Source organism: uncultured Ferrovibrio sp., assembly GCF_937960835.1.
In the GTDB taxonomy this organism is placed as follows: domain Bacteria; phylum Pseudomonadota; class Alphaproteobacteria; order Ferrovibrionales; family Ferrovibrionaceae; genus Ferrovibrio.
In genome coordinates this window covers 108,962-156,601 of sequence record NZ_CALGPC010000018.1, presented here as the reverse complement: position 1 = coordinate 156,601, position 47,640 = coordinate 108,962, and the positions used below count along the sequence as shown (strand labels likewise).

Here is a 47,640-nt window from a genome sequence, read left to right as displayed (position 1 = left end):
GTCTTGCCATGGTCAACGTGACCAATCGTCCCAATGTTGCAGTGCGGCTTCGTACGTTCAAACTTTGCCTTGGCCATTTGCCTTCTCCGCTATATCGGATGTCTATCTTCTAAATGCCGTTCGTGTCTTAGCCAGCCAGCTTCGCCAGCACTTCGTCGGACACGTTCTGCGGCACCTGAGCGTAATGGTCGAACACCATCGTGTACTGGGCGCGGCCCTGCGTCATCGAACGCAGGTTGTTCACGTAACCGAACATGTTGGCGAGCGGCACCATCGCGTTGATGACCTGCGCGTTGCCGCGCGGCTCGGTGCCGGTCAGCTGACCGCGACGGGACGACAGGTCGCCCATGACGTCGCCGACGAACTCTTCCGGAGCCACGACCTCGACCTTCATGATCGGCTCAAGCAGCTTGGCACCAGCCTTCGGCGCAACCTCGCGGAACGCCGCACGGGCGGCGATTTCGAAGGCGAGCGCCGAGGAGTCGACGTCGTGGTAGGCACCGTCATACAGGGTCGCCTTGAAGTCGATGACCGGGAAGCCCGCCAGCACGCCGCTCTCGGCGACCGACCGGATGCCCTTTTCGACCGCAGGGATGTATTCCTTCGGCACGTTGCCGCCAACGACTTCGTTGACGAACTGCACGCCCGAACCCGGCTCAAGCGGCTCGAACTTGATCTTAACGCGGGCAAACTGACCCGAACCGCCAGACTGCTTCTTATGGGTGTAGTCGATATCGGCGACTTTGGTCAGGGTCTCGCGATAGGCAACCTGCGGGGCACCCACGTTGGCCTCGACCTTGAACTCGCGGCGCATGCGGTCGACGATGATCTCAAGATGGAGCTCGCCCATGCCCTTGATCACGGTCTGGCCGCTTTCCTGATCCACCGAAACGCGGAAGGACGGATCCTCGGCAGCGAGACGATTGAGCGCCAGCGCCATCTTCTCCTGGTCGTTCTTGGTCTTCGGCTCGACCGCGACCTCGATAACCGGCTCCGGGAACTCCATGCGCTCGAGCACGATCGGATGGTTCGGATCGCACAGCGTGTCGCCTGTGGTGGTGTTCTTCAGGCCAGCCAGCGCGACGATGTCGCCGGCGCGGGCTTCCTTGATCTCTTCGCGGCTGTTCGCATGCATCTGCAGCATGCGACCGATACGCTCACGGCCTTCCTTCACCGTGTTCAGCACGCCGCTGCCGGCCTCCAGAACGCCGGAATAGATGCGCACGAAGGTGAGTGAACCGACGAACGGGTCGTTCATGATCTTGAACGCGAGACCAGCGAACGGCTCGTCGTCCGAGGTCTTACGCACGATCTCCTGATCGGTGCCCGGCTTGACGCCCTTGACTGCAGCGAGATCCACCGGCGACGGCAGATAGTCGATGACGGCATCGAGCAGCGGCTGCACGCCCTTATTCTTGAAGGACGAACCGCACAGCACCGGAACGAACTTGCCGCCGATGGTGCCCTTGCGGATGCAGGCAGTCAGCGTCTTCTCGTCCGGCTCGTTGCCCTCAAGATAAGCTTCGAGCGCCGCGTCATCCACTTCGAGAGCGGTCTCGATCATCTTCTGACGCCATTCGTCGGCCTGCTCCTTCAGATCGGCCGGAACTTCGTCATAGTAGAACTCAGCCCCCAGGCTCTCATCCTTCCAGATGATGGCGCGGTTGCGAACCAGGTCGACGATACCCTTGAACTCCGATTCCGCACCGATCGGCAAAGCCAGGACCAGCGGGGTGGCGCCGAGGCGGTCGACGATCATGTCGACGCAACGGAAGAAATTGGCGCCCATGCGGTCCATCTTGTTGGCGAAGCAGATGCGCGGCACGCCATACTTGTCGGCCTGACGCCACACTGTCTCCGACTGCGGCTCAACGCCGGCAACGCCGTCGAACAGGCAGACAGCACCATCAAGCACGCGCAGGCTGCGCTCGACTTCAACGGTGAAGTCGACGTGGCCGGGAGTGTCGATGATGTTGATGCGATGGTCGCGCCAAAAGCAGGTGGTGGCAGCCGAGGTGATCGTGATGCCGCGCTCCTGCTCCTGCTCCATCCAGTCCATAGTGGCCGCGCCGTCATGGACCTCGCCGATCTTATGCGAGCGGCCGGTGTAATAGAGGATACGCTCCGTCGTGGTGGTCTTACCGGCATCGATATGCGCCATGATGCCGATGTTGCGGTAGCGCTCGTAAGGGGTCGTGCGAGGCATGACGATCTCCAGGTACTCTTGATCCGCCGATTACCAGCGGTAATGCGAGAAGGCCTTATTGGCCTCCGCCATACGATGAGTGTCTTCGCGCTTCTTGACCGAACCGCCACGGCCGTTCGCCGCATCCAGCAGCTCGCCCGACAGACGGTCAATCATGGTGTTCTCGCCACGGCTGCGGGCAGCCGCGATCAGCCAGCGGATCGCCAGCGCCTGGCCGCGGTCATGACGGACTTCGACGGGCACCTGGTAGGTGGCGCCACCGACGCGACGCGAACGCACTTCGATCTGCGGGCGTACGTTGTTCAGCGCGTCGTGGAACAGCTTGACCGGATCGTTGCCAGTCTTCGCCTTGATGCGGTCCAGCGCACCATAAATGATGGCTTCGGCGGCAGACTTCTTGCCGTCGTACATCAGCATGTTCATGAACTTGGTCAGCGTGACATCGCCGAACTTCGGGTCCGGCAGGATTTCGCGCTTCTCGGCAGCGTGGCGACGCGACATCGAGTCTCTCCTAGATTACTTCGGACGCTTGGCGCCGTACTTCGAACGACGCTGCTTGCGATCCTTGACGCCCTGCGTATCCAGCACACCGCGGATGATGTGGTAACGCACGCCCGGCAAATCCTTCACGCGGCCGCCGCGGATCATCACCACGGAGTGTTCCTGGAGGTTATGACCCTCGCCAGGAATGTAGCTGGTGACCTCAAAGCCGTTGGTCAGGCGCACACGGGCGACCTTACGAAGAGCCGAGTTCGGCTTCTTCGGCGTCGTCGTATAGACGCGGGTGCAAACACCGCGGCGCTGAGGGCATTCCTGCAGCGCGGGCACCTTGTCGCGCTCCGGCTTCGGCGAACGCGGCTTGCGGATCAGCTGGTTGATCGTCGGCATACGAGTGAAAACTCCGCCAAGTTGGTCCAACACACAAAAACAACCGAGGCGAACCACCATCAGCTTCACAGCCTGGCAGCCCGCCCTAACTTCGCTCCAGACCCATCCTTGCGGCCCATCGGCCGCGGAGAGGGGTCAGTATGTCCCTTGCGTAAGCCTGGTCTCGACGTGAGCGCTACGGAGACCCTGGCCGTTCATCGACGTGTGCGTCTAGGTTGAACCCCTACCACCACCGTCGAATCGCGGGGCGGAAACTACTCTGGGGCCGGTGGTGGGTCAAGCAGGTTTTGAAGCTTTTCGACGATCTTTTGGCCGACCGGCGAAATGAGCGGATTCGCCAAGGAGCCGGGGACAGATTCAAGCCTCAGGCCATTCGAAAAACACAGAACATTGAGCGAACATTCCGCCTTCGCGAGCAGGCTATGGGAGAATATGAATGTCCACAACCGGAGAATCGCCCAAGCCGCCTTGCCATGCCGCTCTTGTCAGACTGGCCTTCGCCGCCCCGCCCTCGCCCCGACCGGTGTCCCGACCGCCCCAGACCTGCCGCCAAGGTTACGAAGGAGTGACCACGGGCTAGTTTCAAACAAGGAATGTTAGGAGTGCTGGACGACGAAAAGCGGCGGCTGAAAACCTCTCATAGGTCGCGAAACAATCTGTCGCATATCTATCAGAGGGGTTGGTTTTGTCTCTTTGTATCGACACATTCGCCTACGCACACGGCACGGCGTCGCTACAAAATTTATTCATCTAAGGTCGGATATTTTGCGAGTAGCCGAAGGCTTTTCTCCGGCGCGCGACGCCCCCTATAATTGTTGGCACTACAAATCAGATAGCAGTCATCAACCCTGGGGGTACGCAATTATGACCGCCGGCAAACAGCCTGTTACGCTCCACGATCCGAATACCGGCAAGACCATCACCCTCCCCGTTCTGGACGGCACTGTAGGCCCGTCGGTGATCGATATCCGCAAGCTTTATGCTGAGTCCGGATATTTCACCTACGACCCGGGATTTACCTCCACGGCGAGCACTGAAAGCAAGATCACCTATATCGACGGCGACAAGGGCGTGCTGCTCTATCGTGGCTACGACATCGCCGAGCTGGCCGAGCAATCGACCTTCCTTGAAACCTGCTACCTGCTGCTGAACGGTGAATTGCCGACCGCCAAGCAGCGCGCCGAATTCGAGCGCTCGATCACCATGCACACCATGGTGCATGAGCAGATCCAGTTCCTGTTCCGCGGCTTCCGGCGCGACGCCCACCCGATGGCGGTGATGTGCGGCGTGGTCGGTGCACTGTCGGCCTTCTATCACGACCAGACGGATTACGATGATCCGCATCAGCGCATGATCGCCCAGCACCGGCTGATCGCGAAGATGCCGACCATTGCGGCGATGGCCTACAAGTATTCGGTCGGCCAGCCGTTCATGTATCCTCGCAACGATCTTGGCTATGCCGAGAACTTCCTGCAGATGACCTTCGGCGTGCCTGCCGAGCCGTACAAGGTGAATCCGGTTCTGGCCCGCGCCATGGACCGCATCTTCATTCTGCATGCTGACCATGAGCAGAATGCGTCGACCTCGACGGTCCGTCTGGCCGGTTCCTCGGGCGCCAATCCGTTCGCCTGTATCGCCGCCGGTATCGCCTGCCTCTGGGGCCCAGCGCATGGCGGCGCCAACGAAGCCGTGCTGAAGATGCTGGAAGAGATCGGTTCGGTCGACAAAGTCGGTGAAGCGATCAAGAAGGCCAAGGACAAGAGCTCCGGCTTCCGTCTGATGGGCTTCGGCCATCGCGTCTACAAGAACTACGATCCGCGCGCCAAGGTGATGCGCCAGACCTGCCACGAGGTGCTCGACGTTCTTGGCGTCAAGGACGAGCCGCTGCTCAAGCTGGCGATGGAGTTGGAACGAATTGCCCTGGAAGACGATTATTTCGTCGAGAAGAAGCTCTATCCGAACGTCGACTTCTACTCGGGCATCATCCTGCGGGCCATGGGCTTCCCGACCGCGATGTTCACGGCGCTGTTCGCGCTTGCCCGCACGGTCGGCTGGATCGCTCAGTGGAACGAGATGATCGAAGATCCCGCGCAGAAGATCGGCCGTCCGCGGCAGCTCTTCACGGGTGCGACCAAGCGGCCGTTTATTCCGCTCGACAAGCGAGGCTGATCGGCGGTTTAATTGATGGAAAGAGCGGCACCGATGGGAGGCGGGCCGATGCGCAAGGGAGCGGAACGACAGGGCGGCCAGCCACCTTCAGGGACCCGGGCCACGGGTTACGGATGGTTGCGTCCCGGATTCCTCACCATGCCATTGCCCGCCAACGACAATCGGATGGCACCCCGCTCCCTGCTCCGTCGCCCGCAGACATGGCTGTGGCTGGTCATCGTGGCGGTCGGACTAGCCTGGATCGCCACGCGGTTCTGAACGCCTGATCCAGAATAGAAAAGGCCCGGTTTTCACCGGGCCTTTCGTTTTTCTGAACTCGGCAAGTGCCTATTCGGGCTTACGCTCGATCAGCTCGACCTTGTAGCCGTCCGGATCCTCCACGAAGGCGATGACGCTGCCGCCATGCTTCATCGGCCCCGGCGGGCGGGGAATCTTGACACCCGCAGCCTGCAGCTTTTCGCACAGGCCATAAATATCCGGCACGCCGATGGCAATATGGCCGTAGCCGCTGCCGATCGTGTACGGCTCCTTCTGGCCCCAGTTATGGGTCAGCTCAATCACGGCCTGCTCGGATTCATCGCCGTAGCCGACAAATGCCAAGGTGAATTCGCCCGACGGATAATCTTTCCGCCGCAGCAGCTTCATCCCCATCTTGTTGACATAGAAATCCAGCGATTTCTCGAGATCCAGGACCCTCAGCATCGTGTGCAGCATGCGGTAGGGTGCCGCCTCTGCACCTGAGGTCTTCTGCAATGCGGGGGCTTCACTCATGCTCACTCTCCTCTTGGGTCATGCATTTTTCGATATGGCATTGATATGGCTGGAACAGGTGCAATGTCGAGTCAGCCCTTGCCCCCGGCCACCATGGCAAGAACAGCACGCGCAGCTCTTGCGCTCGGCCCGATTGCCTCGGCGCTGCCTAGCTGCACCGCCACCGCACGGCAGGCATCGATCTGAGCCTGGCGGGCGGCCGGCTCGGTCAGTAATCGCAGCAACGCCGGTGTGATCAGTTCTGGCCGACAACGCTCCTGCAGAAATTCCGGCATGACTTCCCGCTGCTGCAGGATGTTCACAAGTCCTGCATAGGGTGTGCGGATCAAACGCCGGACGATCGCCGCGGTAATCGGATTGACCTTGTAAGCCAGCACGGTTGGCGTTTCAGCCAAGCCGAGTTCCAAAGTCGCCGTTCCGGAGGCTGCCAAAGCAGCCTCCGCCGCGATCATCGCTGCATACCTTTCGGCAGGCGCCTCGATCACCGTGGCCGGCATGGGCAAATTTGGTGCAGCTGCCTTTACCACCGGAGCCACCGTTTCCACGGTCGGCACCAGAAGATGAAGGTTCAGGTCATGAGCTTTCAATTGCCGCAGCACATCGGTGAACACCGGTAGCAGGCGATTAACCTCACCTTTCCGGCTGCCAGGCAGGAGAGCAAGCAGGCGCGCATCCGGTGCAATGCCATGGCGCTCGCGAAAATTCCGTTCGGCTGCCGCCTCGGCTTGGCGAGCCCGCGCCAGGGTCTCCACAGCGGGGTGACCGACAAAAGTGGTTTTGAGGCCGACAGCCTCGAAATATGGCGGCTCAAACGGCAGCAGGACCATGAGATGGTCATAGAGCCTCGTCAGTCTCTCCGCCCGCTTCGGGCGCCACGCCCAGACCGTTGGCGCGACATAGTGCACCAGCGGGAAACGATGCTCTGAAACGCGCTGATCAAAGAGGCGCTGCGCGACGCGGCGCGTGAAGCCGGGGCTATCGATGGTGACGACAACATCCGGCGGGTTGTCCTGTATAAACCGCGCCGTCTGGTCGATACGCCGCAGCAACAGACGCGCGCGCGGCAGAATCTCGACCAACCCCATGACCGACAGGTCTGCAATGGGAAACAGGCTTTGCAGACCCTCCGCAATCATCTGGGCACCGCCCACGCCTTGGAAGACAACATTCCCGCTGGTCTGCTCCCGCAGCGCCCGCATGAGGCCTGCGCCAAGGACATCACCGGATGGTTCACCCGCGATCAAGGCAATGCGTAACGGCCGGGCCTCACTCATCGCGGAAGCCCACCAGGAATAGACCTAGGCGATCCGCTGCAGCGGCGGTTTCCCGCGCATCGACGATCAACGCGGCACCAGCTTCCACCGCAATGCCCTTCAATCCCGCAGCCGCGGCATTCTCAACAGTCGTCACACCGATGGTTGGCAGATCGACCCGGCGTTCCTGCTGCGGCTTCACGCACTTCACCAAGACGCCGCCACGCGCGGCCGGCAGCGATGCCATCCGGTCCAGCAACGCATCGGTGCCTGCATCATCCTCCAGACCCACTACCTGTCCATTGCTGGCAACTGCGGCCTGGCCGCGATCAGCGCGCCCCAAGGCACGGGCAGCGGCGATGCCTACGGCTATGTCAGTCCTTTGGAAGGCATCGGGCGCCAGTGCGCCGTATTGCTTGTCCTTCGCAAGGATTTCGGCGGTGATCTCGTCAGCGCCGACAACGCCAAAGCCCTCCTGTTCGAACACGGCGACAACGACCCTCAGAATGGCATCATCGCCAACCATCGCCGCTTTGATGAAGCTAGGCAGTAGCATTGCGCCCCGCCAGTCCGGCTTCAACATCGAGAAATCCGGCTTGGCTACCCGTCCGCACAAGCAGACATCTTGCACCCCGGCTTCCCGCAAGGTTTTCAGTAGACGGCCAACCTGGGGCAGATCCAGCCACGCATGGTCCGTCCCCGCGACAGTGGCCGGATCGCAAAAGCCGTTCAGCGCTGCAATGAAAAGAGGACGTCCCTCGGCATGGCAGACATCACGGACCAGCGCCGGAATGCGTCCGCCGCCAGCAATCAAGCCAAGTTTACGAGGATGTGCCATCCGCCTGCGGCTGACAGATGCCGCGCTTTGAGGCATTGCGGATGAAGGTGATCACCTCTTGCACCAGAGCGACTTGCGCAAATTTCCGTGCAACTTCGTCCAGTCGCTGAACGAAGGTTCCGCCGCCGCTGAAGAGCTGATCATAGGCGGCGCGCAGGCTGGTGATGTCTTCGCGCTCGAACCCGCGCCGCTTCAAGCCGACAAGGTTCAGGCCGGTCAGATGCGCCCGGTTCCCGATTACCATACCGTAGGGAATGACATCCTGCTCCACGCCGGACATTCCGCCGATCATGGCATGCGGACCGATGCGGCAGAACTGGTGCACCGCCGCCAGACCGCCAACAAAGGCGAAATCTCCGACTTCGATATGCCCCGCAAGCGTGGCGTTGTTCGCCATGATCACGTTGTTGCCGAGCAGGCAGTCATGGGCGACATGTGCACCAGCCATGAACAGGCAATTATCACCGACCCGCGTCAGCATGCCGCCGCCTTCGGTTCCGGGATTCATGGTGACTCCTTCCCGGATGGTATTGTTCTTGCCAATCACCAGGCGTGACGGCTCGCCCTTGAATTTCAGATCCTGGGGCTGATGGCCGATGGAGGCGAACGGAAAAATCCGGGTGCCCTCTCCCACCGTCGTAATGCCGGCAACCACGGCATGGCTCAGCAGCTCGACGCCATCGCCCAATTCAACCTGCGGACCGACATGACAATACGGGCCGATGCGGACGCCGGCGCCGATTTTCGCGCCATCTTCGACAACAGCGGTGGGATGGATCTGCGACATCGATTACTTCTTATCGAGGATCATGGCGGAGAATACCGCCTCGGCTGCGAGCTTGCCGTCAACCATGGCTTTGCCCTCGAATTTCCAAACCGCGCCGCGCTGCTTCAGCGCCGAGACGTGGATATGCATCTGATCGCCGGGCGTAACCGGCTTGCGGAAGCGCGCCTCGTCGATGGTCATGAAGTAGACGAGCTTGCCTTCCGACTCCTTACCCAGCGTATAAACCACCAGCACCGCCGCCGTCTGGGCCATGCTTTCCACGATCATCACGCCGGGCATGACAGGCTGGGTCGGGAAATGGCCGGTGAACTGCGGTTCGTTCATCGTCACATTCTTGATGCCGACGGCGCTTTTGCCGGCATGCATCTCCACAACCCGATCAATGAGAAGCATCGGGTAACGGTGCGGAATCATCTCCATGATACGGAGAATGTCGACGGAACCTGCGCTGGCTCCAGCCTGGGTATCATTCATTTTGCGCACCCTTCTTTTGCGTCAGCCGCCTAAGGGTGGCGACCTGACGGAAATATTCCTTCACTCTCGTTGCCGGAATGCCGAAGTAGCTTTCCCCAGCAGGGATATCGGTCATCACGCCCGACTTTGCTCCCACTCTCGCCCCCATCCCCAATTTCAGATGGCCCGCGACGCCACTCTGCGCCGCCAGAACCACGAAATCGCCAAGCTGGGTCGATCCGGCGATGCCGGCCTGAGCGACAACAATGCACCCTCGACCGAGGGTCACGTTGTGCCCGATTTGCACCAAATTATCAATCCAACACCCCGGTCCGATGACCGTGTCCGGGCCGGCGCCACGGTCCACCGTCGTGTTGGCGCCGATCTCGCAATCGTCGCCGATCACAACGCGGCCAAGTTGCGGAACCTTCACGTGTCCGGTGGGGTCCGGGGCGAAACCAAAACCATCCTGTCCGATGCGCACCCCGGGATGGAGCGTCACCCGGCTACCGATAATGCAGTGGGTGAGTGTGACAGAAGGACCAATCCGGCAATCAGCGCCGATGACGACGTTGCGCCCAACTACCGTGCCCGAGCCAATGGAACTGCCTGGTCCGATCTCGGCACCGGCCTCGATGACGGCCAGAGGACTGATCGAGATCCCCTCTCCCAGCTTAGCTCCATCCTGGATCACGGCTGATGGGTGAATGCCGGCCGGCGGCTTCGGCGCCGGATAAAACAGCTGCGCCGCGCGGGCGTAGCTTAGATACGGCTTGGGTGACAGCAGCAAAGCCACATCCGGCGGTGCCAAGCTGCGATGCTTTTCATGCAGGATGCAGGCACCGGCCTTGGTGGCAGCAAAGGCATCGGCGTATTTCGGATTGTCCAGAAACGCCAGTTGCTCCCCATTGGCTTGATCCAGGGGAGCAACATCTATGATCTGCTTCGAGGCTTGAGTGGGATCGACCAGCTCGGCACCTATGCGGCTAGCCAATTCGCCCAGACTGAAGGGCCCGGCCCGCTCAAAGAACCGCGGATCCGCCATTGCCCTATTTCCCTGAAGGCAGGGCCACCTTGACCGTCGGCAGGCGCTGATCGAGGCGCTTCAGAACTTCCGGGGTGATGTCGATGCTGTCGCCGACAAAAAGCTGGACCTGTGCGCGGTCGAGAACAAAGTTGAAGCCGCGTTCCGTCGCAAGGCCCTTCAGGATTTCGATGACCTGCAGGGTGACCTGCTCACGAACGCCGTTCAACATCTTCTCCAGCGACTGAGAGCGTTCCTGAATACGCTTCTGCAGGTCGATTACCTTGGTCTGGAAAGCCTGCCGTCGCTGTTCGAAAACTTCCGGCGTGACCACCGAGCGCTGACGGGCGATCTCCTGCTCCTCTGCGCGCAGCTTTTCTTCTTCCTTGGCGATCTCCGACTGGAAGCTGGCGCGGTATTGCTCCAGCTGCTGCCGCGCATTTTTCAACGCCGCCGCCTCACGATTGATCCGCTGTGAATCGATTACCGCGATCACCGCCGGCGGAACCTTGGTTTGCGCGCTGGCGATAGCGGGCAACATCAGCCCGGCGAATGCCGCCAAGATCAGCGCAACTCTCTTCATCCGAAACATTCGTTTTACTTCCTGTTAGAAACGTGAACCGAAGTTGATCCGCACCAGTTCGTCTTCGTCGTAATCTTCCTTGACGACAGGAACGCCGAAATCGACGCGGATCAGGCCAAGCGGCGACTTCCACTGTACGCCGGTGCCGATCGACACGCGGGGGCTGGCGGAATCGACCACCTCGGGGCCGGAGTCGCTGGTATCCCAAAGTGCGCCAATCTCGGTGAACAAGCGGCCCTTAATGCCGAACTCGTTTGGCAAGCCGATCGGGAAGCTCACATCCGCTTCAGCCTTGTAGTACTTCTCGCCGCCCAGCGCGTCGCCAGTCGTGATATCGCGCGGTCCAATACCGCCGGTTTCGAAACCACGGAAGGTATCGCCGCCGATGAAGTATCGGTTCGGGAGCCGCACATCGTCGCCGAGCGCGTTGATTATACCGGCTTCGGCACCAAGCGACAGAACAACGTCCTCCGACAACGAATAGTATTTATATCCGGTCAGAACGTTCTTCAGATAGCGCTCGGTGCCGCCAAGACCAGCCACTTCCTGGGACAAGCGCAGAACGTAACCCGTCGTCGGTTCTATACGATCGTCGCGGCGATCGTAGGTCAGGCTGTGACCGATGGCCGAGGTCAGATAGGTGCCTTCCTGGGCCTTGATGAAACGAGAAGCTGAAAACTGAATGTCGTCAATCTTATCCTGCCGGATGCGGTAGTAAACCTGCTGCGACAGATGCTCGGTGATCGGATAGGCGAAGCGCGGGGACGCCTGGGTCGTCGTCTGATCCAGGCTGCTGCGGCGCTCGTAGTCAGTACGACGCCGTGACACGTCGATGCCGGCCGCCAGTTCGCGATCGAGGAAATACGGCTCGGTGAAGCCCATATCCACCTGCTGACGCCGCGTCGACAGGCTGAAGCCGATCTTCAAATCTTGGCCACGGCCCAGCAGATTGCGCTCGCGGATCGAGATATCGCCCAGCACGCTTTCCGTCGTTGAGTATCCGACGCCTACAGACAATTCGCCAGTGGACCTCTCGGTAACCTCAGTCGTCAGGACAACCTTGTCGGGAGCGCTCCCCCGGTTCTCGGTGATCTCGACCTTGTCAAAGAAGTTCAGACCGCGCAGTCGGGTACGGGTACGCCGCAGCTTGGCGGCATTGAATGCATCGCCTTCCGCCAGACGAAATTCGCGCCGGATCACCTTATCGAGCGTGCGCACGTTGCCGATGATGTCGATCCGCTCGACGAAGACGCGCGGGCTTTCACCGATGGTATAGGTGATATCGATGATCCGCTTCTCGCGATCCTTCTTCACCTCCGGTCGCACGTCGACAAAGGCATAGCCCAGCCGACCTAGCTCGGTCGTAATGTCCTGAATGGTGCTCTCAACCTGGTCCGCGTTGTAGAACTCGCCGGTTTTCGTGGTGACGAAGGGCAGCAGCTGAGCGCCTTCAACGCCCTTGATCTGGCTGACCACATCCATCGCTCCGAAGCGGTAGCGATCACCCTCTTCCACCGTGAAGGTGATGATGAAGCTCTCGCGGCTCGGCAGCAGCTCCGCGACCGCATTGATGACACGAAAATCCGCAAAGCCCTTGCTCAGATAGAATTTGCGCAGCTTCTCGCGGTCAAAAGTCACGCGATCCGGGTCATAGCTGTCATCGGAACTCAGGAAGCGATACCAGGCCGTTTCCTTGGTCTGGATCTCTTCACGCAGGCGGGAATCGCTGAACCTTTGATTGCCGATGAAGCGGATGCGGCTGACACCGGTCACCGGGCCTTCGGTGATCTCGAATACCAGATCCACACGGTTCTGCGGCAGCTGGATCACCTTCGGCTCGACCGTCGCAGCAAAGCGGCCGGAGCGGCGATAGATCTGCTGGATCCGCTGGGTATCAGCCTGCACCTTGGCGCGGGTGTATACCTGCCGCGGCTTGAGCTGCAGCTCATTGCGGATCTGGTCTGCCTGAATGCGGCGATTGCCTTCCAGGAGGATACGATTGACGACCGGGTTTTCGGTTACGCGCACGATCAGCGTACCGCCCTGCAGGCGCAGATTGACGTCGGAGAACAATCCCGTCGCAAACAGCGCCTTCAACGACTTGTCGGCTTCCACGCCGCTATAGTTGGAGCCCGGCTGCAGCGTCAGATAATTCTGAATGGTTGAGATTTCGATGCGCTGATTGCCCTCGACGACAATGTCGCGGATCGGCTGGCCTTCTTGAGCCCGCACATACGACACGAACACGGAAAGGATCAGAACGGCAATCAGGGCCGCGTTGCGTACGATACGCAGTTTTCCGCTGCGGAACATCTCCGGCACTACCCCCTTCGCTCCTCTCGGCCGCACCTCACTTAGCCCGTTTTACGAGAAAAGCCCAGTGAGGAAATTGAAAATCGGCAGGCGATTCAAGTCGTTCCAGGTTGCGAAGAGAAACAGCGAAAGAACCAACGCAAAGCCGATCCGAAAACCGTATTCCTGCGCACGCTCGCCCAGGGGCCGGCCGCGCAGCGCCTCGATGCCATAGAACAGCAGATGTCCCCCATCCAGCATCGGGACAGGAAAAAGGTTGATCAGGCCAATCGCCACCGACAGGGTCGCCATCAGCGATATCAGGCCAAGCCAGCTAGCCCGGGCTACATCCCCAGACATCTTGGCAATGCCAAGCGGGCCGCTCAGTTGGTCTCCCGATTCGCGACCTTCGATGATGCGGCCAAGATAGGTGAAAGTATTGGCCACCACGTTCCAGGTTTCGCGAACCGCCTGGACCACGGCCGTCGCAGGATCGTGCCGGACGAACTCGACGCCGGCAGTGCGAATGCCGATCTGGCCAACCCGCTGGCTGCCGCCCAGGCCGTCGGGCACGTCAGTGCGACGCGGTACAACCGTGATATCGACCTCCTGCCCGTCGCGCAGCACGCGGAACAGAATAGGCGTTTCAGCCCGCAAGGCTACGAAAGCTCGCAATTCCTCAAACCGCTGAATGGTCGTGCCATCAGCGCTGACGATCCGGTCTCCCGGCTGCAAGCCGGCCTCTTCTGCCGCGCCGCCTTCCACCACGCTGCCGACCACAGGCGGCGTGAAAGGCTGACCAACGAGGCTGAACAGGGCCGCATAGATGAGGATCGCAAAAAGAAAGTTGGCCACGGGCCCCGCAGCCACGATAGCAGACCGCGCCCGCAGGCCCTGATGATGGAAGGATACCTTGCGGTCGGCCTCGCTCATTGCAGACACGGCCACGTTGTCCGCGCTGGAGGCGGCATCGGCATCGCCGAAAAACTTTACGAAGCCGCCGAGCGGAATGGCGCTGATCTTCCAGCGCGTTCCATGGCGATCATTCCAGCCGAACAATTCCGGGCCAAAGCCGATCGAGAAGACTTCGACCCGCACGCCGCAGCGCCGCGCCACCCAGTAATGCCCCAGCTCATGTACGAAAACGATGATGGTCAGGACGATGACGAAGGGGATGATGTATCCGGCAAGATTGACGATGAAATCCATGGCACCTCGACAGCCGGCAGATTATGCCCGGCCACGCCCTCTCGTTTGCATCTGCACCACCCGGTCATCGCCCGCCGGATCGATCAGATGCGCTGCGTACCGCCTTGCGTCGCCGTCCGCCATACGCACCGCGTCAAGGCTGTCCAACGCCCCCGACGGAACGCGGGCCAGCGTCTGTTCGACAATCCGCGTAATGTCCAGAAAACCGATCCGACCGTTCAGGAAGGCATCCACGGCCACTTCATTTGCCGCGTTCAGGATAGTAGGCGCCGCGCCCCCTGTTTGCAAGGCCTGCCGGGCCAAGTTGATTGCCGGAAATCTAGCAGAATCAGGCACTTCGAAGGTCAGCTTGGCGATAGCCGCCAGATCCAGCCGCGCCGCCGGGGTCGGCATTCGGCCCGGCCAGGCCAGGGTAACTGCAATCGGGGTCCGCATATCCGGTGTGCCGAGCTGAGCCAGCACCGACCCGTCGACATAGGACACCAGGCTGTGGATCACCGACTGTGGGTGGATCAGGATCTCGATCCGCTCTTCCGGCACCGGAAAGAGGAAGCTGGCCTCGATCAGCTCAAGCCCCTTGTTCATCAAGGTCGCCGAGTCGACGGAAATCTTGGCTCCCATGCTCCAGACAGGATGCGCGATCGCCTGAGCCGGCGTCACTTCCCGCATCTCCCCTAAGCTGAGGGTGCGGAACGGACCGCCAGACGCGGTCAGGATGACCCGGTCAATCTTCTCCGCGGCATCGAAATCGAAGACCTGGAAGATTGCATTATGTTCGGAATCGACGGGCAGGATGGTTGCGCCATGCAATGCCGCTTCGCGGATGACCAGAGCGCCGGCGCAGACCAGGGTCTCCTTGTTGGCGAGAGCGACAATGGCTCCCCGGCGGACGGCCGCCAAAGTCGGTTCCAGCCCGGCAGCGCCGACAATGGCCGCCATCACCCATTCAGCAGGACGGGCCGCCGCCTCGGTGATCGCCCTGCTCCCACCGGCGGTCTCGATCCCGCTGCCCGCCAGACGCTGGCGCAACTCAGGTAACAGGCTGTCATCGCCGATCACCGCCAGCTTGGCGTTCAGAGCAAGCGCCTGCTCGGCCAGCAGGGCAACGTTACGCTGAGCCGTCAGCGCCTCGACCGGAAAGCGTTCGGGTTCGCGCGCGATCAGATCCACTGTGGAGCGGCCGATCGATCCGGTAGAGCCCAGGATCGTGACCCGCCGCGTGCTGTTGTCGCCCTGTTTCATGGCCATAGCCTATCGCGCCAGTAAAGCAATATCAGCGCAGCAGTTGGTGCCGCGAACAGCAATCCATCCACGCGGTCCAGCACGCCGCCATGTCCGGGGATCAGATTGCTTGCATCCTTCACCTTAAAATGCCGCTTCACCGCGGATTCCGTGAAGTCTCCTGCCTGCGCCACAACCGCCAATACGGCGCCAAGAATCGCCAGAGCCAGGACGGGAAGCCCCGGTTCCATGCTGACCATTATGGCGCTGGCGATGGCGGCACAGATCATCCCACCGATCAGCCCCGCCCATGTCTTATTCGGGCTGATGCTTGGTATCAGCTTCGGTCCGCCGATAGTGCGGCCCGCAAAATAAGCGCCGATATCGGTCGCCCAGACGATGACCATGAGCCAGAAAACCACCTGCAGGCCATGCTCGGGCTGGTTCCTCAGCCAAAGCAAAGCCAAACACGGCAGGCCGATGTAAAGAAACCCGGCAGCATGCCAAAGGAAATGGCGCGACGAGCGCACGCCCAGAACAAGGGCGCCACTGAAAACAATCGTCAACGCCCAATCGAAGCGCCCATCCATGGCGAAATAAAGACTGGCCAGCAAACCAAATCCGCCGGCGAACATCTTGTCATGCGCGTATCGCCCAGGCAGACGCAGCCATTCCCACAGCATCGCCACCGCCGCCACGACGACCAACGCCGCGAATGCCCAACCGCCAAACCACACTGCGGCCACTGCCACCGGCAGCATCACGGCGGCCGAAAGAACGCGGGTCTTCAAGCCACTGCGTTTTGCTTGCTGTTGCTGATCACTCACCGCTGCCGCCATAGCGCCGTTCGCGGCGCTGGAATTCCTCAACCGCGGCAGCGAGATCCTGGGATGAGAAATCTGGCCATAGCTTATCGACGAAGATCAATTCGCTATACGCCGACTGCCAAATGAGGAAGTTCGACAGCCGCTGCTCACCACTGGTGCGAATGATCATATCCGGGTCCGGAATGCCAGCCGTCTGCAGATGATTGGCAAAGCTCGTCGTCGTAATGTCCTGCGGCGACAGCTTTCCGGCTGCCACCTGCTCGGCCAGGCGGCGACATGCCTCCACGATCTCGTCCTGCCCGCCATAGCTCAACGCAATCACCAAGGTGAGCGTGTGGTTGTTTTGCGTCTTGGCCTCGGCCTCGGTGATCAGTTCGACGATATCCGGAGCCAGACGGCTGCGATCGCCGATCATGCGGATGCAGACGTCGTTGCGGGCCAATTCATCGAGTTCACGACGGATGTAGAGCCGCAGCAACTCCATCAGCCCGTTGACTTCACTCTCGGGGCGCTTCCAGTTCTCCGAAGAGAAAGCATAAAGGGTAAGATACTCGATCCCCAACCGGCGGCAGGTGCGCACCACTTCGCGGACCGCGTCGACCCCCTGGCGATGTCCCAGATTGCGCGGCAGGCCGCGCGCCTTGGCCCATCGCCCGTTGCCATCCATGATGATGGCAACGTGACGCGGCGGAGCCGGCGCGAGCACTGGCGATGCAATCGGCTGCGACATTAGATTTGAAGGATCTCCTTGGTCTTCTGCGCCAGCATCTCGTCGATCTTCTTGGTCGCTTCGTCGGTCAGGCGCTGGATTTCCTCTTGCCACATCTTGGCGTCGTCTTCGCCAAGCTCGCCGTCCTTCTCCAACTTCTTGAGGCTGTCCATGCCGTCGCGACGCACGCCACGCACGGCCACCTTGGCCTGCTCGGCATATTGCCCGGCAACCTTGGTAAGCTCCTTGCGCCGCTGCTCGTTCAGCTCAGGTATCGGGATACGGATCAACTGACCATCCGCCTGCGGATTGAGTCCCAGGCCACTGGCGGCAATTGCCTTCTCGACTGCCTTCACATTGGACTTGTCCCAGACCTGAACACTGATCATGCGCGGCTCCGGCACGCTCACGGTGCCGACCTGATTGATCGGCATCATGCTGCCATAAACCTCGACGCGGACTGGATCGAGCATGCTGGCCGTGGCACGGCCCGTCCTCAGGCCGGCATATTCGTGCTTCAGCACCTCGACGGCCTTGTTCATCCGCCGCTCAATGTCGTCAATATCCGGTTCGGCCACTTTGCCCTCTCCCGTACTCAGTATTTCCGCAAATATGTCAATATATTGGCTGTAGCAGGCCGCTTACGAGCCTTCGATAACCGTGCAGCGGCCATTACCGGCCAGCACTTTGGCGAAGCCCCCTGGTTCGTGCAAGGAGAACACCAAAATGGGAATCTTGTTTTCGCGGGCCAGGCTGATCGCCGAGGCATCCATCACCTTCAGGTCCTGCTGCAGCACGTCCATGTAGGTCAGGCGCTCATACCGGGTGGCCTGCGGGTTGGTCTTCGGATCGGCGCTGTAAACGCCGTCAACCTGGGTTCCTTTCAGCAGGGCGTCGCAGCCCATTTCCGCCGCCCGGAGGGCTGCCGCCGTATCCGTGGTGAAGAAGGGATTACCTGTGCCAGCGGCGAATATCACCACCCGGCCCTTTTCCAGATGTCGGATGGCCCGGCGCCGGATATAGGGCTCGCAGACGGTATCCATGCGGATCGCGGACATGACCCGGGTGGCGACCCCGTGGGACTCCAGAGCATGCTGGACGGCCAGGGCGTTAATCACCGTGGCCAGCATGCCCATGTAGTCCGCCGAGGCCCGCTGCATGCCGCGGGTCGCGCCGGCTACGCCCCTGAAGATATTGCCGCCGCCAATGACCAGGCAGACCTGCGCCCCCAGGGCATGGACCGCCTTCACCTCAGCGGTGATTCGATCAACCGTTTGAAAGTCGATGCCATAGGGGATGGGCCCCATCAGGGCCTCGCCAGAGCATTTCAGCAGGACACGGTTGTATTTTATGGCCATTAATTTCCTCGGCGACGGTCTATGGCGCCGAGCAGCGGGCCATCGGCGCGGGCGAATCTTATGGCGGACGTTATAGCATGCGCCCCCGCCGAGCCCCAGCCATGCGGGTGCCGCATGTAAGCACCGGATGTAAAAAGGGGGGCCGGAGCCCCCCTCTTCCTCTTATTTAGCCGGCCATCTTGGCGACTTCGGCGGCGAAATCGTCCGCCTTCTTCTCGATACCCTCGCCCAGCTGGTAACGGACGAAACCGGTCACCTCGATGGGGGCGCCGGCATCCTTGGCCGCCTTCTCCACCGCCTTGGCAACCTGGGTCTCGCCATCGATCACGAAGGTCTGCTCCAGCAGGACGACTTCCTGGTAGAACTTGCGGATACGGCCTTCGACCATCTTGGCGACGATGTCAGCCGGCTTGCCCGAACCCGCAGCCTGCTCGGTCAGCACCGCGCGCTCGCGTTCGACGGCGGCCTGATCGAGATCCTGGATGGTGGTCGCCTGCGGGTTAGCGGCCGCGATATGCATCGCCAGCTGCTTGCCGAACTGCTCCAGCACCTCGCGCTTGCCGGTCGACTTCAGACCGACCAGAACACCCAGCTTGCCGAGGCCATCGGCCAGGGCGCTGTGCACATAGGCCACGACAACACCGCCGTCGACAGTCATCTTCTTGGCGCGGCGCAGCGTCATGTTCTCGCCGATGGTGGCGATCGCCTGCGTGATCTCTTCCTTCACGGTGCGGCCGGTACCCGGGAAAGCCGCCGCCTCCAGCGTGGCGATGTCATCGCCAGCCGAGAGGGCGACCTGCGCGATACTACCCGCCAGCGCCTGGAACTGCGGGTTGCGGGCGACGAAGTCGGTCTCGGCATTCACCTCAACGACAGCGCCGGCGTTATCCTTGATCGCCACGGCGATCAGACCTTCGGCAGCCACACGGCCCGCCTTTTTGGCGGCCGCAGACAAGCCCTTCTTGCGCAGCCAATCGATCGCGGCATCGAGATCGCCATTGGTCTCAGCCAGCGCCTTTTTGCAATCCATCATGCCCGCGCCGGTCTTCTCGCGCAGGTCCTTCACCAGGGCCGCAGTGATCTCAGCCATGTCTGTCCTCATTTGTCTGCAATGGTTGACCGGTCATCGACCGGTCACAGAAACGGCTGTGGCGCCCCGCCGGAAAGCGACTGGGGCGCCACGACCAGTTCATCAGGCTTACGCCTGGGCCGCGGCTTCGCCTTCGGCGGCAGCCTCGGGCAGCGCTTCAACCGGCATCTCTTCCGAAGCGCCAATGTCGCCACCGCTGGCTGCGATCTGCTCCTCGAGGCCGCCGAGGACGGCAAGCGAGAACAGGTCGCAGTAGAGGTTGATGGCGCGCAGCGCGTCGTCGTTGCCCGGCACCGGATAGGTGATGCCCTGCGGGTCCGAGTTCGAGTCGAGGATAGCGACAACCGGAATGTTCAGGTTGCGGGCCTCGGCAATGGCAATGTCTTCCTTGACCGTGTCGATCACGATCATGATGTCCGGCAAGCCGCCCATGTCCTTGATGCCGCCCAGGGCGCGGTCGAGCTTCTCGCGCTCGCGCGTCAGGTTCAGCACTTCCTTCTTGGTCAGGCCGGCAGTGTTCTGCTCGGACGAGAGCAGCTCTTCCAGCTCCTTCAGGCGCTTGATCGACTGGGAGATGGTCTTCCAGTTGGTCAGCATGCCGCCGAGCCAGCGATGGTTCACGTAGAACTGGCCGCACTTATTGGCCGCCTCGGCAATCGCCTCGGAAGCCTGGCGCTTGGTGCCAACGAACAGCACACGGCCGCCGGCAGCGACAGTGTCGCGCACCGCCTGCAGGGCACGATGCAGCATCGGGACCGTCTGCTGCAGATCGATAATATGGATGTTGTTGCGCTCCCCAAAGAGGAACGGCTTCATCTTCGGGTTCCAGCGGTGAGTCTGGTGACCGAAATGGACGCCAGCTTCGATCAGCTGACGCATAGTAAAGGTCGGCAGGGTCATCTCTCGATCCTTCTCCGGTTGGGCCGCCGCAGGCACGTCCACCTTCCAAGGAAGGGTCGGACACCGGAACGCCGCCATGGGATGTCTCCCCATGGTTGCGCAAGCCTGCGTGTGGGTTTGAACGCGGGGCTTGTAGCCGGTTCGGGCTGCGATAGCAAGCCCCCTTCTCCCGACCTCCCTTCGATGTCCCCGGAGCTCGATACTCGGTATACGGGCACTGGCGCCCGGACCCGGGTCGTGTTCATATGCAAACATGTCGGACGGGGCCATCACACAGCAAGATCTGGATAAGCTCTTGGTTAATCAGGAGCGTTTCGCCCGCGGCATGCGCGGGGGCAGCCGGCTCAATCTGCAATTCCGGGATGCCTCGGGCCTGGATTTCAGCAATCGAGATCTACGAGAGGCCGCCCTGGTCGGGGGCCGGTTCCGGCGCAGCAACTTCAAGTTTGCCAAGCTGTCGGGGGCCAATTTCTACGGCGCCGACCTGGAAGCTGCCGATTTCACCTCGGCCGACCTTTCCCGGGCCGATCTGAGAGGAGCGATTTTGCGAGGTGCGATCCTAGAATTCGCCGATCTCTCGGGTGCCGATCTGCGCGACGGCAAACTGCTGAAGCCGGATGAAGACGGCAACCTGATCTCGATTGCCGTGGGCGGCGCAGTCACCGAGAAGGCGCAGATGACCCATTCCAAGCTGGTCGGCGCCAAGCTGGGCCGCATCATGAGCCAGCAGGCCGATCTCAGCCATGCCAATATGGCCAATGCCAAACTCGTCGACGCCGATCTGTCGAATTCAGACCTGCGCGGTGCCATCTTCGTGGGGGCCGACCTGACCAACACCAATATGAGCGGCTGCACCCTTTCCGGAGCCGTGCTGGCTGGGGCTTTGATGAACGGCACGCGTTTCGATGGAGCCGACCTCGCCGGCGCCTTCTTTCGGCAAAGCGAAATACGCGATGCGCGCATCAATGGCGCGCTATTGCCGAAGACGATCAACGATCTCGACAAACCGTTGCAGATCATCCTGCGCGAGCACCTGACCTGGGCGGAATCGCTTGGTACCAAAGGCCGGCGCGCGGATTTCAGCCGGCTTGATATGTCAGGGGTGAAATTGCCGCTGATCGATTTGTCGGCGGCGCTTTTTGTACAATCCACGCTTGTCGAAGCCGACTTTGGCGGCACCTCATTGACGATGGCCGATTTCAGCGATGCCATGCTGCTCAACGCCAATTTCTCCGGCGCCGATCTGCGGGGTGTGAAATTCGCCGGCGCCAATCTGATTGGGACCAATTTCCGGGGCGCCAAGGTCACCCCGATGCCGATCTCCTCCATGCATGGCAAGCGCTGGCATGCCAATTTCGAGAATGCCAATCTCAGCCAGTCGAACCTGACCGCCTGTCAGATGGAAGGCGCCAACTTCACGAGAGCGATTCTGATGCACGCCGATTTACGCGACGCAAACCTGCGCGGCGCCTGTTTCAGGGGAGCTGATCTCACGGGAGCGGATCTGCGGGATGCCGACGTCACAGGTGCCGATTTCACCCAAGCCACTGGCGTGAACTTGTCCTGACCACGTCAATTCATGCTAATCTGCCGGCTGCGGCCACGCGACAATCAATCACAATGAACAATCCCGTCAAGGTCATAGCCCAGTACGAAATCGACGCCTTATTCGAGGAGCACGCCAATTACGTGCGCGGCATACGCGGCGGCAAACGCATGGTGCTGCATTTCCGTGACGCATCCCGGCTGGACTTCAGCGGCAAGGAACTGAGCTCAGCCGATTTCGTGGGCAGCAAAATCAACTATGCGGATTTTAGCCATTCGGTATTGATCGGCTCGTCGTTCTTCGCCGCCGATCTGCAGGGGGCCGATTTCCGCCGCGCGGACCTCACCAAGGCCGATCTGCGGGGTGTCAATCTGCGCAACGCCAATCTGGAATCGGCCAACCTGACCAATGCGGATATCCGTGATGGCGTTCTGCTGCGCCCGGATGAAGATGGCAATCTGATTGCCGTACTCAAGCGCGCGACCTCGATCGACAATGCCAAGATGGCCGGCGCCAACCTCACCTCCGCCAAGCTTGGCAAAGTGGTCGGCCGCAATACCGACCTCAGCAACTGCAACTTCTCCAATGCCAAGCTGAATGGTGCAGATCTATCCGGCTCCAACCTGTCCGGCTGCCTTTTCACCGGCGCCGACCTGACCGGATCGAACCTGTCGCATTGCGTTCTACACGGATCCGTGCTGGCCGGTGCAGTCCTGAACGAAACCAATTTCGATGGCGCCGACCTGACCGCAGCCTATTTCAGGCCGATGGATCTGCGCGATACCGATCTGACCAAGGCCATCCTGCCGCGCAGTCTGGATAACCTGGATCGCTCGCTGCAATTCATCGTGCGCGAACACCTGACCTGGATCGACACGCTTGGCAAGCAAGGCATGCGAGTGGACTTCAGCCGTTACGATCTGTCCGATCTCAAGCTGAACAACATCAATTTCTCGGCAGGCGATTTCTCGTATGCCATCCTGCGAAACACAGATTTTTCAGGTTCGCGCTTCGTGCTGGCCGATTTGCGCGGCGCAATGATGCTCAATGCGAACTTTGCTACCTGCAACCTGCAAGGTGCGAAATTCGACCGCGCCATCATGACCAATGCAGATTTCCGTGGCGCCAAACTGTCCACCGTCAGCATCAGCGGCGCCAAACACCGCCGTCAGGCCGCGAGCCTGCAGGAGTGCAACCTCACGCAAGTGAAATTCCAGGGTGCCGATCTGGAAGGGGCGATCTTCAACCGCTCGATCCTGACGCTCGCCGATCTGCGCAGCGCCAATCTACGCGGCTGCTCTTTCCTCGATGCCGATCTGACCAACGCAGACTTGCGCGGCGCCGACCTGGAAGGCGCCGATCTGCGTGGCGCCATCGGATATCAGCCTTAGGCGACTTCCCGATCTCCGGCGGTTCTAGCCCTAGCCCGCAAGCGACTTCGACGCGATCTCGTAGACATCGCGCGAAAGTTTCGGCGCCGCGAGGATTCGCTCCAGCGCCTGCTTCATCTTCGCTTGCCGCCCCGCGTCAAACCGCTTCCAGCGGCCGAACGGTGCCAATAGCCGCGCTGCCACCTGAGGATTGATCGGATCGAGTTCGAGGATGCGTTCGGCATGGAAATCGTACCCCGAGCCATCGACAGCATGATAATGCAGAGCGTTCGACGTGAAGCTGCCAATCAAGGCGCGGACCTTATTCGGCTTCTGCAGTGAAAATGCCGGATGCTTCAGCAATTCCCGAACGCGCGACAAGGTGCCAGGCAGAACCGAGATAGCCTGCAGGGCAAGCCATTTGTCCAGAACGAGCGGATCGTCCTGGAAACGCTTGTAGAAATCATCCAGCGCCTCTTCACGCTCGCGCCCCTCGATGTCGATCAGCAGACGCAAAGCCGCCATGCGGTCTGTCATATTGTCCGCCTGGCGGTACTGATCGAATATACGGTCCAGCATCGCCTGTTCGTCCTGCGCCAGCACTGAAAGATAAGACAGAGCAGCATTCTTCAGCGCCCGCCGGCCGGCCGAGACGGCATCGGGGCTATAAGAACCGATATTCTGGTTCCCCTCATAGACTCGCAGGAGATCACGCTTAAGCGTTTCCGCAATGCGGCGCCGCAGGGCTTCACGCGCGACATGAATCCCTTCGACATCGACGACAGCCATGCGCTCGGCGATGTAATCCTCGCTGGGCAGCGCAATGGCCTCGGCGGCAAAGGCCTTCTCAAGCGAAGTGTCGCGAAGGATATGGCCGATGGCCTCCACAAAGAGCGGATCGAAGACAATATCCTCGCCCCGCTGACGCGCCTCGACATAATGAAGCAGCAGCTCCGTGGCATATTGCTGCCCAGCTTCCCAGCGTGCAAAAGGATCGGAATCGTGCGCCATCAAAAATGTGCGCTCCGCCCCGCTCTGCGCAGCTTTGACAATCACGGGGGCCGAAAAGCCACGGTTGAGAGACAATGCCCGCGGCTCCGGGACATTAACGAACCGAAAAACCTGCTTGGCGGATTTGACTGGCAATACCCGCGTGGTCTCTGCGACCTCAACCGCCTCGCCTTCCAGACGCAATGGGATTCCCTGCCCCTGCTGATCCAGCAGTCCGACTGCAAAGGGAATATGCATCGGCTGCTTCTCAGGCTGGCCGGGCGTAGGCGGGCATCGCTGCGTCACCGTCAACTCGTAAACGCCCTTCTCGGCGTCATAGCGTCCTTCGACGCCGATCTCCGGCGTTCCCGCCTGGCTATACCAAAGCTTGAACTGCTCAAGATCAGCGCCATTCGCATCGGCCATGGCAGCGACAAACTGGTCGCAGGTCGCCGCCTCTCCATCATGGCGCTCAACATAGAGCTTCATGCCTTTGTTGAAGCCGTCCTTCCCCAGGATCGTCTGCAGCATGCCGATCACCTCGGCACCCTTCTCGTAGACGGTCGCGGTGTAGAAATTATCGATGGCGATGTAAGACTCCGGACGTACCGGATGTGCCAGCGGCCCGGCATCCTCGGGGAACTGGCGGGTGCGCAGCATGCGCACATCCTGGATGCGCTTGACCGGACGCGAGCGCATGTCGGACGAGAATTCCTGGTCCCGGAAAACAGTCAGCCCTTCCTTGAGACTGAGCTGGAACCAGTCGCGGCAGGTGATTCTGTTGCCGGTCCAGTTATGGAAATACTCATGCGCCACTACAGCCTCTATCCCCGCATAGTCGCTATCGGTGGCAGTTTGTGGATCAGCCAGGATGAACTTGTCGTTGAAGACGTTCAGGCTCTTGTTCTCCATCGCACCCATATTGAAGTCGCTAACGGCCACGATGTTGAACAGGTCAAGGTCGTATTCCAGGCCGAAACGCTCCTCGTCCCAGCGCATGGCGCGTTTCAGAGAATCCATCGCATAGCCCGTGCGCCCTTCCTTGCCGTGCTCGACGAAGATGCACAGCTTCACCTCGCGGCCGGAGCGCGTCGTAAAGCGATCCTCATTGCAGGCGAGATCGCCTGCGACCAGCGCAAACAGATAACAGGGCTTGGGGAAAGGATCGTGCCAGACGGCAAAGTGCCGGCCATCCGGCAGGCTGCCCTCCTCGACCAGATTGCCGTTTGACAGCAGCACCGGGTATTTGCTGCGGTCGGCTCGGATCGTGGTCCGGTAGACCGCCATCACGTCCGGACGATCGAGGAAATAGGTGATGCGACGGAAACCTTCCGCCTCGCATTGCGTGCAGAAGACGTTGTTTGAAATGTAGAGACCGGACAGCTGCGTATTCGCCGCAGGATTGAGCAGCGTCTCAATTTCCAGGGTGAAGTTCGCCGGCGGCGCCGAGATGACCAGACCGCTGTCGGAAAGGCTGTACTCATCCTTCTTCAGCGGCCGCCCATCGATGCCGATGCCGACAAGCTTCAGATCCTCGCCATCCAATGTCAGAGGCTTCTGGCCTAATGCATCGTCGTAATTGGCGCGGATGGCCAGACGGGATTTGACCCGCGTGGCATCCGGCTGAAGGTCGAATTCCAGATCGACCGTTTCGATCTGGTAATCGGGTACACGATAATCTTTCAGACGGATTGACTGCGGATGCTCACGGGTATCCATTAAATGTCATAGACCTCGATGACTCCGGGCAGCACCCGAATCTGATGCCGCACCGTGGGATTGATGGCATAGGTTGCCGGCAGACGGATATCGGCTTCCAGTCCACCAGGTAGGCCGGGCTCGTCCAACTTCAATCCCAGCATCACCTGGCCGCGGCCCTTGCCGGCCTTGTCCAGCAATACGCGGATCTGCTCGAAGGAACGGTCATTCTCGACCAGAATCTTGATGCCAGCAGCCGCCCGTGCCGCCACATCATCCAGCTTCTCAGCTTTCTGCGCGCTCAGCCGCGGCTGTTCGCCATCGGCACGGGCCGACAATGTCCAGACGACATTCATGCCGGCCTCAAGCATGTCGCGGTACTGCGCAAGGACTTCCGAGAACAGCATCACCTCGTACATGCCTGAGGCATCGGAGCATTGCACGAAGGCGAAGCGATTACCGGTCTTCTGCGAGGTGCGTTCCTGCTTAGCGATAATGGTACCGGCGATCTTGACGATCTGCTCGCCGGAATGGAGCTGCTTCACCACGTCGCTGTAGCGTTTCACGCCCACACGGTTGAGCGTCGCCTGATAAGCGTCGAGCGGATGGGCGGAAAGATAGAAACCGATGGCCTCGAATTCCTTGGCCAGTTGCTCCATCGGCGTCCAGATTTCGCCCTCAGGCAATTTAGGCAGCCGTTCTTCCGTCTTGCCGCCGCCGAAGAGTGAAACCTGATTGGAGCCGCGCTCTTCTGCCTTGGATTGCGAATAGCGGATCAAGGTCTCCAGGCTGGCAATCACCTTGGCGCGGTTCTTCTCCAGGCTGTCGAAGGCACCCGCCTTGGCGATATTCTCCAGCATGCGCTTGTTCAGCGCGGAAGGATCGACCCGGCCGGCAAAGTCAAACAAGGATTTGAAGGGACCGCCTTTATCGCGCTCCGCCACGATCTGCGCCATCGGCGCGGCGCCGACGTTGCGCACCGCCGCCAAGGCGTAACGGATTGCGCCCTTGCCGTTCGCATCGTATTCGACGGAGAATTCCACCTCGGACTTGTTCACGTCCGGCGGCAACAGGCTGATGCCCTGACGCGCGCATTCCTGACGGAAGACGTTGAGCTTGTCGGTATTCGAAATATCGAGTGTCATCGATGCCGCGATGAACTCGACTGGATAGTTCGCCTTCAGATATGCCGTATGCCAGGCGACCAGCGCATAGGCCGCGGCATGGCTCTTGTTGAAGCCGTAGCCCGCGAACTTTTCGACCAATTCGAAGATGAAGGCGGCACGCTCGGGATCGACGCCCTTCTCCTTGGCGCCGTTGACGAAACGCTCCTTCTGCGCGTCCATCTCTGCCTTGATCTTCTTGCCCATGGCGCGGCGCAGAAGGTCGGCTTCGCCCAGCGAATAACCGGCCAGGATCTTGGCGATCTCCATCACCTGTTCCTGGTAGATGATGACGCCGTAGGTCTCCTCCAGCACCGGCTTCAGCCATTCATGCAGATAGTCCGGCTGCTCCTTGCCATGCTTGCGGGCGATGTAGCTCGGGATATTCTCCATCGGACCCGGGCGATAGAGCGCCACCAGGGCGATCAGGTCTTCGAAGGCGTCCGGCTTCATGTTGCGCAGCATGTCGCGCATGCCGCTACCTTCGAACTGGAACACGCCGACCGCATCGCCACGGCCCAGCAGATCGAAGGTTGCCTGATCCGATAGCGGGATGCTGGACAGATCGATCTGTACGCCGCGCTTGCGGATCAGCGCTATTGCCTTTTCCAGAACGTCCAGCGTCTTCAGGCCAAGAAAGTCGAACTTCACCAGTCCGGCCGCTTCGGCATATTTCATCGAGAATTGCGTCGCCGGCATCGAGGCATGCGGGTCGCGATAAAGCGGCACCAACTCGACCAGCGGACGGTCGCCGATCACTACGCCGGCGGCGTGGGTCGAGGCGTTGCGGTACAGGCCTTCCAGCTTCAGCGCGATATCCATCATGCGCGCGACGGCCTCGTCGCGGTCGCGCTCTTCGCGCAGGCGCACTTCTTCCTTGATCGCCTGGGCAAGCGTGATCGGATTGGCAGGGTTGTTCGGCACCAGCTTGCAGATGCGATCCACCTGGCCGAGCGGCAGTTGCAGCACGCGGCCGACGTCGCGCAAAGCGGCGCGGGCCTGCAGCTTACCGAAAGTGATGATCTGGGCGACGTTGGCCGCGCCGTATTTCTGCTGCACGTAGTCGATCACCTTTTCACGCCGCTCCTGGCAGAAGTCGACGTCGAAGTCGGGCATCGAGACACGTTCCGGATTGAGGAAACGCTCGAACAGCAGGCCAAAGCGCAGGGGGTCAAGATCGGTGATCGTCAGTGCCCAGGCGACCAGTGAGCCGGCGCCCGAACCGCGTCCCGGCCCGACCGCCACGCCGTTGCGCTTGGCCCACTGGATGAAGTCGGCCACGATGAGGAAGTAGCCGGGAAACTTCATCTTGATGATGGTTTCGCATTCGAAGTCGAGACGGTCCCAGTAGGGCTTGGCCGCCTCGCCGCTCACGCCGATCTGCTGTAGCCGGCGCTCCAGCCCTTCCCGCGCCATGCGGCGCAGGGTATCGGCCTCAGACTCGCCGGTGCCATCGCCGAAATTGGGCAGGATCGGCTTGCGCTCCTCGGCCTTCACGGCACAGCGCCTGGCGATGGTGATGGTGTTGTCGATCGCTTCGGGCAGATCGGCGAACAGCACCCGCATCTCCTCGGCCGATTTGAAGCGGTGCTCCGGCGTTACGCGCCGACGGTTCTGCTCGCCCACATAGGTCCCTTCAGCGATACAAAGCAGCGCATCATGCGCCTCGTACATATCCTCGTCGGGAAAATAGCAGTCGTTGGTGGCGACCAGCGGCAGGTCGAGCGCATAGGCCAGATCCAGCAGGCCCGGCTCGGTCTTGGCCTCCAGCGCCCAGCCATGGCGCTGCAGTTCCACATAGATCCGCCCCGGAAAGACAGACGCCAGCCGCTGCAGCTGCTCGCGTGCGGCATCCGCTTGGCCCTCACTGATCAGTCGGGCAATCGGCCCCTGCGGTCCGCCGGTCAGGCAGATCAGCCCTTCATTGAAGGCCTCCAGGTCGGCCCACTGCACCTGGGCCGTCTCACCCTGGGGGGGCTCCAGGAAGGCCTTGGTTGAGAGCTTCATCAGGTTGGCATAGCCCGCCTCGTTCTGGGCCAGCAGGACGATCTTGTCGGGCTCAGGCTTGCGCAGGTTCTTGGACAGACCGTTCTGCTGGTCGGCCCGGGCAAGATTGAGCTGGCAGCCAATGATCGGCTGAATGCCCTTGCCGGCCATCTCCTTGGAGAATTCCAGGGCGCCGAACAGGTTGTTGGTGTCGGTGATCGCCACCGCGGGCATGCGGTGCTTGAGACACAGTTCGGCCAGCTTGCCGACCCGGATCGCGCCCTCGGTTAGGGAATAGGCCGTGTGGACGCGAAGATGGACGAAATCGGCGTGGCTCATGGCAACAGAGGCTGGGCTGGATTTTCGATTCCCGTTCGCCGTCTACGATACGCGACCTAGGGGCTGTAAGCCAGAACGGAAGGATTCCGAATCCCACATGCCGTGTGGCTGAATTATGTTGATTCCCAATATCTTGTGGATAAGTCTTGAAATTCATCCAGGCTTTCCGGAACGCCTGCGGACGAATCCCAAATGCAGGCGAACGAAGCAGAAATCCTGTCTAGGGATTGGGCCGCTCACCAGCCGAGAACGACCCCGCCCCTTCCATCCCTGTGTTCCCTGCATAAGAAAGAACACGACTCCAATCCTGATCAACTGTCGTCATCAGTAAAAATTTTTCATCAGGATATTTCACCTTATTTTTTATAAATTAATCATTATATAATAAATACTTATTGTATGATTTTAATGTGCTAATTTAGAAATGGTGTTGTTTTATTGATATTGTGGCGTCCGGGACAAGAAGATCAAAGCCAATATTCGAATATTGTTATTACAACATGATAATTTAGAGAAACTTTCTAAATTAATATGAAACCTTAAGAGGCGCCTTCCCTGAAGGGACGCCGGCTTTAGAGGGTCTGGATCTGCGCCAGATCGGCCCTGAGCCGTTCGGCGGCGTATTCGATAAAAGCGCGCACCCGGGCCGGGGCGCGCCTTCCTTCCATCTGCACCAGATGCACGGGAACCGGCGGCGGTTCGAAATCCTGCAGCACGATCCTGATCCTTCCAGCCCGCACCTCTGCCGCTACTTGGTAGGAGAGCAGCCGGGTGAACCCCCGGCCTTCAAGCACGGCTGCAATCGCCACGTCGGAGGAATTCAGCACAAGCTGGTGCGGAGGTGCGATCCGCACGCTCTTGGCAAGTTTGTCGAAGGCCCAGTCATGCATGTCGGCACCCGGCGAGGTGAAAATCGCCGGATGGTTTTGCAGATCGGCCGGCGTTTTTGGCTCACCATGCTTTTTCAGATAGGTTGTCGAGGCGCAGGTGACCCGCCGCAATTCCCCGACCTTCACAGCGATGAGGGCCGAATCCGTCAGATGCGCGATGCGCACCGCGACATCGATCCCCTCTTCCATCATGTCGACCACGCGATCGAGCAGCAGCAGCCGTGCCGAGACCTGCGGGTTCTGGTCCAGGAAGCCCATGACTGCCGGCGCCACGTGCAGGCGGCCGAACATCACCGGCGCGGTGATCGCAATCCGGCCGCGTAAGGCGGCGTGCTGACCGGCCGCCGCCGCCTCCGCCTCATCGATATCGGCAAGGATGCGGCGGCAATCTTTCAGGAAACGCTGCCCGCCATCGGTGAGGCGCACACTGCGGGTCGTACGATGCAAAAGCCGGGTACCGATCCGCTCCTCAAGCCCCGCCACGGCCCGGGTCACCACCGGCGGCGACAGGCCCAGACGGCGGGCCGCGGCGGCGAAGCTCTCGGTTTCGGCCACGGCGGCGAAGATTTGCATCGCCTGAAGACGGTCCATCCGATTATTCCATAATCTGGAATATTTATTTGTCAAACTGAGATATTCATTCTTTCTGAGAAACGAGCATCCTGTTGGGCAACGGCAAACGCGAACCGAGGATACGCCATGACCAAGCCCGCCCAACCGATCCGCCTCTATCGCAACGCCCTGTCGGGCCATGCGCATCGCGCTGAACTGATGCTGTCACTGCTGGGGCTGCCGTTTGAGAAGATCGATGTCGACCTCACCAAGGGCGCCCAGAAGAGTCCCGACTTCCTGGCCAAGAATCCCTTTGGGCAGGTGCCGGTCATCGAGGATGGCGGCCTCACCATCGCCGACAGCAATGCGATTTTGGTCTATCTGGCGACCCGGTATGACGAGAGCGGCCGCTGGCTGCCGCGCGATCCGGCCAATGCCGCACGTGTGCAGCAATGGCTGTCGGTCGCTGCTGGCCAGCTTGCCTTCGGCCCGGCGCTCGCGCGTGTCATCCGCGTTTTCGGCCGCAAGTTTGATCCGGCCATGCCGCTTGCCATCGCCGCGCAGCTTTACGGCATCGTGGAGGCACATCTGTCACGCAGCCCCTTCCTCGTCGGCGACCATCCGACCATCGCCGATGTCGCAATGTACAGCTACACCGCCTGCGCGCCGGAGGGTGGCATCTCATTGCAGCCCTATCCGAATATCCTTGCCTGGCTGACGCGGATCGAAGCCCTGCCCGGCTTCATGGCCATGCCTCGTGCGAACGTTCCAGACGCCGCTGTCGCCTGACCAGCCCGCGGCCAGGAGAGGATCATGAGCCCACTTCCCATCGATCAGCTCCCCCTAAAGCAATCACCCGCCGAGGCCTTCCACGCCGGTGAGCAGGCTTTGCAATTGCTGGCCGGTTCGCGTGAGCGTATGGCGCAGGCCGGCAGCCGGGTGATCCGCAGCTTCATGCCGGATCAGCATCGCGAGCTGTTCGAGAAGCTGCCCTACATGTTCGTCGGCAGCCTGGATGCACAGGGCCGCCCATGGGCCTCGATCCTCGCCGGCAAGCCCGGTTTCGTGACGACGCCGGACGCCGAGACGATGACTTTGGCGGCACGGCCTAATCCCGCCGATCCTCTCAGCGGACATCTGAAGCTGGGCGCGCCGCTGGGCCTGCTCGGCATCGAGCTGCATACCAGGCGGCGCAACCGGATGAATGGCCGCGTCACGGCATTGGCTGAGAACGGCTTCACGGTCCATGTGGACCAGAGCTTCGGGAATTGCCCGCAATATATTCAGGCGCGGCAGCCGCGCTATATCGATCTGCCCGAAACCATGGCTGAACCGCATCCGGTGCAGGTCGAAGGCACACTGCTGTCAGACGAGGCCGAGGCATTGGCGGCGCAAGCCGACACTTTCTTCATCGCCACGGCCTCGCCTGCGGCGGGCAATGGCGACGCCAGAGAAGGCGTCGATGTCTCTCATCGCGGCGGCAAGCCGGGTTTCGTACGAGTGACAGAGCAGAATGGCCGCAGCGTGCTGACCGCACCGGATTATGCCGGTAACAACTTTTTCAACACGCTGGGTAATATCGCGATCAATCCGCGGGCCGGGATGCTCTTCGTCGATTTCGCCAGCGGCAACCTGCTGCAACTCACCGGCGCGGCGTCCGTGGTGCTGGAAGACCCGGCGATCGACGCCTTCCCGGGCGCGCTGCGGCTACTGCGGCTGGAGGTTGAGGAAAGCCGGCTGATCCGCGGCGCCCTGCCGATGCGTTGGACCGAACCGGAATACGCGCCGCAACTGGCGCGAACGGGGACTTGGGCTGAGGTTTCCTAACTAGTGTCAGCCCGCCGGGCGGTGGCTTCACGCCCTACACCGCCTGCAACAGGCCTTCATGCAGGGTGACAACGCGGTCCATGCGCTGGGCGAGGTCCAGGTTATGAGTAGCGATCAGCGCACCGATGCCGGCGTTGCGGACCAGACCGAGCAGCTCAGCGAAGACCGTTTCGGCGGTCTTTTCGTCCAGATTGCCGGTCGGCTCATCGGCCAGCAGCAGATCCGGCCTGCCCACCACGGCGCGGGCAATCGCAACACGCTGCTGCTCGCCGCCCGAAAGCCGCGCCGGCCGGTGATCGAGACGATGGCCAAGTCCCAGATGCTCCAGCAACTGCCGCGCAGTGCGATGTGCCTCGGCCTTGTCCTGTCCACGCACGCGCAACGGCATGGCGGCATTTTCGATAGCGGAGAATTCCGGCAGCAGATGGTGATACTGGTAAACAAAGCCGATACGGTGTCGGCGCGTCAGCGTGCGCTCCTGCTCACCCATCTTGCTGCAATCCTGGCCACCGATGACGATGGTACCGGAGGTCGGCTGCTCCAACAGGCCGGCGATATGCAGCAAGGTCGATTTGCCCGAGCCTGAAGGCCCCAGCAAGGCGACGATCTCGCCACCCTTGACCGAGAGATCGACGCCGCGCAGCACTTCGATCTTCTCGCCGCCTTGCTTGAAGACGCGGCGAATGCCTTCCAGACGCAGCACCTCACTCATAGCGCAGCGCCTCCACCGGATCGAGGCGGGCGGCGCGCCATGAGGGATAAAGCGTCGCCAGGAAGGACAGCGCCAGCCCCATCAGCACCACATAAAGTACCTGGCTGGAATCAACCTTGGCCGGCAGCTTGGAGAGGAAGTAGATTTCGGCCGAGAAAAGCTCAGTGCCGGTAAGGTTCTGCAGCCACTGCCGGATCGTCTCGATATTCAGCGCAAAGGCCAGACCGAGCACAAAACCGCTGGCGGTGCCGACCACGCCGATGCTGGCGCCAGCGATGACGAAGACACGCATGATGGTGCCGCGTGCCGTGCCCATGGTGCGCAGAATGGCGATGTCGCGGCCCTTGTCTTTAACCAGCATGATCATGCTGGAAATGATGTTGAAGGCCGCCACCACGATGATCAGCGTCAGGATCAGGAACATCACGTTGCGCTCGACATCAAGCGCATTGACAAAATGGGCATTGGCCTGCTGCCAGTCATACAACCGGTAATTCGGACCAAGCCGCTGGCTGATTTCACGGGCCACACGCCGCGCCTGTTCCGGTTCGCTGAGGCGTACTTCCACAGCGCTGGCCATGTCCGGCAGACGGAAATAGGTCTGCGCTGCCTGGAAAGGCATGTAGACGAAGTTCGAATCGTATTCGAACATGCCGACATCGAAGATGCCGGCAATCTCATAACGCGCCAGGCGCGGCACCGTGCCGAAGGGCGTGGCCGTGCTTTGCGGCGAGATCAGGGTGATCTGATCGCCCAGCCTAAGCCCCAGCTTGCGCGCCAGGCGATGGCCGACCACCACCACGTCGTCGCTGTCGAAATCCTGCAAGGAGCCTTCGCGGATTCCGTTGGCGACAGCGCTTTCACGGCTCAGATCGGCCTGACGGATGCCGCGCACAACCACACCGGCGGCAACATTATTGGCGGTGGCCATAACCTGGCCTTCGATCATCGGATTGGCGAGCGTCACACCCGGCACAGCGGCGACGATCTCGGCCACGCGGTCATAGTCCTTCAGGTGCAGCCCTGCCTCGGCCTGGATGGTGAGATGGCCATTCAGACCGAGGATGCGGTCCAGCAGCTCGGCGCGGAAACCGTTCATCACGCTCATGACGATGATCAGGGTCGCGACCCCCAGCATGATGCCGAGGAAGCTGAACACCGCGATCACCGATATGAAGCCCTCCTGGCGCCGCGCCCGAAGATATCGCAGCGCCAGCATCCATTCGAAGCGCGAGAAAAACGGCATGGGACTCCGATCAGGCCGGTTTTGCCTGGGCAAGCTTGTTGAGCGCAGCCTCGATACTCAGCTCTTCCTTCTCGCCGGTAGCGCGGTTCTTCACCTCAACCAGCCCGGACTTCAGGCCGCGCGGACCGACGGTGATCTGATACGGCAGACCGATCAGGTCCATGGTGGCGAATTTGGCGCCGGCACGCTCGTCGCGGTCCTCATAGAGCACATCGAAGCCGGCCGTCTTAAGCTTGGCATAAAGATCGTCGCAGGCCTTGTCGCAATCGGCATCACCAACCTTGAGATTAATCAGGCCGACATGGAAGGGCGCGATGCTCATGGGCCAGATGATGCCATTGTCGTCATGGCTGGCCTCGATGATGGCGCCAACCAGACGCGACACCCCGATGCCGTAAGAGCCCATTTCCAAGGTGATGCTCTCGCCATTTGGCCCCTGCACCACCGCCCCCATCGGCTTGGAATACTTGGTGCCGAAATAGAAGATATGGCCAACCTCGATACCGCGTGCGGCGATCTGGCGATCCTTCGGCAGGGCCTCAAAGCGGGCGACATCGTGCTTCTCGTCGGTGGCGGCGTAAGGCGCCGTCCAGCTATCGACGATCGGCTGAAGATCGCCGTTGTAATCAACCGCCTCGTTCAGCACGTCGCGCTCGACCAGCGCCTTGTCGCAGAAGACACCACTTTCGCCGGTCTCGGCCAGGATGATGAATTCATGCGACAGGTCGCCGCCGATGGGACCGGTGTCGGCCTGCATCGGGATCGCCTTCAGGCCCAGGCGTGCGAAGGTGCGCAGATAGGCGACGAACATCCGGTTGTACGAACGGCGCGCGCCGGCTTTGTCGAGATCGAAGGAATAGGCATCCTTCATCAGGAATTCACGGCCGCGCATGACACCGAAGCGCGGACGCACCTCGTCGCGGAACTTCCACTGGATGTGATAGAGGATCTTCGGCAGATCGCGATAGCTCTTCCATTCCGAGGCGACAATATCGGTCAGCATTTCCTCGTTGGTCGGACCGTAAAGCAAGGGGCGCTCGTGGCGGTCGGTGATGCGCAGCATCTCCTTGCCGTAATCGTCGTATCGCCCGCTCTTTTGCCAAAGCTCCGCAGGCTGGATGGTCGGCATCAGCAATTCCTGGGCGCCGGCGGCATCCTGCTCCTCACGAACGATCTGCTCGATCTTCTTGAGCACGCGAAAACCCAAGGGCAGCCAGGTATAGATGCCGGCGGCCGATTGCCGGATCAGGCCGGCGCGCAGCATCAGCCGGTGACTGACGATCTGGGCCTCGCTCGGATTCTCTTTAAGAACAGGGAGGAAATAGCTGCTGAGCCGCATTTTCTGGTTGTCCTGAGTTTGCGGTGATGGCGGGGTAATGGGGCGTTTTTAAGGCCGGGCTGCCGCCCCTGCAATGGCTGCCTGCCGGCTGTCAGCGCGGTTTAGCCGATCCGGCCTTGGTTTGCCCTGCTTCGCTTTGCCCGGCAAGATATTCGCCGCAGGCCTGCGTGACGGCATCCTCCGCCGGCCGCTCCAGCGGCTGTCCATTGAAAGCCAGACGACCGCTCATCGGATCAATGGCGATCCGGGCAACTTCAAGCTCGGAACGCCGGAGATTGGGAGGCGTGCGGCTGCCCAGCAGATCTTCCAGCCGGATGCCGAGTGGCAGGGTCAGCGGCCCGGTCAGCGGCAGCGGATTCGCCCCCGGCAGGTCGGCGGGCGTCACCGGCCGCCCCTGGGAATCGACATCCCGCCCCGGCCGGTATTCGACATCCGGGCGGGGCTGGTGCGCCAGATCCACCGCATCGCGCTGGGCTAGCAGCCGGCGGCAATCGGCAGCATCAAGGGCGACAATGACCCGTTGCTGGGCAGCGTCAGGCTGCGCGGATTGGGCAAAAACCCCATCCGGCGCAAGGACGGCCAGCATGCCGACGCAGCCCAAAAATCGTTTCATTTCACAACTATAGCGGGTCGCCATTAACATTCTGTGTGATCGGCGTCACTTTTCAGATGACACTGCTTTCATCATTCGGTATAGAATTTACGCAACCGCTTGGAAACAGGCGGCCCAAGTCTGGGGAGGCTTAAACTTACCCGTGCGAGACGGGATACGGAGCGAGGCGCGTCCTTGCTCCTTTCTTTTTTGTGCTTCTGACAACCTCCCCGCCTCCGCCAACTAAGAGCCAGCATTTCCCGGAATGGCTGTGTGCTCTGTCTGCTAGGTGGAGTTCAGGGCTGGATGCCGGGGTTTCTCAGGGCGAGCCGCCCTGCCGCATGCGTCTGCGGCGGCTTTAAGCCAGGATCAGCTGCCGCGGCCAAACAGGTCGCTCAGGCCGAGCAGATCATAATAGCCAACGACATAGTAAATTCCGAACAGCACCGCGCTGATCGCGAAGGTCAGCAGGAATTTGAATCCCATGCGCGGATTCGCCGGTGCGGAACTGGCCTGGCCGGGCAGCGGCTGCTCACCCGCCTCTTCTGCCGTCTTCACCCCAATCGGCAGCACGCAGAACAGCACCACCATGTAGATGATGACGAAAGCAACAGCGTTATTGAACCAGTTCATACCTGCTCGATCTCAATCAGCGTGCCGTAAAAATCCTTCGGATGCAGGAACAGCACCGGCTTGCCATGAGCGCCGATCTTCGGCTCGCCGTCACCCAGCACGCGGGCACCTTCCGCCTTCAGCTTGTCGCGGGCGGCGATGATGTCATCCACCTCGTAGCAGACATGGTGAATGCCGCCGGAGGCATTCTTCGCAAGGAAGTTGGCGATCGGAGAATTGTCGCCCAGCGGATGCAGCAGCTCGATCTTCGTGTTCGGCAGCTCGACGAAGACCACGGTTACGCCATGCTCGGGCTGGGCCAGCGGCGGCGAGACCTTGGCGCCAAGCGTGTTGGCATAGGTCGCTGCGGCGGCCTCAAGGTCGGGCACGGCGATGGCAACGTGGTTGAGGCGGCCGATCATGATGGTTTCCTGCTGGTCTCGCGAGTTTCCTACCGCAGTGCAATATGATGCCAGACCGCACCGGTATCAAGCCGGTGCGGCAGCGGTCCCGGTCGCCTGCCCTTGCGGCAGGCGGATGACATGGACCTGCACCGTCGGCTTACGGCCGGTCAAGCCCCGCAATCCAAGTCGCAATGTGCGGATCGCCGTCTGCTCAAGGCTGCTGTCGTTGCGCTGCTGGCCGGGGCCGAGATTGTCGATGGCCTCTGCAACATCGTTGGCGATATCGGCCGCGATTTCCTCGGGATCACCATTCACCACTCCGGTCAGGGCCACCCTTGGCGCGGTTAGCAGATATCCCTTGTCGTCCACCACGAGGCTGATCGATGCAGCTCCATTGAAGGCAAGCTTGCGCCGCTGCGCCAGCGCACCGCCCTGCACGGCGACCAGTTCCTCGCCATCGATGGCAAGCCGTCCTGCCGGGACCTGCTCGATTACCTCAGGTTCGCCCGGCGCAAGCCTGATCAGGTCGCCATTGCGCGGCACCAGACCATGCGGCACCTGAAGGCTTTGAGCGAAACGGACGTGCTCAACCAGATGCCGCGGTTCGCCATGTACCGGGATGGCGATCTGCGGGCGCGCCAAGCGATACATCTCAGCCAGTTCATCGCGCGAGGGATGGCCCGAGACATGGACGAAGGCGTCCTTCTCGGTGATCACCTCGATCCCGCGGCTGACCAGTTCGTTATGCACCCGAAACAGAGCGCGCTCGTTGCCGGGAATAATCTTGGATGAAAAGACAGCTGTGTCGTCCGGCGACAGGACCACATGCGGATGACTGCCGAAGGCAATCCTGGACATGGCGCCACGCGGCTCGCCCTGGCAGCCGGTGCAGATATACATCACCTTCTCGCGCGGCAGATATCCGCATTCGCGCTCGTCCACCAGATTGGGAATGCTCTGCAGGTAGCCGTTTTCCTGCGCCGCCGCGATGAAGCGATGCAAAGAGCGGCCGATCAGGCAGACATGGCGGTCGAGATGCCGGGCGACCGCGATCAAGGTCTCCAGACGGGCGAGGTTGGACGAAAAGGTGGTGACGGCAATCCGCCCGGGCTTGCCGGCCAGCACTTTCATCAGGCTGTCATGGACCTCGCCTTCCGAACCCGAGCTGCCGTGGTTGAAGACATTCGTGCTGTCGCAGACCAATGCCAGCACGCCTCTATCGCCATAGGAACGCAGCGTCTCGACTTCCGTCTGCGGTCCCAGCATGGGACGCGGGTCGAGCTTCCAGTCGCCCGTATGCAGAACCACGCCGCGCGGCGTCTCGATCGCCAGTGCCTGGCTCTCCGGTGTGGAATGCGTGATGCTCATCGAGCGGATACGGAACGGCCCCAGCTCTATGGTATCGCCCGGCCGGTAGATATTGATCGGGACGTCGTTCTCCATCCCCTTTTCGGCCAGTTTGCGGCGGAGCACCGAGGCAGCGAAGCCGGTTGCCCAGACGGGGCATTGCAACTCATTCCATAGATGGCTGACGGCGCCGAGATGATCCTCATGCGCATGCGTCAACACGATTCCCAGCAGCCGTTCACGCCGCCCGGCAATCCAGGTCACATCCGGCGCCACCAGATCGACACCCGGCATGCCTTCATCGGCAAAACTGGTGCCGAGATCGACCATCAGCCACTGATCCCCATACCCATACAGGTTGAGGTTCATGCCGATCTCGTTCACACCGCCGAGCGGAAGGAAATAAAGGCTGTCTTTGTCGAGGCGTTCAGACATCGGTTTGGTTGAAGCCGTTCTTAATTGCTGCGCGTACTGCGCCGGTAGATCTCGACCAGGCCGCGAGCCGTCAAATCCGGAACGACCTGTTCGATCACTTGAGTGGCGCCGTCGAAAACGGGCGCAAGGCCGCCCGTGGAAATCACCTTCATCGGCCGGCCGAATTCCTCACGAATACGCGCCACGATCCCTTCGATCAATCCCACATAGCCCCAGAAAACGCCGGAATGCATACAGGCAACGGTGTCCGTTCCGATCACCCGCTTGGGCTTCTCGACAACGATCCGCGGCAGCAGCGCGGTGGCATTGACCAGCGCCTCGATGGAAAGGTTGATGCCCGGCGCAATCACGCCGCCGCAATAACTGCCCTCCTCATCCACCACGTCGAAGGTGGTGGCGGTTCCGAAATCAACGACGATCATCGGCGTGCGCGGGAACAACACGCCCGCGCCCACCGTGTTGCAGATGCGGTCCGCTCCAGCGCCCTGCCCCTTGATCTGGATGCCGTATTTCACATTCGGCTCGCCCAGCACCAGCGGCTCGGTATGGAAATAGCGGGTGCAAAGCCGGCGCAGATTGAAAGTCGCCTGGGGCACCACGCTGCCGATGATGGCGCCGGTGATGGACTTGGGGTCGATTTTCTCGATCGCCATGAGCTGGAACAGCCAGACGGCGTGTTCGTCGGCGGTTCGCATCGCGGTGGTGTGCTGGCGCCATTCACCAACGATCCGGTCGCCGTCGATGACGCCGAATTTCACATTGGTGTTGTTCGCATTGATGGCGAGCAGCATCGCTTTTGTCTCCTGTCAGCCGACCGGAAAAACGTCACCGGCGGTAATCGCCTGGCGGCGACCATCCGGCAAATCCAACAGCAGCGCGCCGCTTTCGTCCAGCGCTGCGAAACACCCGTGCAATTCGCCACCGGGCAGACGCACCACCACTGGCTGTCCCAGACCCTGCGCCCGCGCAAGCCATGCGCTGCGCACCGGCGCAAAGCCCTCGGCCTGCCAGCGGTTATGCCAATAAGCAAAGCGCGCCAGCAGCCATTCGGCGAATACCGGCGGCTCCACTGAAGTTCCCTGGCTGGACAGATCAGTGACCGGATAAGGCGTGCCGGCCGGGTGATGCGCCAGATTAACGCCGATGCCGATGACGACCCATTCCAGCCCCGCATCGGCTCCGGTGCGCGATTCCAGCAGGATGCCGGCGATCTTGGCGCCATTCACCAGCACATCGTTGGGCCATTTGCAGGCGATGCGGCTGGCCAGATCAGGCGCCGCCAGTTCCAGCGTCTCGGCCAAAGCGACGGCAGTCAGAAAGGACAACTTTGCGGCCTCGGCCGCGCTGACCCGGGGCCGCAGCAGCAATGACAGAAAGAGATTGCCTTCCGGGGAATCCCACGCGCGGCCGCGCCGCCCTCGCCCAGCCGTCTGACGCCGCGCCAGAACCGCCAGACCTTCCGCCGCCCCCGCTTCAGCCTGGCGGCGGATTTCCTCATTGGTGCTGTCGAGGACGTCGAACGCCCGGAGCGTCCAGGCCGTCATTCGCTCTCGAACAGCATCGGCATTACGGGAACAGCGCCTTGGCGGCCGTCTGCGCAGCCGCCAGCAGCGGAGCCGGCCAGACGAAATACAGGATGGTGAACAGGCCGGTCACGGTCATGACCACGCCCAGCTCGCCACGCACCGGCTTGGCCAGCGGTTCCGCCGCCTCGTCGAAATACATGATCTTGACGATGCGGAGGTAGTAATAGGCGCCCACCACCGAGGACAGGACGCCGATCACTGCCAGCGTATAGAGGCCGGCATTGATGGCGGCCATGAAGATGTAGAACTTGCCGAAGAAACCAGCCAAAGGCGGCACGCCGGCCAGCGAAAACATGAAAGCAGCCATCAGCAGCGCCATGCCCGGATGGGTTTTGGCCAGGCCGGCCAGATCCGCCACGCCTTCCACCATCCGGTCCTTCTGGCGCATCGCCAGGATGCAGGCGAAGGTGCCGACATTCATGGCCAGATAGATGGCCAGATAGATCAGGATGCCGCGAATGCCCTCCTCCGTGCCGGCAGCCAAGCCGATCAGGGCATAGCCGACATGGCCGATAGAGGAATAGGCCATCAGGCGCTTGATGTTGCTTTGCGCGATGGCGGCAAAGGCACCGAGAACCATGCTGAGCGCGCTGATCACGATCACGATCTGCTGCCATTCGCCGGCGATGTCGCCGAACGGGGAAAGCAGCGCGCGGACGAACAGAGCCATCGCAGCCACCTTCGGGGCAACGGCGAAGAAAGCCGTGACCGGGGTCGGCGCGCCTTCATAGACGTCTGGGGTCCACATATGGAACGGCACGGCCGAGACCTTGAAGGCCAGACCGGCGCTGAGGAAGACGATGCCGATCACCAGACCGATCGAGGCCTGACCCGAGCCCTGCAGCGATTGGGCGATCAGGTCGAAGCTGGTCGAACCGGCGAAGCCGTAGATCATCGAGGCGCCGTAGAGCAGCATACCCGAGCTCAAGGCACCGAGCATGAAATACTTCAGGCCTGCCTCGGTGGCGCGGCTGGAATCGCGCTTGAACGCCGCCATGACATAGAGCGACAGCGACTGCAGCTCGAGGCCCAGATACAGCGCGATGAGATCGTTGGCCGAGATCATCATCAGCATGCCGGTGGTGGCCAGCAGGATCAGCACCGGATATTCGAACCGCTCCATCCGTTCGGTACGGATATAGCCGAGTGAGAGGATGATCGAGAAAGCCGAGCCCAGCAGGACAAGGATTTTGGCAAAGCGGCCGAAGCCATCGGCGATGAACATGTTGCCAAAGGTCGTAACCGACGCCGACGGCTGAACGCAGATCAGCCCCACGGCCACGGCGAGAACCAGAACCGCCAGCCAGGATACCAGACGGGTGGAGCCGTCGCCTTTGAAGACGCCGAGCATCAACAGCGCCATCGCCGCGAGGGCGAGCCAGATTTCCGGATAGGCCGGAGCGAGCGCGGGCAAGGTCGAAGCGGTCACGTTGGAACTCCTAGCGGGCAGCCGTGGCTACCGCCTTGGCGGCAGCCAGCGCAGTCTGGTGCTGGTCGAGCAGGTTCTTCACCGACACGGTCATGACATCGAGGAACGGTGCCGGGTAGATGCCCATCCACAAGGCGAGGATGACGAGCGGCGCGAACGTGGCGATCTCGCGTGGGCTGAGATCCAGCATGGCCTTGAGGTCAGGCTTGGTCAGCTCGCCCCAAACGACCTTGCGATAGAGCCACAGCGCATAACCGGCCGAGAGAATGACGCCCGTGGTGGCCAGCAGCGCAACCCAGGTATTGGCCTGGAAGGCGCCGACCAGCGTCAGCAATTCGCCGACGAAGCCGCTGGTGCCCGGCAGGCCGACGTTGGCCATGGTGAACAGCATGAAGACCACGGCGTATTTCGGCATGTTGTTGGCAAGGCCGCCATAGCGGGCGATCTCACGGGTATGCAGCCGGTCGTAGACGACGCCGACGCACAGGAACAGGGCGCCGGAGACGATGCCGTGGCTCAGCATCTGGAAGATGGCGCCTTCGATGCCCTGGGTGTTCAGCGCGAAGATGCCCATGGTCACGAAGCCCATATGGGCGACCGACGAATAGGCAATCAGCTTCTTCATATCCTCCTGCATCAGCGCCACCAGCGAGGTGTAGATGATGGCGATGACGCTGAGGGCGAAGACGAAGGGCGCGAAGTATTCGCTGGCCAGCGGAAACATCGGCAGCGAGAAGCGCAGGAAACCGTAGCCGCCCATCTTCAGCAGCACGGCAGCCAGGATGACCGAGCCGGCCGTCGGCGCTTCGACGTGGGCGTCGGGCAGCCAGGTATGCACCGGCCACATCGGCATCTTCACCGCAAACGAGGCGAAGAAAGCCAGCCACAGCCAGGTCTGCGCCTCAGGCGAGAACAGGCCGGTCTTCATCAGGCTCGGGATATCGGTCGTACCGGCGGTGAAATACATGTACAGGAGCGCCAGCAGCATCAGCACCGAGCCGAGCAGCGTATAGAGGAAGAACTTGAAGGTGGCGTAGACGCGCCGCTTGCCGCCCCAGATGCCGATGATCAGGAACATCGGGATCAGGCCTGCCTCGAAGAACAGGTAGAACAGCACCAGGTCGAGCGCGCAGAAGACGCCGATCATCAGCGTCTCCATGATCAGGAAGGCGATCATGTATTCCTTGACGCGTGTCTCGATGGCCTCCCAAGAGGCCAGGATGCAGAGCGGCATCAGGAAAGTGGTGAGGATGACGAACAGCATCGAGATGCCGTCCACACCCATGTGATAATTGATGCCAGCGCCAATCCACTCGATCTTCTCGACAAACTGGAAGTTAGCCGTCGAGTTATCGAAGTTCAGCCAGATCAGCAGCGAAACGGCGAAGGTGATCGTAGTGGTCCAAAGCGCCACCGACCGCGCGTTGCGGGCGACGATCTCTTCCTGGCCCCGAGCCAGGAAAATGAAGGCCGCGCCGACCAGCGGCAGGAACGTGACGATCGACAGCAAGGGCATGCTCGACATCTTCTCAGTGCCCCATAACGGTAAAGAAGTAGGTCACCAGCGCCGCTACGCCGACCAGCATGGCGAAGGCGTAGTGATAGACGTAGCCGGATTGCAGGATACTGGCACGCTTGGCCAGACGGACCACCGTGGCAGCGAAGCCATCGGGGCCAAGGCCGTCGATGATCTTGCCGTCACCGCCCTTCCAGAACAGGCGGCCGAGCCACATGGCAGGGCGCACGAACAAAAAGTCGTAAATCTCGTCGAAATACCACTTGTTCAGCAGGAACTGATACAACACCTGATGCTGCTTCACAGCCCGCGCCGGCAGGCCGGTATCGCGGATATAGGCAATCCAGGCAACGAAGATGCCAACCAGGCCGACCACGATAGGGCCAAGCTTGACCCAGAGCGGCACGTCATGGGCGGCTTCCATCGCCTTGTGATCCGGCAGGATCACGATCGAGTTGCCCCAGAATTCCTGCCAGTGATGGCCGATCATGCCCGGCGCGAAGGCGACACCGGCAAACAGCGCGCCGGCAGCCAGCACGAAGAGCGGGACCAGCATGACCCATGGGCTCTCATGCACATGCTCCATGACATGATGATCCGCGCGCGGCTCGCCATGGAAGGTCATGAATAGCAGGCGCCAGGAATAGAAGGCGGTCAGGATCGCCGCGGCCATGCCGAGCACGAAGGCATACTGCCCCACCCCGCTGCCGGCTGCGAAGGCGGCTTCGAGGATCATGTCCTTCGAGTAGTAGCCGGCAAAGAACGGCAGACCAGCCAGGGCCAGGCTGCCGATCCACATCATCGCGTAGGTGATCTTGATGTGCTTCCACAGACCGCCCATCTTGCGCATGTCCTGCTCGCCATCGACGGCATGGATCACCGAGCCCGCGCCCAGGAACAGCAGCGCCTTGAAGAAGGCGTGGGTGAACAGGTGGAAGATCGCGGCCGGATAGGCCGAGACGCCCAGCGCAAAGAACATGTAGCCGAGCTGCGAGCAGGTCGAATATGCGATCACGCGCTTGATGTCGTTCTGGGCCAGGCCGACGGTAGCAGCGAAGAACGCCGTCGAAGCGCCGATGACAGTGACAAAAGCCAGCGTATCGGGCGCGTATTCGAACAGCGGCGAACAGCGCGCCACCATGAAGACGCCCGCGGTAACCATGGTCGCAGCATGGATCAGCGCCGAAACCGGGGTGGGGCCTTCCATTGCGTCCGGCAGCCAGGTGTGCAGGCCGAGCTGAGCCGACTTGCCCATAGCGCCGAGGAACAAGAGGAACGTGGCGACAGTCAGGATGTCCCACTCGCCGCCCAGGAAGTTGAAGGTCTTGCCAGCAAGGTCGGGGGCAGCAGCGAAGACCGTCTCGAAGCTGACCGAACCGGTGGCGAAGAACAGCGTCATGATGCCAAGCGCGAAGCCGAAATCGCCGACACGGTTGACGACGAAGGCCTTGATCGCCGCGGCATTGGCCGAGGGCTTGTGGAACCAGAAGCCGATCAGCAGGTAGGAGGCCAGACCAACGCCTTCCCAGCCCATGTAGAGCTGCACGAAGTTGTCCGCCGTGACCAGCATCAGCATGGCGAAGGTGAACAGCGACAGATAGGCAAAGAAACGCGGCCGGCTGGGATCGTGGCTCATATAGCCGACGGAGTAGATGTGCACCAAAGCCGAGACCGTGTTCACCACCACCAGCATGACGGCAGTGAGCTGGTCGATCTTCAGCGCCCAATCGACGCTGAAGCTGCCGGAATCGATCCAGTCGAGCACCTTCACAGTGACCACGTTACCCTGGCCGACGACCTGATACAGCGCCACCCAGGACAGGATCGCGCCGATGCCGACGGCAATGCAGGTCGCCGCCATGGAGGCCGCATCGCCGATCCGGCGGCCGAAGAAGCCGGCAACGATCGCAGCCAGCAGCGGCAGGAAAACGATCAGATGGTATATCGTCATCGCCGCCTCTTAACCCTTCATCAAATTGATGTCTTCGACCGCGATGGTGCCGCGGTTGCGGAAATAGACCACCAGGATGGCCAGGCCGATGGCCGCCTCGCCGGCCGCCACGGTCAATACGAACAGCGCAAAGACCTGGCCGACCAGATCCTGCAGATGCGTTGAGAACGCCACCAGGTTGATGTTGACGGCCAGCAGCATCAGCTCGATCGACATCAGGATGACGATCACGTTCTTACGGTTCAGGAAGATGCCGATGATCCCGAGCGTGAACAGGATGGCGGCAACCGTGAGGTAATGTCCAAGTCCGATGGTCATGATCAGATTCCCTGCCCCGGCTCGACCTTCTTGATCGCCACGGCGTCTTCGCGGCGGCGGCTCACCTGCTCGGCGATGTTCTGGCGCCGCACGCCCGGACGGGAACGCAGCGTCAGAACGATGGCGCCGATCATGGCGACCAGCAGGATCAGGCCGGCGCCTTGGAACAGATAGATGTATTTGGTGTAGAGCACCGCACCCAGCGCATGGGTGTTGGTGACGTCTTCAATGGGGGGGATCGGGTCCATCGCGACCTGCTGGGCTGCCGGCGCCACCGCCCAGCTGCCAAGCACCAGCGCAAGTTCGATCAGCAGGATGGCGCCCACCAGACCGCCGATCGGCAGGTACTGGAGGAAGCCCTGGCGCAGCTCGACGAAATTGATGTCGAGCATCATCACCACGAACAGGAACAGCACCGCGACGGCGCCGACATAGACGATCACCAGGATCATCGCCAGGAACTCGGCGCCCATCAGAACGAACAACCCGGCCGCATTGAAGAAGGCCAGGATCAGGAACAATACGCTGTGTACCGGATTGCGTGACGCGATCACCATGAAGGCCGAAGCCACGGTGATCGCCGCAAACAGGTAAAAGGCCAAGGCCTGGATGATCATGTCTACCCCCTCGCCGTCAGCGCGCTCAACGGTACGGCGCGTCCGCGGCGATGTTGCGCGAAATCTCGTATTCCCAGCGCTCACCATTCGCGAGCAGCTTGTTCTTGTCGTAAAACAATTCCTCGCGGGTCTCGGTGGCGAACTCAAAGTTCGGACCTTCGACGATGGCATCCACCGGGCAGGCTTCCTGGCAGAAGCCGCAATAGATGCACTTCGTCATGTCGATGTCGTAGCGCGTGGTGCGGCGCGAGCCGTCTTCCCGCGGCTCGGCCTCGATGGTGATGGCCAGCGCCGGGCAGATCGCCTCGCACAGCTTGCAGGCGATGCAGCGCTCTTCGCCATTGGCGTAGCGGCGCAAGGCATGCTCACCGCGGAAACGCGGGCTGAGCGGTCCCTTTTCGTAGGGATAGTTCACCGTCGCCCGCTTCTTGAACATGTAGGCGAAGGTGAGTCCCAGGCCTTTGAGAACTTCCCAGAGGAAGATTGTGCGGGCGCTACGGTCGAGAAATGCCATAACCGGTACTCCTACTTCATGCCCTGAGGCAGCAGGTCGAAGGCGACCAGCACGCCGGCGGTGGCAATCACCCAGAACAGCGA

At 61.2% G+C, this 47,640-nt stretch carries 43 protein-coding genes (1 of these 43 running past the window's edge); 5 read left to right on the top strand and 38 right to left on the bottom strand.

Annotated elements, in window-relative coordinates; genetic code table 11:
- Nucleotides 1-127: 127 nt before the first annotated feature.
- Genes fusA through rpsL form a run of 3 tightly spaced genes read right to left on the bottom strand, consistent with a single transcriptional unit; the run spans nucleotide 128 to nucleotide 3,094 of the window.
- The gene (gene fusA, locus Q0603_RS18190) at nucleotides 128-2,206 is read right to left on the bottom strand and encodes an elongation factor G (protein ID WP_298728368.1); all 2,079 of its coding nucleotides are present in this window, start codon (nucleotides 2,204-2,206) and stop codon (nucleotides 128-130) included.
- 30 nt (nucleotides 2,207-2,236) lie between these two features.
- On the bottom strand, nucleotides 2,237-2,707 hold the full coding sequence (rpsG, locus tag Q0603_RS18185) for a 30S ribosomal protein S7 (protein WP_298728366.1): 471 nt from the start codon (nucleotides 2,705-2,707) through the stop codon (nucleotides 2,237-2,239).
- A gap of 15 nt (nucleotides 2,708-2,722) precedes the next feature.
- A complete protein-coding gene (gene rpsL, locus Q0603_RS18180) occupies nucleotides 2,723-3,094 on the bottom strand; it encodes a 30S ribosomal protein S12 (RefSeq protein ID WP_298728364.1) in 372 nt (123 codons plus the stop codon).
- An 864-nt stretch (nucleotides 3,095-3,958) separates the two neighbouring features.
- Between rpsL and gltA the strand changes: the two genes are divergently transcribed.
- On the top strand, nucleotides 3,959-5,263 hold the full coding sequence (gene gltA / locus Q0603_RS18175) for a citrate synthase (protein ID WP_298728363.1): 1,305 nt from the start codon (nucleotides 3,959-3,961) through the stop codon (nucleotides 5,261-5,263).
- A 327-nt stretch (nucleotides 5,264-5,590) separates the two neighbouring features.
- Here gltA and gloA read toward each other — a convergent pair whose 3' ends face one another.
- The 16 genes from gloA to rpsB form a co-directional block, all read right to left on the bottom strand.
- A complete protein-coding gene (gene gloA, locus Q0603_RS18170; RefSeq protein ID WP_298728362.1) occupies nucleotides 5,591-6,034 on the bottom strand; it encodes a lactoylglutathione lyase in 444 nt (147 codons plus the stop codon).
- Nucleotides 6,035-6,105: 71 nt separating this feature from the next.
- Entirely contained in the window at nucleotides 6,106-7,308 is a 1,203-nt protein-coding gene (lpxB, locus tag Q0603_RS18165) for a lipid-A-disaccharide synthase (protein ID WP_298728360.1), read from the bottom strand.
- On the bottom strand, nucleotides 7,301-8,125 hold the full coding sequence (lpxI, locus tag Q0603_RS18160) for a UDP-2,3-diacylglucosamine diphosphatase LpxI (RefSeq protein ID WP_298728357.1): 825 nt from the start codon (nucleotides 8,123-8,125) through the stop codon (nucleotides 7,301-7,303). The genes lpxB and lpxI overlap by 8 nt, the downstream gene beginning before the upstream one ends.
- Nucleotides 8,109-8,912, bottom strand: a complete 804-nt coding sequence (gene lpxA / locus Q0603_RS18155; protein ID WP_298728355.1) for an acyl-ACP--UDP-N-acetylglucosamine O-acyltransferase — start codon at nucleotides 8,910-8,912, stop codon at nucleotides 8,109-8,111. Before lpxA ends, lpxI begins: the two co-directional genes overlap by 17 nt.
- 3 nt (nucleotides 8,913-8,915) lie before the next feature.
- The gene (gene fabZ, locus Q0603_RS18150) at nucleotides 8,916-9,386 is read right to left on the bottom strand and encodes a 3-hydroxyacyl-ACP dehydratase FabZ (RefSeq protein ID WP_298728353.1); all 471 of its coding nucleotides are present in this window, start codon (nucleotides 9,384-9,386) and stop codon (nucleotides 8,916-8,918) included.
- Nucleotides 9,379-10,410 (bottom strand): UDP-3-O-(3-hydroxymyristoyl)glucosamine N-acyltransferase, encoded by a 1,032-nt coding sequence (lpxD, locus tag Q0603_RS18145; RefSeq protein ID WP_298728351.1) that lies wholly within the window; start codon nucleotides 10,408-10,410, stop codon nucleotides 9,379-9,381. The genes fabZ and lpxD overlap by 8 nt, the downstream gene beginning before the upstream one ends.
- 4 nt (nucleotides 10,411-10,414) lie before the next feature.
- Nucleotides 10,415-10,981, bottom strand: a complete 567-nt coding sequence (locus Q0603_RS18140; protein ID WP_298728349.1) for an OmpH family outer membrane protein — start codon at nucleotides 10,979-10,981, stop codon at nucleotides 10,415-10,417.
- Between the two features lie 15 nt (nucleotides 10,982-10,996).
- Nucleotides 10,997-13,285, bottom strand: coding sequence for an outer membrane protein assembly factor BamA (gene bamA / locus Q0603_RS18135; protein ID WP_298728377.1), 2,289 nt, complete (start codon nucleotides 13,283-13,285; stop codon nucleotides 10,997-10,999).
- 51 nt (nucleotides 13,286-13,336) lie between these two features.
- On the bottom strand, nucleotides 13,337-14,473 hold the full coding sequence (gene rseP / locus Q0603_RS18130) for an RIP metalloprotease RseP (protein ID WP_298728347.1): 1,137 nt from the start codon (nucleotides 14,471-14,473) through the stop codon (nucleotides 13,337-13,339).
- Nucleotides 14,474-14,494: 21 nt separating this feature from the next.
- Entirely contained in the window at nucleotides 14,495-15,721 is a 1,227-nt protein-coding gene (locus Q0603_RS18125; RefSeq protein ID WP_298728343.1) for a 1-deoxy-D-xylulose-5-phosphate reductoisomerase, read from the bottom strand.
- Nucleotides 15,712-16,533, bottom strand: a complete 822-nt coding sequence (locus tag Q0603_RS18120; protein ID WP_298728341.1) for a phosphatidate cytidylyltransferase — start codon at nucleotides 16,531-16,533, stop codon at nucleotides 15,712-15,714. Before Q0603_RS18120 ends, Q0603_RS18125 begins: the two co-directional genes overlap by 10 nt.
- Nucleotides 16,514-17,251: an isoprenyl transferase gene (locus Q0603_RS18115; protein ID WP_298728339.1), complete on the bottom strand. Its 738-nt coding sequence runs from the start codon at nucleotides 17,249-17,251 to the stop codon at nucleotides 16,514-16,516. Before Q0603_RS18115 ends, Q0603_RS18120 begins: the two co-directional genes overlap by 20 nt.
- Nucleotides 17,251-17,772: a ribosome recycling factor gene (gene frr, locus Q0603_RS18110; protein WP_298728376.1), complete on the bottom strand. Its 522-nt coding sequence runs from the start codon at nucleotides 17,770-17,772 to the stop codon at nucleotides 17,251-17,253. Before frr ends, Q0603_RS18115 begins: the two co-directional genes overlap by 1 nt.
- Nucleotides 17,773-17,871: 99 nt before the next feature.
- On the bottom strand, nucleotides 17,872-18,588 hold the full coding sequence (pyrH, locus tag Q0603_RS18105; protein ID WP_298728337.1) for a UMP kinase: 717 nt from the start codon (nucleotides 18,586-18,588) through the stop codon (nucleotides 17,872-17,874).
- Nucleotides 18,589-18,754: 166 nt separating this feature from the next.
- Nucleotides 18,755-19,678: a translation elongation factor Ts gene (gene tsf, locus Q0603_RS18100; RefSeq protein WP_298728335.1), complete on the bottom strand. Its 924-nt coding sequence runs from the start codon at nucleotides 19,676-19,678 to the stop codon at nucleotides 18,755-18,757.
- A gap of 108 nt (nucleotides 19,679-19,786) precedes the next feature.
- Complete coding sequence (rpsB, locus tag Q0603_RS18095) at nucleotides 19,787-20,578, bottom strand: 30S ribosomal protein S2 (RefSeq protein WP_298728375.1); 792 nt, start codon at nucleotides 20,576-20,578, stop codon at nucleotides 19,787-19,789.
- A gap of 295 nt (nucleotides 20,579-20,873) precedes the next feature.
- Here rpsB and Q0603_RS18090 point away from each other — a divergent pair, with 295 nt between their 5' ends.
- Nucleotides 20,874-22,145 (top strand): pentapeptide repeat-containing protein, encoded by a 1,272-nt coding sequence (locus Q0603_RS18090; protein ID WP_298728333.1) that lies wholly within the window; start codon nucleotides 20,874-20,876, stop codon nucleotides 22,143-22,145.
- Between the two features lie 53 nt (nucleotides 22,146-22,198).
- Entirely contained in the window at nucleotides 22,199-23,515 is a 1,317-nt protein-coding gene (locus Q0603_RS18085; protein WP_298728331.1) for a pentapeptide repeat-containing protein, read from the top strand.
- A gap of 30 nt (nucleotides 23,516-23,545) precedes the next feature.
- Here the strand turns inward: Q0603_RS18085 and pepN are convergent, their stop codons facing one another.
- The 3 genes from pepN to Q0603_RS18070 form a co-directional block, all read right to left on the bottom strand.
- Nucleotides 23,546-26,203 (bottom strand): aminopeptidase N, encoded by a 2,658-nt coding sequence (gene pepN / locus Q0603_RS18080; protein WP_298728329.1) that lies wholly within the window; start codon nucleotides 26,201-26,203, stop codon nucleotides 23,546-23,548.
- Complete coding sequence (dnaE, locus tag Q0603_RS18075) at nucleotides 26,203-29,670, bottom strand: DNA polymerase III subunit alpha (RefSeq protein ID WP_298728327.1); 3,468 nt, start codon at nucleotides 29,668-29,670, stop codon at nucleotides 26,203-26,205. The genes pepN and dnaE overlap by 1 nt, the downstream gene beginning before the upstream one ends.
- Nucleotides 29,671-30,242: 572 nt before the next feature.
- Entirely contained in the window at nucleotides 30,243-31,151 is a 909-nt protein-coding gene (locus tag Q0603_RS18070) for a LysR family transcriptional regulator (protein WP_298728325.1), read from the bottom strand.
- Between the two features lie 108 nt (nucleotides 31,152-31,259).
- Between Q0603_RS18070 and Q0603_RS18065 the strand changes: the two genes are divergently transcribed.
- Complete coding sequence (locus tag Q0603_RS18065) at nucleotides 31,260-31,901, top strand: glutathione S-transferase (RefSeq protein WP_298728323.1); 642 nt, start codon at nucleotides 31,260-31,262, stop codon at nucleotides 31,899-31,901.
- A 24-nt stretch (nucleotides 31,902-31,925) separates the two neighbouring features.
- Nucleotides 31,926-32,939 carry a pyridoxamine 5'-phosphate oxidase family protein gene (locus Q0603_RS18060; RefSeq protein WP_298728321.1) on the top strand — a complete coding sequence of 338 codons (1,014 nt, stop codon included), beginning with the start codon at nucleotides 31,926-31,928 and terminating at the stop codon, nucleotides 32,937-32,939.
- A gap of 34 nt (nucleotides 32,940-32,973) precedes the next feature.
- On the opposite strand, the gene Q0603_RS18055 is transcribed toward Q0603_RS18060, so the two are convergent.
- From Q0603_RS18055 to nuoH, 16 genes are all read right to left on the bottom strand, one after another.
- Complete coding sequence (locus tag Q0603_RS18055) at nucleotides 32,974-33,651, bottom strand: ABC transporter ATP-binding protein (RefSeq protein ID WP_298728319.1); 678 nt, start codon at nucleotides 33,649-33,651, stop codon at nucleotides 32,974-32,976.
- Complete coding sequence (locus Q0603_RS18050) at nucleotides 33,644-34,897, bottom strand: lipoprotein-releasing ABC transporter permease subunit (protein WP_298728317.1); 1,254 nt, start codon at nucleotides 34,895-34,897, stop codon at nucleotides 33,644-33,646. The genes Q0603_RS18055 and Q0603_RS18050 overlap by 8 nt, the downstream gene beginning before the upstream one ends.
- A gap of 10 nt (nucleotides 34,898-34,907) precedes the next feature.
- Nucleotides 34,908-36,236, bottom strand: coding sequence for a proline--tRNA ligase (proS, locus tag Q0603_RS18045; RefSeq protein WP_298728315.1), 1,329 nt, complete (start codon nucleotides 36,234-36,236; stop codon nucleotides 34,908-34,910).
- 91 nt (nucleotides 36,237-36,327) lie between these two features.
- Nucleotides 36,328-36,849 carry a hypothetical protein gene (locus tag Q0603_RS18040; protein ID WP_298728314.1) on the bottom strand — a complete coding sequence of 174 codons (522 nt, stop codon included), beginning with the start codon at nucleotides 36,847-36,849 and terminating at the stop codon, nucleotides 36,328-36,330.
- 348 nt (nucleotides 36,850-37,197) lie between these two features.
- The gene (locus tag Q0603_RS18035) at nucleotides 37,198-37,461 is read right to left on the bottom strand and encodes a DUF1467 family protein (protein WP_298728312.1); all 264 of its coding nucleotides are present in this window, start codon (nucleotides 37,459-37,461) and stop codon (nucleotides 37,198-37,200) included.
- Entirely contained in the window at nucleotides 37,458-37,862 is a 405-nt protein-coding gene (mce, locus tag Q0603_RS18030; protein WP_298728310.1) for a methylmalonyl-CoA epimerase, read from the bottom strand. Before mce ends, Q0603_RS18035 begins: the two co-directional genes overlap by 4 nt.
- A 66-nt stretch (nucleotides 37,863-37,928) precedes the next feature.
- Nucleotides 37,929-39,626 carry a ribonuclease J gene (locus Q0603_RS18025; protein ID WP_298728308.1) on the bottom strand — a complete coding sequence of 566 codons (1,698 nt, stop codon included), beginning with the start codon at nucleotides 39,624-39,626 and terminating at the stop codon, nucleotides 37,929-37,931.
- Between the two features lie 20 nt (nucleotides 39,627-39,646).
- Entirely contained in the window at nucleotides 39,647-40,417 is a 771-nt protein-coding gene (locus tag Q0603_RS18020) for a type III pantothenate kinase (protein ID WP_298728306.1), read from the bottom strand.
- Nucleotides 40,418-40,432: 15 nt separating this feature from the next.
- Nucleotides 40,433-41,170, bottom strand: a complete 738-nt coding sequence (locus Q0603_RS18015; RefSeq protein ID WP_298728304.1) for a biotin--[acetyl-CoA-carboxylase] ligase — start codon at nucleotides 41,168-41,170, stop codon at nucleotides 40,433-40,435.
- Nucleotides 41,171-41,192: 22 nt separating this feature from the next.
- Nucleotides 41,193-42,641, bottom strand: a complete 1,449-nt coding sequence (gene nuoN, locus Q0603_RS18010; RefSeq protein ID WP_298728303.1) for an NADH-quinone oxidoreductase subunit NuoN — start codon at nucleotides 42,639-42,641, stop codon at nucleotides 41,193-41,195.
- 10 nt (nucleotides 42,642-42,651) lie between these two features.
- Nucleotides 42,652-44,166 carry an NADH-quinone oxidoreductase subunit M gene (locus Q0603_RS18005; protein WP_298728301.1) on the bottom strand — a complete coding sequence of 505 codons (1,515 nt, stop codon included), beginning with the start codon at nucleotides 44,164-44,166 and terminating at the stop codon, nucleotides 42,652-42,654.
- Between the two features lie 4 nt (nucleotides 44,167-44,170).
- On the bottom strand, nucleotides 44,171-46,108 hold the full coding sequence (gene nuoL / locus Q0603_RS18000) for an NADH-quinone oxidoreductase subunit L (protein WP_298728299.1): 1,938 nt from the start codon (nucleotides 46,106-46,108) through the stop codon (nucleotides 44,171-44,173).
- 9 nt (nucleotides 46,109-46,117) lie between these two features.
- Complete coding sequence (gene nuoK, locus Q0603_RS17995; RefSeq protein WP_298728297.1) at nucleotides 46,118-46,426, bottom strand: NADH-quinone oxidoreductase subunit NuoK; 309 nt, start codon at nucleotides 46,424-46,426, stop codon at nucleotides 46,118-46,120.
- Nucleotides 46,427-46,428: 2 nt separating this feature from the next.
- On the bottom strand, nucleotides 46,429-47,043 hold the full coding sequence (locus Q0603_RS17990) for an NADH-quinone oxidoreductase subunit J (protein WP_298728294.1): 615 nt from the start codon (nucleotides 47,041-47,043) through the stop codon (nucleotides 46,429-46,431).
- A 25-nt stretch (nucleotides 47,044-47,068) separates the two neighbouring features.
- Nucleotides 47,069-47,557 carry an NADH-quinone oxidoreductase subunit NuoI gene (nuoI, locus tag Q0603_RS17985; RefSeq protein ID WP_298728293.1) on the bottom strand — a complete coding sequence of 163 codons (489 nt, stop codon included), beginning with the start codon at nucleotides 47,555-47,557 and terminating at the stop codon, nucleotides 47,069-47,071.
- Nucleotides 47,558-47,568: 11 nt separating this feature from the next.
- A protein-coding gene (nuoH, locus tag Q0603_RS17980) for an NADH-quinone oxidoreductase subunit NuoH (protein ID WP_298728291.1) crosses the window boundary here: on the bottom strand, nucleotides 47,569-47,640 show its 3' portion. The gene runs 963 nt beyond the window's last position; only the last 72 of its 1,035 coding nucleotides appear in the window; its start codon lies off the right edge, out of view; the stop codon is at nucleotides 47,569-47,571.

Coding starts and splice junctions, on each gene's coding strand:
- lpxB (WP_298728360.1), bottom strand. CDS start 7,308: ATGAGTGAGGCCCGGCCGTTACGCATTGCCTTGATCGCGGGTGAACCA.
- Q0603_RS18065 (WP_298728323.1), top strand. CDS start 31,260: ATGACCAAGCCCGCCCAACCGATCCGCCTCTATCGCAACGCCCTGTCG.
- Q0603_RS18070 (WP_298728325.1), bottom strand. CDS start 31,151: ATGGACCGTCTTCAGGCGATGCAAATCTTCGCCGCCGTGGCCGAAACC.
- Q0603_RS18115 (WP_298728339.1), bottom strand. CDS start 17,251: ATGTCGCAGCCGATTGCATCGCCAGTGCTCGCGCCGGCTCCGCCGCGT.
- Q0603_RS18055 (WP_298728319.1), bottom strand. CDS start 33,651: ATGAGTGAGGTGCTGCGTCTGGAAGGCATTCGCCGCGTCTTCAAGCAA.
- lpxA (WP_298728355.1), bottom strand. CDS start 8,912: ATGTCGCAGATCCATCCCACCGCTGTTGTCGAAGATGGCGCGAAAATC.
- Q0603_RS18125 (WP_298728343.1), bottom strand. CDS start 15,721: ATGGCCATGAAACAGGGCGACAACAGCACGCGGCGGGTCACGATCCTG.
- Q0603_RS18140 (WP_298728349.1), bottom strand. CDS start 10,981: ATGTTTCGGATGAAGAGAGTTGCGCTGATCTTGGCGGCATTCGCCGGG.
- mce (WP_298728310.1), bottom strand. CDS start 37,862: ATGATCGGCCGCCTCAACCACGTTGCCATCGCCGTGCCCGACCTTGAG.
- fusA (WP_298728368.1), bottom strand. CDS start 2,206: ATGCCTCGCACGACCCCTTACGAGCGCTACCGCAACATCGGCATCATG.
- Q0603_RS18020 (WP_298728306.1), bottom strand. CDS start 40,417: ATGCTGCTCGCCATCAATGCGAACAACACCAATGTGAAATTCGGCGTC.
- Q0603_RS18120 (WP_298728341.1), bottom strand. CDS start 16,533: ATGGCGGCAGCGGTGAGTGATCAGCAACAGCAAGCAAAACGCAGTGGC.
- rpsG (WP_298728366.1), bottom strand. CDS start 2,707: ATGTCGCGTCGCCACGCTGCCGAGAAGCGCGAAATCCTGCCGGACCCG.
- bamA (WP_298728377.1), bottom strand. CDS start 13,285: ATGTTCCGCAGCGGAAAACTGCGTATCGTACGCAACGCGGCCCTGATT.
- Q0603_RS18015 (WP_298728304.1), bottom strand. CDS start 41,170: ATGACGGCCTGGACGCTCCGGGCGTTCGACGTCCTCGACAGCACCAAT.
- nuoK (WP_298728297.1), bottom strand. CDS start 46,426: ATGACCATCGGACTTGGACATTACCTCACGGTTGCCGCCATCCTGTTC.
- proS (WP_298728315.1), bottom strand. CDS start 36,236: ATGCGGCTCAGCAGCTATTTCCTCCCTGTTCTTAAAGAGAATCCGAGC.
- rpsL (WP_298728364.1), bottom strand. CDS start 3,094: ATGCCGACGATCAACCAGCTGATCCGCAAGCCGCGTTCGCCGAAGCCG.
- Q0603_RS18005 (WP_298728301.1), bottom strand. CDS start 44,166: ATGTCGAGCATGCCCTTGCTGTCGATCGTCACGTTCCTGCCGCTGGTC.
- pepN (WP_298728329.1), bottom strand. CDS start 26,203: ATGGATACCCGTGAGCATCCGCAGTCAATCCGTCTGAAAGATTATCGT.
- lpxD (WP_298728351.1), bottom strand. CDS start 10,410: ATGGCGGATCCGCGGTTCTTTGAGCGGGCCGGGCCCTTCAGTCTGGGC.
- dnaE (WP_298728327.1), bottom strand. CDS start 29,670: ATGAGCCACGCCGATTTCGTCCATCTTCGCGTCCACACGGCCTATTCC.
- Q0603_RS18040 (WP_298728314.1), bottom strand. CDS start 36,849: ATGAAACGATTTTTGGGCTGCGTCGGCATGCTGGCCGTCCTTGCGCCG.
- gloA (WP_298728362.1), bottom strand. CDS start 6,034: ATGAGTGAAGCCCCCGCATTGCAGAAGACCTCAGGTGCAGAGGCGGCA.
- Q0603_RS18050 (WP_298728317.1), bottom strand. CDS start 34,897: ATGCCGTTTTTCTCGCGCTTCGAATGGATGCTGGCGCTGCGATATCTT.
- tsf (WP_298728335.1), bottom strand. CDS start 19,678: ATGGCTGAGATCACTGCGGCCCTGGTGAAGGACCTGCGCGAGAAGACC.
- rpsB (WP_298728375.1), bottom strand. CDS start 20,578: ATGACCCTGCCGACCTTTACTATGCGTCAGCTGATCGAAGCTGGCGTC.
- frr (WP_298728376.1), bottom strand. CDS start 17,772: ATGAACAAGGCCGTCGAGGTGCTGAAGCACGAATATGCCGGCCTGAGG.
- nuoL (WP_298728299.1), bottom strand. CDS start 46,108: ATGACGATATACCATCTGATCGTTTTCCTGCCGCTGCTGGCTGCGATC.
- Q0603_RS18085 (WP_298728331.1), top strand. CDS start 22,199: ATGAACAATCCCGTCAAGGTCATAGCCCAGTACGAAATCGACGCCTTA.
- rseP (WP_298728347.1), bottom strand. CDS start 14,473: ATGGATTTCATCGTCAATCTTGCCGGATACATCATCCCCTTCGTCATC.
- nuoI (WP_298728293.1), bottom strand. CDS start 47,557: ATGGCATTTCTCGACCGTAGCGCCCGCACAATCTTCCTCTGGGAAGTT.
- pyrH (WP_298728337.1), bottom strand. CDS start 18,588: ATGGCCATAAAATACAACCGTGTCCTGCTGAAATGCTCTGGCGAGGCC.
- Q0603_RS17990 (WP_298728294.1), bottom strand. CDS start 47,043: ATGATCATCCAGGCCTTGGCCTTTTACCTGTTTGCGGCGATCACCGTG.
- Q0603_RS18060 (WP_298728321.1), top strand. CDS start 31,926: ATGAGCCCACTTCCCATCGATCAGCTCCCCCTAAAGCAATCACCCGCC.
- Q0603_RS18025 (WP_298728308.1), bottom strand. CDS start 39,626: ATGTCTGAACGCCTCGACAAAGACAGCCTTTATTTCCTTCCGCTCGGC.
- gltA (WP_298728363.1), top strand. CDS start 3,959: ATGACCGCCGGCAAACAGCCTGTTACGCTCCACGATCCGAATACCGGC.
- lpxI (WP_298728357.1), bottom strand. CDS start 8,125: ATGGCACATCCTCGTAAACTTGGCTTGATTGCTGGCGGCGGACGCATT.
- fabZ (WP_298728353.1), bottom strand. CDS start 9,386: ATGAATGATACCCAGGCTGGAGCCAGCGCAGGTTCCGTCGACATTCTC.
- Q0603_RS18035 (WP_298728312.1), bottom strand. CDS start 37,461: ATGAACTGGTTCAATAACGCTGTTGCTTTCGTCATCATCTACATGGTG.